This is a genomic window from Jannaschia sp. Os4, from assembly GCF_016820245.1.
Taxonomy (GTDB): Bacteria; Pseudomonadota; Alphaproteobacteria; order Rhodobacterales; family Rhodobacteraceae; genus Jannaschia.
Genome location: NZ_JAFCAR010000005.1, coordinates 1 through 53,871, shown reverse-complemented (window position 1 = coordinate 53,871; position 53,871 = coordinate 1). Strand labels below are relative to the sequence as shown.

Genomic DNA, 53,871 nt, shown 5'->3' with positions numbered 1-53,871 from the left:
CCCGCAGCCACGCCCGAGCCGGCCGGCGACGGCCCGACCGTGACGGACGGGCCCAACGGACCCGCGGCCCCCTCCGCGGACGACCTCGAGACGCTCTACGTCGCCTCCATCGACCCGGCCGTGCCGCAGGGCGACGCCGTCGCCCTCCCCCGCGCGCCGGCCGCCGACGCGCTGCCGGGCGGCACCGCGCCCGCCGCGCGGACGGCCCCGTCCGCCAATCCCCTCCCCGTGCCCGCGCCCGACGGGACCGCGGCCGAGGGCTACACCGTCGTCGCGGGACGGCCCGCGATCCTGACCGCGCCGCGTCCCGGCGGGACCGAGGCCGGGACCGGACCGCAGGCCCAAGGGCCGGAGACCACCGCCGATGCGCCGGACGCTTCGGACGCCGCAGGGACCCTCGACCCCGAGGCCGCCGCCGCGCGCGCGGAGTTGCGCCGCGTCGTTCCGCGCCAGCGCCCTGCGGACGCCGTCGAGCGGATCGAGCGCGCCCAGAACGGCGGCCTCCTGCGCAGCGAGCTGGCCCGCGTCCGGCCCCAAGAGCGTCCGGAGAGCGCGCAGGCCGTCGCCGCCGCGCTCCAAGCCGCCGCCGCCGCCTCCGCGCAGCAGGGCGAGCGGGCCGAGGCCGCCGCCGCCGCGCGGGCCGCCGCCGAGGCCGAGGCCGCCGACGAGGAGGCCGCGGCGGCCGCCGCCCGCGCCGCGGCCGCCGCCGCGATCCAGCCCGTGTCGCCGCTGGCCATCCCCGGCTCCGAGCGGCCCGACAGCCGCCCCCGCAGCGTCGAGCGGGCCGCCGCCCGCATCGTCCAGCGGCGCCAAGAGAGCCGCGAGGCCGCCACCCGCACCGAGACCGCGCCCGCCCAGCAGGCGACGCAGGCCGACCGGGGCCGCCAGCAGACTCGCGCCGCGCCCACCTCCGTGGCCCGCGCCGCGACCGAGCGGAACGTCCTGCGCCTCAACCAGATCAATCTGATCGGCGTCTACGGGCGCCCGTCCGCGCGGCGCGCGCTCGTGCGGCTGGCGAACGGGCGCTACGTCAAGGTCGAGGTGGGCGACCGGCTCGACCGGGGCCGCGTGGTGGCCATCGGCGACCGGCAGCTCCAGTATCAGCGCGGCGGACGGAACGTCGTGCTGCGGATGCCGCGCGTCTGACAGGCGCCGTGCGCGTCGTCCTCCTCAACCCGCGGCACACGGCGATCGGCAGCCGGGTGCCGGGCGAGCTGCTGCCGCCGCTCGGCCTGCTCGCCGTCGGCGGGCCTCTGATCGACGCGGGGTTCGACTGCCGCCTCGTCAACGCCGACCTCGACGACCTGTGCCCCGACGCGACCGTCGCCGCCGTCGCGGCCCACGCCCCCGACGCGGTGCTGATGGGCCATTCCGGCTCGTCCACAGCGCACCCGACCGTGGCGGACCTGTCCCGCCGCCTCCGCGCCGCGCTGCCCGGCGCGGTGCAGGTCTACGGCGGCGTGCATCCGTCCTACCACTGGCGCGAGGTGCTCGAGGCCTGTCCCGGCATCGACTGGATCGTGCGGGGCGAGGGCGAGGCGACGGCGCCGTCGCTGATGGCCGCCCTGCGCGACGGCACGGATCCGATCGGGCTGCCCGGCGTCGCGGGCCGGGCGGCCGGGACGCCGCGCTCCGGCCCGCCCGCGCGGATGCTGGAGGATCTCGACGCCGCCCGCATCGGGTGGGAGCTGATCGACGTCGCGCGCCACACCTACTGGGGCGGACTGCGCAGCGTGATCCTCCAGTTCTCGCGCGGCTGCCCGCATCTCTGCACCTATTGCGGCCAGCGCGGCTTCTGGACCCGCTGGCGCCATCGCGACCCCGTCCGCTTCGCCGCCGAGATCGCGCGGCTCGTCCGCGAGGACGGGGTCGAGCTGGTCAACCTCGCCGACGAGAACCCGACCTCCTCGCGCAGGGCATGGAAGGCTTTCCTCGAGGCGATGGTGGCCGAGGGCGTCGACGTGCAGATCGTCGGCTCCACCCGCGCGGACGACATCGTGCGCGACTCGGACCTCCTGCCGCTCTACCGCCGCGCGGGCGTGACGCGCTTCCTTCTCGGCCTGGAAGGCACGGACGAGACGACGCTGACCGCGCTGCGGAAGGGCGGTACCCGCTCCAAGGACCGCGAGGCGATCCGCCTCCTGCGCGCCCACGGCATGATCGGGCTGGCCACCTTCGCGGTGGGCTTCGAGGAGGAGACGGACGCCGACTACTGGCGCCTCCTGCGGACCCTGTTGGCCTACGACCCCGACCAGGTCATGTCCGTCCACGCCACCCCCCACCGCTGGACCCCCTTCTTCGCCGAGGCCAAGCGGCGGCGCGTGGTCCAGCCGGACCTCCGCCGCTGGGACTACAAGCATCAGGTGATGGACGTGCCGGCCGTGCCGCCGTGGCGCGTGTTCCTGTGGGTCAAGCTGATCGAGGCGGCGCTGCAGCTGCGGCCCCGGTCGCTCTGGCGCACCTACCTCCAGCCCGACCGGCGCCTGCGCCACGCGATGCGCTGGTACGCGCGGATGGGGCGGCGGGTCTGGCTGTCGGAGTTCGCCGACGCGCTCTGGCGCGTGCCCGCCCGCCGCGGCGCGGCGACGGTGGCCGAGGTCGCCGGCGCGGACCCGCTCCCCGAGCAGGCGATGGACCCGGTCCGGGTCAGGCACGTCGCGGCCGAGTGACGCCCCGGCCCGCAGGCCGGGGCGCGCGCGGGATCAGGCGGCCCATTCCCACGGGCGGGTGTAGTTGCCCATCACGGCGGCCACGTCGCGGTCCTCGGCCTCGCCGGTCTTCTCCAGCTTGGCCACCAGCCCGCGCTTCTTGTCCTCGACCACCTCGACGACGTGGGCGCTCACGCCCGCCTCCGACAGCGCGGCGTCGTAGACGCGCTTGATCGCCTCGCGGCGCAGGTCGGGCTTGAACACCTTGCCCACCGCCGTCTTCGGCAGCTCGTCCATGATCACGACGTGCTTGGGCACGGCGGCGCGCTCGGGCACCTTCTCCTTGCACCACGCCAGCAGCTCCTCCGGCGTGGCCGAGGCCCCCGCAACCAGCTCCACGTAGGCGCAGGGCAGCTCGCCCGCGAAGGCGTCGGGCTGGCCGATCGCGCCCGCCATCGCCACCGCGTCGTGGCCCGCCAGCGCCTCCTCGATCAGCGCGGGGTCGATGTTGTGGCCGCCCCGGATGATCAGGTCCTTGGCCCGGCCCGTGATCCACAGGTAGCCGTCCTCGTCCATCCGCCCGAGGTCGCCGGTCCGCAGGTAGTGGCGCCCGTCGACCACGTGGTAGAGGTCGCGGTTCTTCTCGGCCTCCGTGTAGGTCTGCGGCGCGTTCACGCCCGGGTTGGAGACGCAGATCTCGCCGGTCTCGTCCGTGCCGCACTCCCGGATGTCGCCGTCCGTCCCCATCAGGATCTTCACGTCCGTGTGCATGAAGGGGATGCCCACGGAGCCGACCTTCTTCTCGCCCTCGACCGGGTTGCACGACACGAGGCAGGTCGCCTCGGTCAGGCCGTAGCCCTCGACCACCGTGACCTGCGTGTCCCGCTCGAACCGCTTGAACAGCTCCAGCGGCAGCGGCGAGGAACCGGAGAACGCGGTCTTCACCGTCGAGACGTCCGCGTCGACGGGCCGCTGCATCAGCGCGGCCATCGCGGTCGGCACCGTGATGATGAAGGTCACGCCCCACCGCTCGCAGAGCTTCCAGAAGTTGTCGAACACGCCGTCGCCCCGGTAGCCCTGCGGCGTCGGGAAGACGACGTGCGCGCCCGACGCCACCATCGCCATCAGGATCACGTGGCAGGCGAAGACGTGGAACAGCGGCAGCGGGCAGATCACCACGTCCCGCTCGGAGAACAGCAGGCGGTGGCCGATCCAGCCGTTGTAGATCATCCCCTCGTGGGTGTGCTGCGCGACCTTGGGCATCCCCGTGGTGCCGCCGGTGTGGAAGTAGGCGCCCACACGCTGCGGGTCGCCGTGGTCCTCGAAGGCGAGCGAGGTGGGCTGCTTGATCACCTCCTTGGTGAAGTTCAGCACCTTCGCGTCGTGCCGCACGTCCACCTTGGGCCGGATCAGCGGCACGATGAACTTCTTCGCGCCCGTCAGGTAGCGGTGGAGGTCCACCTCCAGCACCGTCCGCACGTTGGGCGCCAGCTCGACCGCCTTCGCGACCTTCTGCGCCACGTCCGTCTTGGGGAAGGCGCGCAGGGTCACGACGACCTTGGCGTTCGTCTCCCGCAGGATGGCGCCGATCTGCTCGGGCTCCAGCAGCGGGTTGATAGGGTTCGCGATCCCCGCCACCGCCCCGCCCAAGAGCACCGCCGCCGTCTCGGTCGCGTTGGGCAGCACGTAGGCCACCACGTCGTCGGGACCGACGCCGAGGCTGCGGAACAGGTTCGCCGTCTGGGTGACCCGCGCGTGCAGCTCCGCCCACGTGAGCGTCTCGGCGGGCGCCTTGGGGTCGGAGAACAGCTGGTAGGACAGGGCCGGCCGCTGGCCGTGCGCGTCGCGGGTGCGCGTCAGCAGCTCGTAGATCGTGGCGGCGGGCTGGATGTCCGGCCACGGCTCCTTCGCGGCGATGTCGATGATGTCCTGTCGGCTGGCGAAGGTCGCCATGGTCGTGTCCTCCCCTTGGCGCGGCCGGGCCTCCCAACCCGCTTTGGACAAGGGTTTTGCGCCGCGCGGGGTGCGGGCGCAAGCCGGGGCGGGCGCGGGGGACGTGGCGTTCCGGTGGCATCGCCGCCGCCGCGCCCTACTCCGCCGCCTCCAGCCCCGCCGTGAACTGCAGCCGCGCGAGGCGCGCATACAGCCCGCCCTGCGCCACCAGCTCGTCATGCGTGCCCTCGGCCACGATGCGCCCATCCTGCATCACCACGATCCGGTCCGCCGCCTTCACCGTCGCCAGCCGGTGCGCCACGATGATCGTCGTGCGGTCCTCGGCCAGCCGCTCGACCGCCCGCTGCACGTCGCGCTCGGATTCCGCGTCCAGCGCGCTCGTCGCCTCGTCCAGCAGCAGGATCGGCGCGTCGCGCAGGATGGCGCGCGCGATGGCGATGCGCTGCTTCTGCCCGCCAGAGAGCATCACGCCGCGCTCGCCCACGTAGGTGTCGTAGCCCTCGGGCAGCCGCGTCAGGAAATCGTGCGCCGCCGCCGCCTTGGCCGCCGCCACGATCTGGCCGTCCGTGGCGTCGGGGTTGCCGAACGCGATGTTGTCCCGCGCGGACGCGGCGAAGATCACCGGATCCTGCGGCACGAGCGCCATCAGCCGCCGGAAGTCGTCGCGGCGGATGTCGCGCAGGTCCACCCCGTCCAAGGCGATCCGCCCCGCGTCCGGGTCGTAGAACCGCTGCAGCAACTGGATCACCGTCGACTTGCCCGCCCCCGACGGCCCGACCAGCGCGACGGTCTCGCCGGGACGCACCCGCAGCGTCACGTCGTCCAGCGCCTTGGTCTCGGGCCGCGTCGGATAGCGGAACGTCACCCCCTCGAAGGCCACGCCCTCCCGCAGCGCGGGCACCGGCGCCGCGGCGGCGGGGTCGCGCACCGCGTCCTCCACCTCCAGCAGCTCGATCAGCCGCTCGGTCGCGCCCGTCGCGCGCTGCAGCTCGCCCCAGATCTCCGACAGGGCGCCGACGCTGCCCGCCACCATGATCGCGTAGATCAGGAACTGGATCAGCTCGCCGATGGTCATTACCTCGGCCCGCACGTCCCGCGCCCCGATCCAGAGCACGCCGACGATCCCCGCGAACACCAGCGCGATGACGATCACCGTCATCACCGCGCGCACCCCGATCCGCGTCTGGGCCGAGCGGAAGCTGTCCTCCGTGACGGAGTCGAACCGCTTCGCCGCCTCGCCCTCGAACGTGTAGGCCTGCACCGTCTGCGCCGAGAGCAGCCACTCGGAGGCCCGCCCGGACGATTCCGCGATCCAGTCCTGGTTCTCGCGGCTCAGCTTCCGCAGCCTGCGCCCGAGGATCACGATGGGCAGGATCACCGCCGGCACGATCAGCAGCACCAGCCCCGCCAGCTTGGGCGCGGTCCAGATCATCAGCACCATCCCGCCCGCCAGGATCAGCACGTTGCGCAGCGCGACGGACACGCTCGAGCCGATCACCGACAGCAGCAGCGTCGTGTCCGTTGTGATGCGCGACAGCACCTCGCCCGTCAGGATGCCGTCGAAGAAGTCGGGGCTCATGCGGATCATCCGGGCGAACGCCGCCTTGCGGATGTCGGCCACCACCCGCTCGCCCAGCCGGGTCACGAGGTAGTAGCGCAGCCCCGTCCCGATCGCGAGCGCGCCCGCGATGGCCAAGGCCGCGCCGAAGTAGCCGTCCAGCAGCGCCTCCGCGCCCGTGTCGAACCCGTCCACCACGCGCCGCACGGCCAAGGGCAGGATCAGCGAGACCACGGCCGTCAGCACCAGCGCCGCCAGCGCCGCCACCACCCACGGCAGGTAGGGCCGGAAGAACGGGATCAGCCGCGTGAGGTTGCCGACCTCCTTGGACCCCTCCCGGTCCTGCTCGCGCGCGATGTCGGCCATGCGGTCCTCCCCGGCCCCGGAGGTATAGCCGGCGGAGGGATCGTGCAACGCGGCGTTGCGCGGCGTCATCCCACGCGCCGGTGCGTCGCGCCCTCCTCCGCGCGGGCGGCGAAGCCGTGGCCCTCCCAGAAGGACGCCGCGCGGGCGTCGGCAGCCCGCAGGCGCAGCACGTCGAAGCGGCCACGCGCCCGCCGCAGAAGGGCCTTCGCCAACGCCGTCCCGATGCCCGCGCGACGATGCTCCGTCAGGACGTAGACGTGCCGCATCCGCCCCACGCGGGCGTCCTCCAGATAGGGATCGACGCTCAGGCCGCCACAGCCGACGAGCGCGGCACCCGACCACGCGGCCAGCAGGACCGCGCCCGGCGCGTCGAACCCCGTGCCCCCCGTCCGCATCCGCGCGAGGAAGCGATAGCCCTCCGCGACGGAGGCCTCGATCAGCGGATCCAATGCCGGATCCGCGGGACGGAGCGTGGTGATGCGACAGGGTTCGGGCATGCGGCGGGCGGAGCGGGTAGACGGAATCGAACCGACATAACCTGCTTGGAAGGCAGGGGCTTTACCATTAAGCTATACCCGCCCGGCATCGCTCCCGTAACGTCCCGCCGGGCTGCTTGGCAAGGGGCCGGGCGACCCCGCTCCGTGCTCCACTGTGGCAACTCCGCGCCGGTCATCCGATGACACGGTGCCTCCGGTCGCCATTCCCCGCACCCTGCGCCATGGTCCAGTCGATTTCGTCACACCCCGTCCCCCGGGAGATCAAGATGTTCCGCTCGCTGCCCGCCCTGACCCTCGCCTGCCTCTGGGGGGTGCCCGCCGCCGCCAGCATCTGCGGCCCGTCCGTGGTGGTCGCGCCGGGCGACACCATGAACAAGATCGCCGCCCGCTGCGGCGTCACGACCGAGAGCATCCAAGCTGCCAACCCGCTCGTGGACCCCTATCGGATGGCGGTGGGCCAAGCGCTGACCATCGACCCCAATGCGGTGCTGCCCGGCCTGCCGGGCAACCGCCCGCCCGACCCGGACGGCGCGGGGCCGTTCCTGTCGTGGATCGAGCTCGCCCCGGACGAGCCGGACCCGGCCCTCGGCGGCACGCCCGCGCCGACCCTCGCGGCCGCCCCGTCCAGCGCCACGGGCGCGATCCAGACCACGCCCCTGCCCGCCGAGGTGGGCCTCGGGGCGGTGACCGACACGGCGGCGGGCGACGACCTGCGGCCCACGGCCCCCACCGTCGTGGGCGCGACGCCGCTGCCCGACGCGATCCTCGACGCGGTGCCCGACGCGCCAGGCACGCCCGCCGCGCCCGCCGCCCCCGGCCCGGTCGTGGCCGCCGTCGCGCCCAGCGGCATCGGCGCGCCCGTGAACCCCTACGACCCCGCCCTCGCCGCGCAGGTGCCGCCCTTCCCGATCACCACCAACCTCGGCACCCCGCCGCGCCCCTCGGTCGTGCGGTCGCGCCCGGCCGCCACCCGCCAGGCCGCGCCGCAGCGCGCCCGCCCGCAGCCCCAGCGCCAGCGGTCCCAGCCCGTCATCCGCCTGAGCCGCGCGCAAGCGGCCGCCGCCCTCGCGGCGATCCGCGCGGGCCAGCGGTCCGGCACCATCGGGGGCCTCAACCTCGCCGACCCGCGCCAGCGCCGCGCCCTGCGCCGCGCCCTCGGCCAGTAGCCCGCGCGGCAGGGCGCGGGCGAGCGGGTCAGCGCAGCCGGTTGACGTGGCCCATCTTGCGGCCGGGCCTGACCTCGGCCTTGCCGTAGAGGTGGACCTGCGCGCCCGCCTCGGCCCGGATCGCCTCGATGCGGTCCATGTCGTCGCCGATCAGGTTCTCCATCTCCACGTCCGCGTGCCGCGCCCCGTCGCCCAAGGGCAGGCCGCAGACCGCGCGCACGTGCTGCTCGAACTGGTCCACCGCGCAGCCGAGCTGCGTCCAGTGCCCCGAGTTGTGGACCCGTGGCGCGATCTCGTTGACCACGAGGCCCCCCGGCGTGACGAACAGCTCCACCCCCACCACGCCCACGTAGTCCAGCGCGTTGAGCACCTGCCCCGCGAGCAGCGCCGCGTCCGTCCGCAGCCGCGCGGGCAGGTCGGCGGGCACCGTCGTCGTCCGGAGGATGCCGCCCTCGTGCACGTTCGCGCCGGGGTCGTAGGCGGAGACCGCCCCGTCCACCGACCGCGCCGCGATCACCGACACCTCCGCCGAGAAGTCCACGAACCCCTCCAGGATCGCCGGCGCGCCCGCCATCGCCTCCCATGCGGCGTCGGCATCGCCGGGGGACATGATCCGCGCCTGCCCCTTGCCGTCGTATCCCATGCGCCGCGTCTTCAGGATCGCGGGCGCCCCGATCTCCGCCAGCGCCGCGTCCAGCGCGGCCCGGTCCGGTACGTCTGCATAGGGCGCCGTCCGCAGGCCCAGCCCCGACAGGAAGTCCTTCTCCGGCAACCGGTCCTGCGCGACCTCCAAGGCCCGCCGCCCCGGCCGCACCGGCACATCGCCCAGCGCGTCGAGCGCGGCGAGCGGCACGTTCTCCCACTCGTAGGTCACGACGTCGACCGACGCCCCGAAGGCGGCCAGCGCGTCCGCGTCGTCCCATCTGGCCCGCGTCCAGTCCGCGCTCACCCGCGCGGCGGGCGCGTCCGCCGGCTCGTAGACGTGGCAGTCGATCCCTAGCCGCGCCGCCGCCAGCGACAGCATCCGGCCCAACTGCCCGCCGCCGAGGATGCCCAGCCTCACTCCGGCGCCTCCGGGATCGAGGCCGACAGGTCCGCCCGCCACCGCGCCAGCCGCTCCGCCAGCCCGGGATCGGACAACGCGAGGATCTGCGCCGCCATCAGCCCCGCGTTCGCCGCGCCGCCGATGGCCATCGTCGCCACCGGATAGCCGCGCGGCATCTGCACGATCGAATGCAGGCTATCGACGCCCCCCAGCGCCTCCGTCCGCACCGGCACGCCGACCACGGGCAGCACCGTCTTCGAGGCCAGCATCCCCGGCAGGTGGGCCGCCCCGCCCGCGCCCGCCACGATCACGCGGATGCCCCGCCCGGCCGCCTCGGTCCCATAGGACCACAGTCGGTCCGGCGTCCGGTGCGCCGAGACGATCCGCGCCTCGTGGGCCACGCCCAGCTCGTCCAGCACCTCGGCGGCCGCCTTCATCGTGGGCCAGTCCGAGGTCGATCCCATCACGATGCCCACGACGGGGTCGTCGGCGGCGCTCATGCGATGATGTCCGGGGTCAAGCGATCCTCCACGCGCGCGATCTCGTCCTTCAGCGCCAGCTTGCGCTTCTTCAGCCGCCGCACCGCCAACTGGTCGGGGCGCGGGGCCTCCTCCAAGGCGGCGATGGCGTCGTCGAGGTCGCGGTGCTCCTGCCGCAGCAGGCCCAGCTTGGCCCGCAGCACCTCCTCGGTGTCCATCTCGGCGGGCGGCTTCATGCGAGGGGCGACTCCCGGCGACTGCGCCCCGCTCCTACACCCCCCGCCGCCCCCCGCAAACCCCGCCATCTTGCGGCGTATGCCCCGCACCCCCACATCGATGGGCGACCCCGGTGCCGATGCACGGGCCGGGACCACATCGGATCGCTACAGCAGGACCCGAGCCATGACGACCAAGCCGACCTTCGGGACGCACCCGTTCCTCCTGGGCTTCGAGGATCTCGAACGCCTCGTGGAGCGCACCGCGCGCGCCTCCGACGGGTATCCGCCCTACAACATCGAGCAGACCGGCTCGGAGGGGTTCCGCATCACCCTCGCGGTGGCGGGCTTCGCCGAATCCGACCTCTCGATCACGCTGGAGGACCGCCAGCTGATGGTGCGCGGACGCCAGGCCGAGCCCGAGGGCCGCACCTTCCTGCACCGGGGCATCGCGGCGCGCCAGTTCCAGCGCGCCTTCGTCCTCGGCGACGGGGTGGAGGTGGGGGGCGCGTCCCTCGAGAACGGCCTCCTTCACGTCGACCTGCAACGATCCGTCCCCGAGAACGTTGTCCGAACGATCCGCATCGAGACCGGATCAAGGGACGAAGGCTGAAGGAGACGCACATGGCGTATCATCAGGATATCGAGCGCGTCGGCGGCTCGTTGGTCTACGTCCGCAAGGTCGAGATCGACACCCTGCCCGAGCGCATCAAGGCCGAGGCTCGCGAAGGCGGCCTCGACGAACTCTACGCGCTGCACCGCGCCGACGGCGAGCAGGTGGCCCTCGTGGGCGACCGCAGCCTCGCCTTCAACCTCGCGCGGCAGAACGACCTCGACCCGGTCAGCGTGCACTGAGACGACGGCGCGCCCCTCCGGCGCGCCGCATCCATCCGTCAGGGCGATCATCGGGGACCGGCGCACCCGCTCAGACGGGCCGCGCGCCCAGCAGCGCCCACGCCGCCGCCTCGTCCGCCACGGCGTCCGCCTCGACCGGGATCAGCGCGCCCATCGCCTCGACCATCCGGGCCGCGCCGTCCGGCGCCCCCGCCACCACGTAGCGCCGCACGTGGCCCAGCGACTCGACGCGCGATCGCACGGCGGGCCACGACAGGCCCGCGAAGGTCTCGGACCCCTCGTAGCGGTCGAAGATCAGGAGCATGTCCACCGGACCCGGGGCGGCCTCGAACACGGCCAGCATCCGCTCGCCCATCGCGGCCATGTCGTCGCGCGACACCTCGCCGTCGATGCGGAACGCGAAGAGGTCCGCCCGGTCGGTCCCGACCTCGCGGATCGCACCCGCGCGCAGCATCACACCACCGCGGTGATCGTCTTGGCCAGCTCGTCGGGCAGGCAGGGCTTCGGCACCACAGGCACGTCGCCGTAGCGGTCGCGCAACTCGCCCACGTCGCCGCGTCCCGTGTGGAACACGAAGGGCACGCCCCGCTTCAGCAGCGCGTCCGCCAAGGGGAACACCTGCTGCCCGTGGAGGTCCACGTCCAGCACCGCGACGTCCGCCGACCCCTCGGCCGCCAACGCGTCGTCGAGGGTGACGTAGGGCCCCACGACGGTGGCCCCCATCTCCTCGAGGTGGTCGGTCAGGTCCATCGCGATCAGGACCTCGTCCTCCACCAACATGACGTTGACGTCGTCGAGCATCGGTTTCTCCGCACGCGCCATTGACGCACCATCGCCGGTCCGGGATCGGAAGGGGCCGCCATAGGGCAGCGCCGCTTCGGCGCCCCGTCCTCCGGTCGTCGGCGGGGCTACACCGGAGGAACCCCCCCCTCCGGCGGGCGGTTCCTTTCGCGGATTGAAAAACCGCCCTAGTCCCTTGCGTAAACGTCCGCGTGGCGGACGATGTCGTCCTCGCCCAGATAGGCCCCGGTCTGCACCTCGATCAGGACCAGCTCGACGCGGCCCGGGTTCTCCAAGCGGTGCACCGCGCCCAGCGGCACGTGGGCGGACTCCCCCTCCGACACCAGCCGCACCGCGTCCCCCACCGTGACGCGCCCGGTGCCCTGCACCACGATCCAGTGCTCCGCGCGGTGATGGTGCGACTGCAGCGACAGCACCGCCCCCGGCGCGACCACGATCCGCTTCACCTGGAAGCGGGGGCCGGCGGCGACCCGCTCGAAATGGCCCCACGGCCGCTCGTCGCGCGGGAAGGCGTCGGCCTCCGCCGCGCCCTCCGCCCGCAGCGCCTCGACCACGCCGCGGACCTCCTGCGCGCGGGACCGGTCCGCCACGAGCACCGCGTCCGGCGTCGTCACCACCACCGCGTCCCGCAGGCCCAGCGCCACGATCCGCTGCCCGGTCCCCTCGGCGCGCAGCAGCGTGTCGCGGCAATCGACCGCCAGCGCGTCGCCCACCATGGCGACCCCGTCGGCGTCGTGGCGCTCCGTCCGCCAGACGGCGTCCCAGTCGCCCAGGTCGCTCCAGCCGGCGTCGAGCGGCACCGCCGACACGCCGCCCGCGGCTGCCAGCGGCTCCATCACCGCGACGTCGATCGACGGGTCGCGCAGCGCGCGCCACGTCCCGTCCGGCAGCCGCTCGAACCCCTGCTCGGCGCGCGCCCCGCCCACCGCCGCGCCCACGCCCGCCCGCAGGTCCGGCGCGTGCCGCGCGAAGGCGTCGGCCAGCGCCCGCCCCGAGGCGAGGAACAGCCCCGCGTTCCACAGGTGGCGCCCGTCCGCCGCCATGCGCGCCGCGTCCGCCGCGCCGGGCTTCTCCACGAACCCCGCCAGCGCGGCGGCCACCCCCTCCGTCGCGCCCCGGCGCAGCGCGAGGTAGCCGTATCCCGTCTCCGCCCGGTCGGGGCGGACGCCGAAGCACACCACCTCGCCCGCCTCCGCCGAGGGCAGCGCCGCCGCGAGCGCCGCCGCGAAGGCGTCCGGGTCGCGCACCGCATGGTCCGACGGCGCGATCAGCACCACCGCCTCCGGGTCGTCCGCCACGGCGCGCAGCGTCCCCGCCAGCGCCGCCGCCGCCGTGCCCCGCGGGTCGGGCTCCACCAGCAGGGCGCGCGGCGCGTGACCGGCGGCGGCCAGCTGCCCCGCCACCACGAAGCGCACCGCCTCGGGGGCGACCACCACCGGCGCGGCCAGCCCCGCCGCAGCCAGCCGCGACGCGGTCCGCTGCAGCAGGGTCGGCCCCTCGCCCATCGGCGCCGCGACCGGCTTGGGCCGCGCCGCGCGCGACGCGGGCCAGAGCCGCGTCCCCGCCCCCCCGGCGAGGATCACGGGCACGATCCGCCCGAGATCCGCGCGGACGGCGGAGGGCCGGGCGACCGGCGGACGCGGGGCGGAGGGGCGGGCGGCAGGCGGGGCGGCAGGGGGCATCGGACGGCTCCGGGGCGACTCGGACCCGTCACGTTCGCCCCAAAGTGGTTAACGGGGTGTGAACGCCGGGGGCCGTCCGCCGCGGGGCCGGCGCGACCGCGCCCTTCCCACGCTCCGGCCCGCCTGCTACCCGCGCGCCACCGCTCCCACGGAGGTGCCCGATGGCCCGACCCGCCCCGTCCCCGTCCGAGATGCCGTCCGGCCCCCCGTCGGACGCCCGGATGGCCGAGGCCGCCGCCGCCCGCGTCCTGCGGACCGAGGGGGAGGCCGTGCTCGCCCTCGCGGACCGGATCCCGCCTGCCTTCGCGGACGCGGTCGACCTGCTGCTCGGCGTCGAGGCCGGGGGCCGCGCCATCGTCTCGGGCATGGGCAAGTCCGGCCATGTCGGCCGCAAGATCGCCGCCACCTTGGCCTCCACCGGCACGCCCGCGCAGTTCGTCCACCCCGGCGAGGCGTCCCACGGCGACCTCGGCATGGTGACATCGCGCGACGTCTGCGTGCTGATCTCCAATTCCGGCGAGACCACGGAGCTGGGCGACCTGATCGCCCATTGCCGCCGCTTCGACGTGCCCATCGTCGCGATCTGCCGCCGCCCCGACAGCACCTTGGCGCGCGCGGCGACCCACCTCCTGCTGCTCCCCGACGCGCCGGAGGCCTGCCCCATCGGCATGGCGCCCACCACGTCGACGACCATGACCCTCGCCCTCGGCGACGCCCTCGCCGTCGCGGTGATGGAGCGGCGCGGCATGCGCCCCGAGGACTTCGGCACGTTCCACCCCGGCGGCAAGCTCGGCGCCCGGCTCAAGCGGGTGGGCGACCTGATGATCCCCGCCGCCGAGTCCCCCGTCGTCGGCGAGGACGCGCCCATGGGCGACACCATCGTCGAGGTCTCGGCCAAGGGCTTCGGCATCGCCATCGTCGCCGCCCCCGACGGCACCCTCGCTGGGGTCATAACCGACGGCGACCTGCGCCGCCGCATCGACGGCCTGCTCGACCGCACCGCCGGCGAGGTCGCCACCCGCGACCCCGTCACCGTGACCCCCGACACCCTCGCCGCCGACGCCGTGCGGCTGATGCAGGAGCGCAAGATCACCGTGCTGATCGTTGCCGAGGCGGGGCGCCCCGTGGGCCTCATCCGCATCCTCGACTGCCTCCGCGCGGGGGTCGTGTGATGCGCGTCGCCATCCTGATCCCCGCCCGCCACGCCTCCACCCGCTACCCCGGCAAGCCGCTGGTCGAGCTGCGCGGCCCCGACGGCGCCAAGTCCCTGATCCGCCGCGCATGGGAGGCCGCGCGGCAGGCCGCCGCCCGCCTGCCGGACGACGAGGTCACCGTCGCCGTCGCCACCGACCACGACGGCATCGCCGAGCACGCGAGGGGCTTCGGCGCCGCCGTCGCCATGACCTCCCCCGACGCGGCCAACGGCACCGAGCGCTGCGCCGAGGCGGCGGCGGCCATGGACGTCGACCTCGTCGTCAACCTCCAAGGCGACGCCCCGCTGACGCCCCCCGGCTTCGTCACCGCCCTCGTGGACGCCATGCGCGACGGCGAGGCCGACGTCGCCACCCCTGTGCTGCGCTGCGACGCCACCACCTACCGCCACTTCCGCGAGGACCGCGCGGCGGGCCGCGTCGGCGGTACCACGGCGGTGTTCGGCGCCGACTACCGCGCCCTCTACTTCTCCAAGGAGGTCGTCCCCTACCTCTCGGACGCCGCCATCGCGGCGGACGGGTGGAGGGACGTATTCCATCACGTCGGCCTCTACGCCTACACCCCCGCCGCGCTCGCCGCCTACGCCGCCCTGCCCCCCGGCGCGCTGGAGGCCCACGAGGGGCTCGAGCAGCTCCGCTTCCTCGAGCACGGCCGCACCATCCGCTGCGTCGAGGTGGACGGCGCGGGCCGCGTGTTCTGGGAGCTCAACAACCCCGCCGACGTGGCCCGCATCGAGGAGGTCCTGAACCGATGACCACCGTCACCATCCGCGACGTCGAGATCGCGCAGGACCGGCCCTTCGCCCTCATCGCCGGCCCCTGCCAGATCGAGTCGCGCGACCACGCCCGCGCCACCGCCGCCCGCCTCAAGGAGATCTGCGAGGGGCTCGGCGTCCCGCTGATCTACAAGTCGTCCTACGACAAGGCGAACCGCTCCTCGGGCGCGGCCCAGCGCGGCATCGGCATGGAGGAGGGGCTCCGCATCCTGCAGGACATCGGCGCCGACTACGGCGTCCCCACCCTGACGGACGTCCACCTCCCCGACCACTGCGCCCCGGCGGCCGAGGCCGTCGACGTCCTCCAGATTCCCGCCTTCCTCTCCCGCCAGACCGACCTCCTGCTCGCGGCGGGCTCGACCGGCGCGGCCATCAACGTCAAGAAGGGCCAGTTCCTCGCCCCGTGGGACATGGACAACGTCGCCGCCAAGATCGCGTCGACGGGCAACGCGCGCATCCTGCTCTGCGAGCGCGGCACCTCCTTCGGCTACAACACGCTGGTGTCCGACATGCGCGCCCTGCCCCGCATGGCCCGGACCGGCTACCCGGTGGTGTTCGACGCCACCCACTCCGTCCAGCAGCCCGGCGGCCAAGGCACGTCCTCCGGCGGCCAGCGCGAATACGCGCCCGTCCTCGCCCGCGCGGCCCTCGCCGTGGGCGTGGCGGCCATCTTCATGGAGGCGCACGAGGATCCCGACCGGGCCCCCTCGGACGGCCCCAACATGATCCCGCTCGACGAGATGCCGGCCGTGATCGCCCGCCTCAAGGCCTTCGACGACCTCGCCAAGTCCTGAACGGCGAAAGGGCGGACCGCCACGGCCCGCCCCCTTCGATGTTCCGCAAATACTCCGGGGTCCGGGGCGGAGCCCCGGTCCGTACCCCGAAGCTGCGCCGTCGGTCGTGGGTTGTCTTTCGATCCACCGCGCGGACGCGCGGCGGACCAAAAGAAAACCTAGGTCGTGCATCGACCAACCGCTCCAAGTCGAGCCAGCCGCTACGCGGCTAGCCCGAGATCAGCCCCATCGACTCCAGCTTCAGCAGCACCTGCTGCGCGCAGTTGTCGACCTCGGCCCCCTCGGTGTCGACCACCAGTTCCGCCTGCGTCGGCGCCTCGTAGGGATCGGAGATGCCCGTGAACTCCGGGATCTTGCCGGCCCGCGCCAGCGCGTAGAGCCCCTTGCGGTCGCGCCGCTCGCACTCCTCCAGCGAGGTGGCGACATGGACCTCCACGAAGGCGCCGTAGGCCTCGATCATCTCGCGCGCCGCGCGCCGCGTGGCGGTGTAGGGCGCGATGGGCGCGCAGATGGCGATGCCGCCGTTCTTGGTGATCTCGGAGGCGACGTAGCCGATGCGCCGGATGTTGATGTCCCGGTGCTCCTTCGAGAAGGTCAGCTCGCTCGACAGGTGCTTGCGCACGATGTCCCCGTCCAGCAGCGTGACGGGACGCCCGCCCATCTCCATCAGCTTGACCATGATCGCGTTCGCGATGGTCGACTTGCCCGACCCCGACAGCCCCGTGAAGAACACCGTGAAGCCCTGCTGCGCGCGCGGCGGCGAGGTGCGGCGCAGCTCCTTTACGACCTCCGGGAAGGAGAACCACTCGGGGATCTCCAGCCCCTCGCGCAGGCGGCGGCGCAGCTCCGTTCCGGAGATGTTCAAGATCGTGACGTCGTCGCGGTCCTCGATCTCGTCGGCGGGCTCGTACTGCGCGCGCTCCTGCACGTAGACCATGTGCTTGAAGTCGACCATCTCGACGCCGATCTCGGACTCGTGCTCGCGGAACAGGTCCTGCGCGTCGTAGGGGCCGTAGAAGTCCTCGCCCGCGCTGTTCTTGCCCGGCCCCGCATGGTCGCGACCCACGATCATGTGGGTGCAGCCGTGGTTGCGGCGGATGATCCCGTGCCACACCGCCTCGCGCGGGCCCGCCATCCGCATGGCGAGGTTGAGCAGCGACATGGTCGTGGTGGCCTGCGGATACTTGTCCAGCACCGCCTCGTAGCAGCGCACGCGCGTGAAGTGGTCCACGTCGCCCGGCTTGGTCATGCCCACGACCGGATGGATCAGCAGGTTGGCCTGCGCCTCGCGCGCGGCGCGGAAGGTCAGCTCCTGGTGCGCGCGGTGCAGCGGGTTGCGCGTCTGGAACGCGACGACGCGCCGCCAGCCCAGCTTGCGGAAGTAGGCGCGCAGCTCGTTGGGCGTGTCCCGGCGCGCCCGGAAGTCGTAGTGGACCGGCTGCTGGATGCCCGTGATCGCCCCGCCCAGGTTGACCGGCCCCGCCACGTTGTGCAGGTAGTTCACCGCCGGATGGGCGAGGTCGTCGGCCCCGAACACCTTCTCGGCCTCGTGCGCCTTGTCGGGCCGGTAGATCGACGACACCGACAGTGTGGCGAGGATCACCCCCTCCTGGTCGCGCAGGGCGATGTCCTGCCCCGCCTCGATCCCCTCGGCGAACTTTTCCGACACGTCCAGCGTGATCGGCATCGGCCAGAGCGTCCCGTCCGCGAGGCGCATGTTCTCGACCACGCCCTCGTAGTCGGCTTGGTCGAGGAAGCCCTTCAGCGGGTTGAACCCGCCGTTCATCAGCAACTCCAGATCGCAGATCTGGCGCGGCGTCAGGTCCCACGAGACCAGCTCCGCCGCCTCGCGCTTCAGCTTCTGCGCGCTCTCGTGGCTGACGTATAGTTCGGGGATCGGGCTCAGGTTGTCCTGCATCGGTCGGGATCCATTCATGGCGAGGCCGGAGGTCGTTCCGGTCAGTTCGGCGTGGAGGGCGTCGTATTCCGCGAGCTTCGCGGCAAGGAACGCATCCGCCAGCCGCCGCTTCTCGGCGGCCCCCTTCGGCGTCAGCGCGTAGGAGAAGCGCGCCCGGCGGTCCGTCTCGGACGCGCGCGGATCGACCCGCACCCACCCGGCCTCGGTCGCCGCGCGCAGCATCGTGTTGAGCCGCCCCAGCGACACGCCCACCGCCGCCGCCGTCGCGCGCTGCGACGCCTCGGGCGCGCGGTCCAGCTGGCGGAGCAGCTGGAACCGCGCGGCGGCGTCGGCGGAGAGGGCGGGGGTCGGCATGGGGTCGGGGCGGCTCGGATGCGTTCAATCGTGAACGCATCTGCCGCGCCGCGGGCCGGCGCGCAAGTGCGTTCACTGCAGAACAGTGTTTCTGCGCGCGCAAAGGCCGATGGTCGGTTTCGTTACCTTGTAACGGGCGTCGGGCGCGGTTCCCGTTACACCGTAACAGCCGCCCGCCGCGGCCGTGGCGGAGTCACGCCCTACTCGGCGGCGTCGACCGGCGCGCCCCAGCCCCCGATGGGCCCCTCCGACTGGTCCATCTCCAGCTCCGCGTCCTGCCCTTGGCTGGCGAGGAAGCGTTCCGCCTCCAGCGCGGCCATGCAGCCCATGCCAGCCGAGGTGACGGCTTGGCGGTAGACGTGGTCCGTCAGGTCGCCCGCCGCGAAGACGCCGGGGATGGAGGTCTCGGTCGAGTCGGGCTTCGTCACCACGTAGCCGCCGTCGTGCAACTCTAGGATATCCTTGACCAATTCCGACGCCGGCGCGTGCCCGATCGCCACGAAGAACCCGTCGCAGGCCAAGGTCCGCGTGCTGCCGTCCTTGGTCGACTTCAGCACCAGCCCCTCGACGCCCCGCGGCTTCTCGGACCCCGTGACCTCCTCCACCTCGTGGTCCCAGATCACCTCGACCTTCGGATGCTTGAACAGCCGGTCCTGCAGGATCTTCTCGGCCCTGAGCGAATCCCGCCGGTGGATCAGCGTCACCTTGCTCGCGAAGTTCGTCAGGAACAGCGCCTCCTCCACCGCCGTGTTGCCCCCGCCCACGACCGCGACCTCCTTGCCCCTATAGAAGAATCCGTCGCAGGTCGCGCAGGCCGACACGCCGAAGCCCTTGAAGTGCTCCTCGCTCGGCAGCCCCAGCCACTTCGCCTGCGCCCCCGTCGCGAGGATCAGCGCGTCGCAGGTGTAGACCGTGCCGCCGTCGCCCACCGCCTTGAACGGACGCGCCGAGAGGTCGAGCGAGGCGATGTGGTCCGACACGATCTCCGTGCCCATCGCCTTGGCGTGCGCCTCCATCCGCTGCATCAGCTCGGGGCCCATCACGGCGGTGTCGCCGGGCCAGTTCTCGACGTCCGTCGTGATCGTAAGCTGCCCGCCCGGCTGAATTCCTTGGATCAGCACCGGCTCCAGCATGGCGCGCGACGCGTAGACGGCGGCCGTGTAGCCCGCCGGGCCGGAGCCGATGATCAGGACCTTCGAATGGCGCGTCTCGGACATGTCGACCTCCGTGGTGGGAGGCTCGATATGGGACCGAATCGCACGGCCCGAAACCCCCCGGCGGACGCCCGCGCCTCAGCGTGACGCGATGGCCAGACCGTCGACGACCGCCGTGAACGCCTCCGCCCGGCGCATCGCCGCGTTCGGCATCGCCGCCCGCATCGCCTCGGCCACGAAGCCCATCCGCGACGACCCGCCCACCAGCACCACCCGGTCCACCGCCCCCGGCGCGACCCCCGCCCGCGCGAGCGTCTCGTCCGCCGCGTCCGCCAGCGCCTCGCGCGCGTCCGAGAGGATCGCGTCCATCCCCGCCCGGTCCAGATCCGCCGACAGCCCCCGCTCCACCACCGACAGGTCGATCCGCCCCGCACCCCGGTCGTTGGCCTCGATCTTCCCGCGCTCCACCGCGAAGGCCACGTCGTGCCCCGTCTCGTCCTCCAGGACCGTGGCGAGCCGGCCCATCGCCGCTGGATCCTCCGCCAGCTTGGCCATCCCCGCCGCCATCCGCCGCGCGTCGGGGCCGTAGAGGAACGGGATGCGCGCCCACGTGCTGAGATCGACGTAGGGCGCGCGCGGCACGGGCAGCGAGCCCGCCCCCATCTCGCGCCGCAGCCGCCCGCCGAGGCCGAGATGCGGCATCGCGCGGGCCATCGAGAGCGCGTGGTCGAAGTCGGTCCCGCCGAGCCGCAGGCCGTGGGAGGCGAGGACCGCGACGCCCCGCCCGGCGCGGAACGCCGTGAAGTCCGACGTGCCGCCGCCGATGTCGACCACGAGCCCGAGGCCCGGCACCTCCGGGTCGCCCGCCGCGCGGGCCGCCGCCTCCGGCTCCGGAAGGAAGTCCACCGCCTCGAACCCTGCGGCGGCATAGGCGTCCCGCAGGTCCCGCTCGGCGCGCGCGTCCGCCTCCGGGTCGGGGTGGAACCGCACCGGGCGGCCCGACAGCACCGCGTCGAACCGCACCCCCGCCGCGCGCTCGGCCCGCGCCTTGGCCTCGGCGAGGAACGCCGCCGTGACCTCGGCCAAGCTGCGCCGTCGACCGCCGATCAGCCGGGCCTCGTGCAGGAGCGGCTGGCCCAGCACCGACTTGAGCGCGCGCATGTAGCGCCCCTCCTCGCCCGCCACGAGCGCCGCGCCCGCTGCCGCGCCGATCCGCATCGCGCCCTTGGGCGGGAAGAACACGGCGGTGGGCAGCGTGTCGCCCGCCTCCAGCGACAGGCGGCGCACGCCGCCGTCCTACCACGCGGCGGCGGTGTTGGACGTGCCGTAGTCGAGGGCGAGCGTGGGCATGGGCGAGGTCCTGCGGCGGGGCGCGCCGGGTGCCCCGCGCCCGCGTTCCGGTCAAGCCCCGCGACGGATCGTTGCGCATGTGAGAAACAATCTTGCGCGGAACCGCTTTGGATGGGACACGGAACGCGAACCGGAACGGATCGCTCATGCCCCTCGCCCGACTCGACGCCATCGACCGCAAGATCCTCGCCGAACTGCAGGCCGACGGGCGCATGACCAACGTCGAGCTCGCGCGCCGCGTCGGCATCTCCGCGCCGCCCTGCCTGCGGCGGGTCCGCGCGCTGGAGGAGGCGGGCTACATCCGCGCCTACCACGCCGAGGTGGACGCCCGCGCGCTGGGCTTCGAGGTGCAGGTCTTCGCGATGGTGTCCTTGGAGCGCCAGCACGAGAGCGACCTCAGCGCCTTCGAGGCGCGGTGCCGCGACTGGCCGCTCGTCCGGGAGTGCCACATGCTCAACGGGGAGATCGACTTCCTGCTGAAATGCGTGGCGCCGGACCTGTCGACCTTCCAGTCCTTCCTGACCGGCGAGCTGCTGACGGCGGAGAACGTGGCGGGGGTGAAGACCTCGCTCGTGATCCGCGGCGCCAAGGACGAGCCGGGGGTGCCCTTCGACGTGCTGGAGGCGCGGCTGGCGGTGACGCCCTAGGCGAGCAGCACCTCGCGCGCCTCCGTCAGCGTCATCTGCGGGATGCGGGCGGGGCCGAACCCCTCCCGCGCCACGGGCGGGCAGAGCCGGGCGAGGTCCGAGAGGCCGCTGGACGACAGCCGCGACGCTGCGGCGCGGGCCGGATGCCACGTCGCCACCGCGAGCCCGCCGACGCGCACCGCCTCCGTGCCCGCGCAGGCCAGCCCGTAGAGGGTGACCACGCCCGCGGGCTGGAGGCGCGTGACGGCCATGCCGTCCTCGCCGGCCTCGACGGGCGCGAAGGCGCGGGGCGCGCCGATCATGGCGCGGGTCGCCTCGCCCTCGACCAGCACGTGCGCGCCGCCGCCGAGCAGGGTCGGCGCGGCCGGGCGCCCGGCCCCGAAGGCGTGGGACTCGATGCGGAAGAGCGCGGGCCGGTCGTCGTCCGGCTCGAAGTCGCAGGTGCCGATCCAGTCCAGCGGCACGGGGCCGTCCAAGCCCTCCACGAGATCGCCAGGCGCGAGGTCCTCGATCGCGCGGGTGCCGCCGGGGACGTCCACATGCGCGCCGCGCCCGAGGATCGAGACCGCCGCCTCCAAGGCGGGGAGCGCGGGCAGGTCCCGGACCTCCCACGTGGGTTGGGCGCCGTCGACCCATGCGACGTCGTAGGGGCGTGTCCGCTCCGGCAGGCCCGGAGCGAGGTGGCGCGGATGCACTGTCATGCACGAACGGTCCGTTTGCGGCCCCCACCGCTGCGCCCGGTGTGCCCGAGGATGGGGGCGCAAGGCAACGCCGGGGCGGGAAACAGTCGGTTGACGCGCACGTCGCCTGTCCCGTGGAACGGGCCCCCGCCCCGTGCTACCCGCGCGGGGACATGGCCGATCCCACCCCCTTCCAGCGCGCCGCCGCCGCCCTCGCCGACGGGGCGCCCGACGCCGCGCTCGAATGGCTGGACCGGGCCGCGCCCTCCGCCCCGGCCACGCTGCTGCGGGCGCGGGCGCTGGCCGAGACGGGCGACGCGGCGGGCGCGGCGGCGCTGGCCGAGCCGCTTCTCGACGGCGCCGCGCCCGCGCTCTGGGCCGAGGCGGCCCCGCTCCTCGCCCTCGCGGGACGCGCCGGGGGCCTGCCCCGCAAGGCCAAGGACGCCCTGCCCGCCGCCGCCGCGCAGGTGGTGGCCGATCTCGCGACCGGGCGGGGGAGCGCCGCGCGGGGCGGGCTGTCCCCGAAGGACCGGGCCCGGCTGGCCAAGGCCGCGCCGTCCGACGTCGAGGCCGCCCTCGCGGGGCGCCCCGGCGGTGTGCCCGCGCTGCTGCTGGGCCGCGCGCGGGCCGCGCGGGGCGACCGGCGGGGCGCGGCGGAGGCCTTGGCGGCGGGCGTGAAGGCCGAGCCGTTCGCGCTGGACCTGCGGCTCGCCTTCGCCGAGGCGCTGCGGGCGGCGGGCCACCCCCACGCGCTGCGCGAGGCGCGGATGGCGGTGGCGGTGGCCCCGCTCTCGGTCGCGGCACGGCTCCTGCGCGGGGATCTGGCGCTCGCGGCAGGGCGATCGGAAGAGGCGCTCGCCCAAGCGGATCGGGCCGTCCGCCTCGCCCCCCGCGAGGCGCGCGCCCGGCGGCTCGCCGTGCGGGCGGCGCTGGCGCTGGGCGATCCGGCGGCGCTTAATCACGCGCGGGCGGTCGGGGACGGCGGCGCGGCGGAGGCGCGGGCGCTGATCCGGCTGGGACGGGACGAGGCGGCGGCGGCGCTGCTGGCCGGGGCGACCGATCCCGGCGCGCGGGTGACGGCGGCGCAGGCCATGCGCACGGCGGGCGCGGAGGCGGACGCGGAGGCCCGGCTGCGCGCGGTGCTCGAGGACGAACCGGGCCATGCGCCCGCGTGGCACGCCTTGGCGCAGGGTGGCCATGCCACCGCGGCGGACGTGGCCGCGATGGAGGCCCTGCCCCCGTCCCCGCCCCGCGACTTCGCGCTGGCGCGGGCCTTGGAGCGGACCGACCCCGCGCGCGCCTTCGCCCACCTCGCGGCGGCGAAGGCGGCGCAGGCGGCCGCGCATCCCTACGACCCCGCCGCCGACCGGACCGCGTTCGAGCGGATCGTCGACCGGTGGGCGGCGGTCGACGTGGCCTCGGGCTCGGCCTTCGACCCGATCCTCGTGACCGGGCTGCCGCGCTCGGGGACGACGCTGGTGGAGGCGATCCTGTCCGCCCATCCGGGGGTGCGCGCGGGGGGCGAACTGGCGGTCCTCGGCCCCGCCCTGCAGCCGGTCGAGACCGCCTTGGACCACGGGGTGCTGCCGGAGGGCGCGCTGGACGCCGCCGCCGCGCGCTACGCCCGGCGCGTCGAGGCGCTGCGTCCCGGCGCGGGGCGGGTCACGGACAAGTCGATCCACTCCTTCGCGTCGATCGGGGCGATCCTGAAGGTGCTGCCCCGCGCGCGGATCGTGGTCGTGCACCGCGACCCGCGGGACGTGGGGCTGTCGATGTGGCGCAACGCGTTCCCGGACGGGACGCACCGCTACGCCGCGACGCAGGCCGGCATCGCCCATCACGCGAAGCTGTTCCGGGACGCGGTGGACCACTGGCGCGGCGCGCTGCCGGAGGGGGCGTTCCACGAGCTGTCCTACGAGGAGCTGCTGGCCGACCCCGAGGGGGTGTCGCGGGCGCTTCTCGACGCCTGCGGGCTGGACTGGGATCCGGCGGTGCTGCGCTTCCACGAGGCGGCGGGGCGGGTGCAGACGCTGTCCTTCGACCAGGTCCGCAGGCCGCTCTACGCGACGTCCAAGGGCGGATGGCGCCGCCACGCGGCGCACCTGACGGAGATGCTGGACGAGATGGCGCGGCTGGGGGTCGCGGGGGCCGACTAGCGCGCGTCCGCCGCGCGCGGACGGACCGTCAGGTCCGCCAGTCGAAGAACCCCTCCGGCGCGCGGTCGAGCAGGCGCTGCGCGGCGGCGCGGCCGATCTCGGCGGCGTCCTCGGGCGCGCCCTCGCCGCCGTCCTCCAGCACGTCGGAGCCATCGGGGCGCAGGATCTCGCCCCGGAAGCGCAGCGTGCCGTCGCCGGTCAACTCGGCGAGGCCCGCGATCGGCGTCTCGCAGGAGCCGTCGAGCACCTCGAGGAAGGTCCGCTCGCAGGCGAGGCGGGTGGCGGTGTCGCGGTGGTGGATCGGCGCGAGGAGGTCGCGGACGCGGGCGTCGTCCGCGCGGCGCTCGATGCCGATGGCGCCCTGCCCCACGGCGGGGAGCATGTCGGACGGGTCCACGGGCGTGCGGGGCACGTCGGACATCCCAAGCCGGGACAGGCCCGCCATGGCGAGGAAGGTGGCGTGGGCGACCCCGTCGCGCAGCTTGCCCATGCGCGTCTGCACGTTGCCGCGGAACTCCACGAGCTCGAGGTCGGGACGGCGCAGGGCCATCTGCGCGCGGCGGCGCAGAGAGGAGGAGCCGACGGTCGCCCCCTCGGGCAGGTCGGCCAGCGTCCCGCCGGTGAGGGTGACGAAGGCGTCGCGCACGTCCTCGCGCGGGAGGAACGTGTCGAGGACCAGCCCCTCGGGCTGGAGCGTGGGCATGTCCTTGGTCGAGTGCACGGCGAGGTCAATTGCCCCGTCGATTAGGCGCTCCTCGATCTCGCGGGTGAAGAGGCCCTTGCCGCCCACCTCCTTGAGGGGGCGGTCGAGGATGCGGTCGCCCGCCGTGGAGATGACCACCACCTCGAAGCACGCCCCCTCCAGCCCATGCGCCGCCATGAGCCGGTCGCGGGTCTCGTGGGCTTGGGCCAAGGCGAGCGGCGAGCCGCGGGTGCCGATGCGCAGCGGCGCGTCGGGGGTGGGCATCTGCATTGCGGGTCGTCCCTCTCGCGGTCGTCCTGTCAGGCTGGGTTGACACCCGGCCCGCGCTCGACAGTCTGACACCATCGGGCTACCGGAAGTCCAGACCGGGAGAGGGGACCACATGACCAAGCTGCTGCTGCGCGCGCTGGCGGGCGAGACGCTGCCCGTCCCGCCGATCTGGATGATGCGGCAGGCGGGCCGCTACCTGCCGGAGTATCGAGCGACGCGGGCCGAGGCGGGGGACTTCCTGTCGCTGTGCTACAACCCTGAGCTGGCCGCCGAGGTCACGCTGCAGCCGATCCGGCGCTTTCGCTTCGACGCCGCGATCCTGTTCGCGGACATCCTCCTGGTGCCTCAGGCCTTGGGCGCGGACCTGTGGTTCGTGACCGGCGAGGGGCCGCGCCTGTCGACGATCACCGACGGCGCGGAGGTGGCCAAGCTGAAGGCGCCGGACGCGATCCACGACACGCTGGCCCCGATCTACGAGACGGTGCGGCGCCTGTCGCGCGACCTGCCCCCGGAGACGGCGCTGATCGGCTTCGCGGGCGCGCCGTGGACCGTCGCCACCTACATGATCGCGGGGCGCGGCACGCCGGACCAAGCGCCGGCGCATGCGTTGATGCGCGACGACCCGGAGGCCTTCGCCGCCCTCATGGAGCGGATCGAGGCGGCGACGGTCGAATACCTGTCCCGCCAGGTCGAGGCGGGCGCGGAATGCGTGAAGCTGTTCGATTCGTGGGCCGGGTCGCTGTCGGGCGAGGCGTTCGAGCGCTGGTCACTGGCGCCGATGAAGCGGATCACGGCCGCGCTGAAGGACAGGCATGCGGGGCTGCCGGTCATCGCCTTCCCGCGCGGGGCGGGCACGGCCTACGAGGGCGCGCATGCGGCGACGGGGGCGGACTGCATCGCCTTGGACGACGGCGTGACGCCGGACTGGGCAGCGAAGCACGTCCAGACGGGGGGCTGCGTGCAGGGCAACCTCGCCTCGTCGCACATGGTGACGGGGGGCGCGGCGCTCGTGCGGGAGGTGCGGCGCATCCGCGAGGCGTTCTCGGGGGGGCCGCACGTGTTCAACCTCGGGCACGGGATCACGCCGGACGCGGACCCGGACAACGTGGCGCTGATGATCGACACGCTGCGCGAGACGGTGGACGCCTGAGGGGGCTCTGCCCCCGGCCCTGACGGGCCTCCCCCGAGGTATTTCCGGCAAGATGAGGGGGTGGACGGTGCGCCGCCTCCGGCGCAGCGTCGCGTCCATGGATCGGTTCGAGTTCTGCGTCGTCGGCGGCGGCATGATGGGGAGCGCCTGCGCGCGCTGGCTGGCGGAGGGCGGGTCGTCCGTCGTGCTGGTCCAGCCGCCCGAGGGCGAGGGCGGGGTCGTGGCGTCGCATTGGGACGCGGCGCGGATCACGCGCCGGGTGGCGGCGGACGCGGATTGGGCGACGCTCTCGCGGCGGTCGATCGACCGGTACGCGGACATCGCGGCGCGGTCGGGGGTGGAGGTGTTCACGCCGTCGGGCGCGGTGATGGCGGGCCCGCGGACGGGACCGCTCGCGGGCTGGACCGAGGGGTTCCTGTCGGTCGCCGCCGCCGTCCCGGGGACCGAGGTGACGAACGGGCGGGAAGCGAACGCGCGGTTCGGCTTCGGGCTGGCCCCCGACGACGCGGTGTCGGTGGAGGCGGGCGGAGGCTGGATCGCGCCTCGGGCGATGAAGGCGGCGCAGACACGGTTGGCGGTCGCGGCGGGGGCGGTCGTGGCCCACGGCCCCGCCGTCGCGGTGGCGGACGGGCGGGTCGCCCTCGCGGACGGCTCCGTCGTGGAGGCCGGGCAGGTCGTCGTAGCGACCGGGCCGCATGCGGGGACGGACCGCCTGCTGCCCCGGCGGCCCGCGATGACGGTGTGGGCGCGGACCATCGCGCTGGCCCGGGTGCCCGACGAGGAGGCCGCGCGGCTGGCGGGGATGCCGACGGTGATCTGGGTGCCGGAGGGGTGGGACCACGACCTCTACATGACGCCGCCGGTCTGCTACCCGGACGGCGGGACGTGGCTGAAGCTCGGCGGGCAGGTGGATTCGCCCCGCCTCGCGTCGGACGCGGAGATGCGGGACTGGTATGCCGGGACCGGCTCGGCGGAGGTGGGCGACCGCCTGCTGGCGGAGATGCGCGCCGTGCTGCCGGGGCTGGCGGCGGCGGAGACGCGGACGGCGGCCTGCGCGGTGGTCTGGACGGAGACGGGGTTTCCGTATGTCGAGCGCATCGGGGAGCGGCTGACGGCGCTGGTGGGCGGAAACGGGGCGGCGGCGAAGTGCGGGGACGAGCTCGGGCGCCTCGGCGCGGCGGTCGCGCGGGGCGGGTCGCTGGATGGCGAAGGCTACGCCACGGACTTCGCGGGGCGTTGGGCGGCCCGGCCCTAGGACATGTGCGAGCCGCAGGCCGGGGGCCCTTCGGCGACGGTCACGCGCTGCATCTCGAAGTCGGTCGTCGACATGACGTGGAGGTCGCCGTCCACGCGCATGGGCCACCAGCAGAACTCCTCGCCCGGGCGGTCGGGATAGGCGAAGCACACGGTCGCCCCCTCGACCCAGACGGTGCCGTCGACGCAATGGTCGGGCGCGCGGGACCACAGCGACAGGTCGCGGCGGGCGAACCACTCGACGCCGACGACGTCGCCCGTCTCGGGGACGCTGAACGTCAGCGTCTGGCCCAAGGCGAAGTCGAGGAACTCCTCCGGGGAGAGGCGGTCCTGCGCGGCGGCGGGCGCGGCGAGGCAGAGGGCGAGGACGAGGGCGCGCATGGGGCGACCTTGCACCGCCGCGCCGCCGGGCGGAAGGGTGGGGCATGGACTGGACCCGCCCCGCGCTCATCGCCGCCCGGACCCTGATCGCGGCGCTCTTCGCGGCGGGGGCGGTGCAGAAGGCGCTGGACCCGGACGCGGCCGCGGGGCTGCTGGCCGGGCGGGGCCTGCCGGGCGGGCTGGTGTGGGTGGCGGCGGCCTACAACGCGGCGGCGGCCGCCGCGCTGCTGGCCGGGTGGCGGGTGGCGGGGTGGGCGACGAGCCTCGCGGCCTATTGCGCGGCCACGAGCGTGTTCCACCTGATCCCCGACGACCCGTGGCAGATGTCGATCTTCGTCAAGAACTGGGCCATCGCGGGCGGCTGCCTCGCGCTGGCGGCGGCGTCGCGACTGGGCGCCGAGCGGTCGCCCCCTCCCTCGTAACCGGGGCGCGGGCGCGGTAGCGTCGGCGCAACGACCGGGGGACCGACATGCTCGACGATCGCACACCGCCGAAGGGCGTCTGGAAGTCCGGCCGCGGGCGCGGGCGGCGCACGCCCAAGGGGCGGCAATACGAGGACGGCGCGCTGGCCGAGGTGCGGGCCCTGCTGGGCGACCGGCCCCGGCGGCGCGACCTGCTGATCGAGCACCTGCACCTGATCCAGGACGCGCACGGGCACCTGTCGGCGCGCCACCTGCGGGCGCTGGCCGAGGAGATGCGCCTGTCGATGGCAGAGGTCTGGGAGGTGGCGACCTTCTACGACCATTTCGACCCGCTGCGGAAGGACGACCCCGTCCCCCCTGCCCTGACGATCCGGGTCTGCGACTCGCTGTCTTGCGAGCTGGCGGGGTCGGAGGCGCTGATGGCCGCGCTGGAGGAGGGCGTCGATCCGGCCGCTGTGCGCGTGCTGCGTGCGCCCTGCATGGGCCGCTGCGACACGGCGCCGGTGGCCGAGGTGGGGCACGGGCACGTGGACCACGCGACGCCCGATCTGGTGATGCGGGCGGTTGAGGCGGGCGCGACCCATGCGATCGTGCCGGACTACGAGGGCTTGGACGCCTACCGCGCGGGCGGGGGCTACGAGAAGCTGGCCGAGCTGCGGGACGGCGGGGACTGGGCGGCGGTGCAGGAGACGGTCGCGGCCTCGGGGCTGCGGGGCTTGGGCGGCGCGGGCTTCCCGTCGGGTAGGAAATGGGGCTTCGTGCGGGGCAATCCGGGGCCACGCCTGATGGCCGTGAACGGCGACGAGGGCGAGCCGGGGACGTTCAAGGACCGCTTCTACCTCGAGCGCACCCCGCACCTGTTCCTCGAGGGGATGCTGATCGCGGCGTGGGCCGTCGAGGCGGAGCGGGTCTATCTCTATATGCGCGATGAGTATCCGGCGGTGCTGGAGATCCTGCGGCGGGAGATCGCGGCGCTGGAAGCGGCGGGGCTGATCGAGGCGGGCTACGTCGAGCTGCGGCGGGGCGCGGGGGCCTACATCTGCGGCGAGGAGTCCGCGATGATCGAGTCGATCGAGGGCAAGCGCGGCCTGCCCCGGCACCGCCCGCCCTACGTGGCGCAGGTGGGGCTCTTCGGGCGTCCGACGCTCGTCCACAACGTCGAGACGCTGCACTGGATCGCGCGGATCGTGCGGGAGGGGCCGGAGGTGCTGTCGGCCCACGAGCGGAACGGGCGGACGGGCCTGCGCTCCTACTCCGTCTCGGGGCGCGTGGCGCAACCGGGGGTCCACGTCCTGCCCGCCGGGTCCACGATCACCGACGTCATCGCGGCCGCCGGAGGCATGGCGGAGGGGCACGTGTTCAAGGCCTACCAACCGGGGGGGCCGTCCTCGGGGCTGCTGCCCGCCTCGCTGGACGACGTGCCGCTCGACTTCGACACGCTGCAGCCGCACGGCACGTTCATCGGATCGGCCGCGGTGGTGGTGCTGTCGGATCAAGACAGCGCGCGTGACGCGGCGCTGAACATGCTGCGCTTCTTCGAGAGCGAGTCCTGCGGGCAGTGCACGCCCTGCCGCGTGGGCTGCGAGAAGGCGGTGAAGCTGATGCAGGCGGAGAGGTGGGACGGCGGGCTGCTGGAGGAGCTGTGCCAAGCGATGGCCGACGCCTCGATCTGCGGGCTGGGCCAAGCGGCGCCGAACCCGATCCGTCTGACGCTGAAGCATTTCCCGGATGAGGTGGGGGCGACGGACGGCGCGCCGCCGAGCGACGGGTACGGGACCACCACCTGAGGCCGCCGCGACGCGGCCCTCGGGCTAGGGGCTCGCTTGGGCGGGCGCGGCGGGCGCGTCCTCGCCGCCGAAGGTGATGGGCCACGAGAAGAGCGCGGCGAGCGCGATGATGGCGAGTCGGGCGGTCATGTGGGCAGGTCCGGTCGAAGGGTCCGCCTTGCCAACGCGCCGGAGGGCCATTCGGATGCAATCCCGGTCCACCTCCATGCCGAAGGCGATTCGATGACGCAGCTCGAGTTCGAGATCTGGGACGTGTTCACCGACCGGCCCTTCGCGGGGAACCCGCTCGCCGTCGTGACGGGGGCGGACGACCTCTCGACGGCGCAGATGCAGACCCTCGCGCGGCAATTCAACCTGAGCGAGACGATCTTCCTGATGGCCCCGCGCGACCCGGCGCACACGGCGCGGGCGCGCATCTTCTTCCCTACGGCGGAGATCCCCTTCGCGGGGCATCCCACGGTGGGGGCGGCCCTGCTCCTCGCCGGGCGCGACGGCTTGGACCGTGTCGTCCTCGAGGAGGAGGCGGGTCTGGTGCCGGTCGAGATCGACGGGGCGGCGGCGACGTTCGACGCCCCCGTCCTGCCCGCCCGCGCGGGAGCCGCGGACGCGGCCGAAGTCGCCGAGGCCGTCTCGCTCGAGCCGGGCGACGTGGCCGGGCCGTGCGAGGCGTGGTCGGGCGGGCCGTGCTTCCTCTTCGTGCCGGTGGCGTCGCGAGAGGCGCTGGCGCGCGCGGCGGCCCGCGAGTTCGCGTTGACGTCGGTGCTCCGCCGCCTCGGCGCGACGGGGGCCTACCTGCACGACCCGGACGGCAACGCGCGGATGTTCGCGCCGCAGGACGGCATCCCCGAGGATCCAGCCACGGGGTCGGCCTCGGCGATCCTCGCAGGCCCGCTGCTGGCGGCGGGGAGGCTGGCCGAGGGGGTGACGGAGCGGACGCTCGTGCAGGGCGAGGACATGGGCCGCCGCTCGGAGATCGGGCTCGCGGCGGAGGTGCGGGACGGCGCGCTGGTCCGCGTGCGGATCACGGGACGCGCGGTGCCGGTGATGGCCGGGCGGACGCGGGTGCCGCCCGCCTGACGGTCAGAAGCCGAAGGTGAAGCGCCGGGTCACGCCGATGGAGGCCGAGACCTGCTCGTCGTCCAAGGTGATCGGGCTGTCCTTGGCGTCGCCGCGCAGCCGCTCGTACCGGATGGCCGCGTCGATCCCCCACCCGCCGCCGAGCCGGTAGCCCGCCCCGAACTCCGCCCCGGTCGAGATGAGGCCGCCGTCCGGGTCGAACGCGGCGAGGCCCGAGGCCGCCGACTCCGCCGCGGTCACGCCGAAGTAGGTCGCCGCGTAGTCGTCCGTGCCGAAGAGCGCGCGGGGCCCGGCGCGCAGCGTCAGGCGGTCCGTGGGCCGCGCGAACACGTCCGCGCCCAGCTCGCCGACCCACGTCTCGTGGCCGCCGATCCCGTAGCGCAGCGCGCCGTAGGCCTGCCAGTCGTCGGTCGCGTAGCGCAGGCCGGCGCCCAGCTCCAGCGTGGCGTCCACGTCGTCCGTCCCCGCGAGCTCGTCGGCGTCGCCGGCCGTGCGCTCGCCGATGTAGCGGACCGAGCCGATCACGCCGAAGCCCTGCGGGCGGTAGAGCGGGTCGGGGTTCCCGAACTCGAGCGGCCCGAGGCGGGCGGCCTGCAGCGAGAACCCAAGCAGCGGCCCCGCCTCGACGTCGTCGGCGCCGAAGTACTCCGGCGCGGCGGTGACGCCGCCCTTCAGGGTGAAGGACAGGGCGGGCCCCTCCTGCGCGGCGGCGGGGGCCGCGATGGCGAGGGCGGCGGCGGTGGCGAGCAGGCGGATCATGGGCAGGGCATCCGGGGAGGAGGGGTGCCATCGGTCTGCACCTCCCTTGCATTCCGCGCAAGCGGTTCCGCATCCTCCTGACGAGATCGGGAAGGAGGCGAGAGCATGGCCAAGGGATACTGGATCGCGCACGGACGGGTGGACGACCCGGAGGCCTACGACCTCTACCGCCGTGCCAACGCCGCGCCGCTCGCGGCGCATGGCGGACGGTTCCTCGTGCGGGGCGGCACGCGGGAGGTGGCCGAGGGGGACGCCAAGCCGCGCACGGTGGTGATCGAGTTCCCCGACTACGCGTCCGCGCTCGCCTGCTACCGGTCGGAGGACTACCAGGCGGCGATCGAGCTGCGCCGCGGGATCAGCGAGTCGGACCTCGTGATCGTCGAGGGCTACGACGGCTGAGGCCGCGTCCGCGCCCAACCCCAGACGGCCATCACGACCAGCGCGCAGGCCAGCGCCGCGAGGCCCGGGCCGGACCAGTCGTTGCGCGCGCCCACCGCGACCAGCGCCCACGCCACGGCGGCGGCGTAGGTGCCCACGCCGCGCCGGAGCAGGACGCCCACCGCCACGGCGGTGGCGAGGCCCGCGACCACGAGCGCCCAGCCCGCGGGCGGGAGCAGCAGGCCGTAGCCGGCCCCCAGCAGGCCGACGCTCACCGCGCTCGCCGCCGTGAGCCAGCCCGCGTAGAGGCCGAGCGCCCCGCGCAGCTGCAGCCGCTCGGTCCGGGGCGCGGCGAGGGTGGCGCGGACGGCGCCCCAGAGCATCACGAGGATCAGGCCGGTCGCGGCGAGGGGCGCCCATTGCCCCGGCGCCGAGGCCACGGCGAGCCACGGCACGCCCGCCCCGAGGCTCACGATCAGCGGCGCGCGGGTGGCGTCCCACGCCGGGTCGTCGCGCCGCCGCCAGACGCCCCACGCGGCGGAGGCGACGAGCCAGACGTAGATCGGCCCCCAGATCGCGAAGGCCCAGCCGGCGGGCTGCATCGGCGGATCGGCGAGGATCACGGGCAGTTGCCCCTCCTCGTAGCCGGAGAACCGCCACACGAAGGCGGAGGCGGCGAAGAGGACCGACAGGACCAGGACGAGGGCGGCGCGCAGTGTCATGGGGGCGGAGCTAGCCCCCGGATGCGGCGGAGAGAAGGCGCGCGGCGGGGGAACTAACGTCAACCTGCCCCGGTCAGGTCGCGGATCGCTCCGCCCAGCCCGCGAAGATCCGCTCCAAGGCGACGACCACGTAGAACAGCACGATCCCCAGCCCCGCCAGCGCGATCAGAACGGCGAACATCAGCGGGTAGTCCGCGTTCGTGCGCCCCGAGTCGAAGAGCGCGCCGAGGCCCCGCCCGTGGGGCGACACGATCTCCATCAGGTTGGTGCCGATGAAGGCCAGCGTCACGGCGACCTTCAGGGCGCCGAAGAACTCTGGCAGGGTCTTAGGCAGGGCGATCTTCCAGAAGATCGTGAGCTTGGAGGCGCCGAGGCTGCGCAGGATGTCGCGATACTCCGGCTCCAGCGTTGACAGGCCGATCGAGACCGAGACGGCGATGGGGAAGAAGGAGATCATGAAGGCCAGCATGACCGTGTTGAAGTCGTGCTCGCCCACGAAGAGCAGCGCGAGGATCGGCACGACGGTGGCCTTGGGCACCGCGTTGAAGCCCACGAGCAGCGGGTAGAGCCCCTCCCGCGCCAATCGCGAGAAGCCCATGACCATACCGAGCAGGACGCCCACCACGACCGCCAGCGCCAAGCCCGCGATGGTGCGCCATAGCGTCTGCCAGCCGCCCGTGAGGAACAGCTCCCAGTAGCGAACGTAGGCGGGGGGGAGGTCCGAGGGCGAGGCCATCACGAAGTTGGGCCAGCCGTTGGCCCAGACGAGCAGTTCCCACAGCGCGAGAAATATCGCCATCGCGGCGACCGGGACGGCGACCTTGCGGATCATCGGGGGGCCTCCACGGAGGGGTCGGACGCGGAGGCGGCGGGATCCTCGACCGGCGGCTCGGCGGCACCGGGCGCGGGGGTGAAAGGCTCGCCCGCCCGCGCGGGCGCCGCGGCCTCCACCTCGCGGCCCTGCGCGATCTGGATCTCGCGCCGCAGCACGGCGAGCAGTTCGGTGGCGCGGGGCGTGTAGAGGCTCTCGAGGTCGCGGTCCTCGGGCAGGTCCACCTCGACCACCCGCTGGGCGCGGGCGGGGCGGGCGGAGAACACCACCACGCGGTCGCCGAGGAACACGCTTTCGCGCAGGTCGTGGGTGATGAGGACGGTGGTGAACCGCTCGACCTGCCGGAGGTCGCGCATGGTCTGCCACAGGTCCTCGCGGGTGAAGGCGTCGAGCGCGCCGAACGGCTCGTCGAGGATCAGCACCTCGGGGCGGTGCACGATCGAGCGGCAGAGCGACGCGCGCTGGCGCATCCCGCCCGACAGCTCGGAGGGGCGGTTGTGCTCGTAGCCCTCCAGCCCCACCAGCGCGAGCAGCTCCCGCGCCCGCGCCTCGCGCTGGGTCCGGGACATGCCGCCCACGATCTCGAGGGGCAGGATCACGTTGTCGAGGATCGTGCGCCATTCCAGCAGGACTGGGTTCTGGAACGCCATCCCCACCGTCTTGCGCGGCCCCTTCACCGGATCGCCGCCCAAGAGGACGGTGCCCTCGTCGGGCTTCATCAGCCCCGCGACAAGGCGGGTGAGCGTGGACTTGCCGCAGCCCGACGGGCCGACCACGGCGGTGAAGCTGCCCTCGGGCATCTCGATCGAGAGGTCGTCGAGCACCGGCAGCGGCCCCGCGTCGGTGCGGTAGGCGTGGGTGACGTTCCGGAGGGCGATGGGCTGCGACATGGGCGGGACGGGAACGCGAGGCCGCGGGCGACGTCAAGCGTCGGCGGCCCGCTCCTCGGAGATCGGCATCCGCAGCGTGGCCTGCAGCCCCTCGGGCGGCCAGCCGTAGGCGAGGCTCGCCCCGATGGCGCCGAGCACGCCTTCGGTGATGCGCGAGCCGGTGCCGACCCGCTCGGGCGGGGCGACGCGGGGGCCGCCGGTCTCGATCCAGCGCAGCAGGAGGTCGTCGCCCTCCCGCTCCCACGCGATGGCCACGCGGCCCTCGCCGGTGCTGAAGGCACCGTATTTTTGCGCGTTCGTCGCCAGTTCGTGCAGCATCAGCCCCAGCGGCGTGACCGAGCCGCGCGGCACGCCCACGGGATCGCCGGTCAGGCGGACCCGGTCCGCCCGCGCGGTGCGGTAGGGCTCGAGGATGGTGGACACCAGCTCGTGCAGGTCGGCGCGCTCCGCGCCCTCGCGTGCCTCCTCGATCGAGATGCGGTGGGCGCGGTCCATCGCGTGCAGCCGCCCCTCGACCTTGGCGACGAAGGTGCCGATGTCGTCCTCGTTGCGGGCGGTCACCCGCAGGATCGAGCCGATCACCGCGAAGAGGTTGCCGGTGCGGTGCTGCAGCTCCTCGGCGACCTGCGCCTGCAGGATGGACCGGGCGCGCTCGGACACCTCCTCGGTCACGTCCCACTGCGAGCCGTAGTAGTGGGTCAGCCGCCCCGCCTCGTCGTAGACCGGCCCGACGTGGAGCGAGTTCCAGAAGGTCGAGCCGTCGCGGCGGTAGTTCAGCATCTCGACCACGCGCACCTCCTCGGCGGCGATGGCCGCGCGGACCTTCGCGACGGCGGCGGGGTCGGTCTCGGGGCCCTGCAGGAAGCGGCAGTTGCGGCCCAGCACCTCGTCGCGGTCGTAGCCGGTCAGCTCGGTGAAGGCCCGGTTGCAGTAGATGATCGGGCTGTCGGGCTGGTGCGGGTCGCTGAGGACGACGGCCATGCGCGTCTGCTCGAGCGACTGCTCGTAGAGGCGGCCGGCGGCGAGGCGCAGCGCGCCGGGATCGGCGTTCTCGGAGGCGTCGTCCGCGCGCGGGTCGAGTTCGAGGTCGGACTGCGCGGTCGGGCGGAGCCGGTCCTCGTCGTCGGGCAGCGTCATGGGTCCGTCCTCCGTCTCCTCCGCCGGGGCCGGCGGGCCGCGGACGCTGCGGACCCGGTGCGGGCGACGCCGCCGCAACCTATGCGGTCGCGGCGGCGTCCGCAAACGCGACCCGTCGTCCCTATCGGGGGACGGCGGGCCGCGCCCCGGTCAGTTCAGCATCCGCTCGGAGGCGTCGGGCAGGTAGCCGTCGTCGAAGATCGCGCCCGCGTCGGGCTCGTTCTGGAACTCGTAGACCAGCCGGGTCTGCTCGATGGCCCGCGCGAGGCGGTCCGCGTCGATCCCGCCGAGGCCGTTCTCCATCGCGTAGGGCGTGGCCACGTTGGCGTCGATCGCGAGTTGCAGGCGCCGCTGCTCGAGGTCGACGTCGCCCGCCGGGTTGCGGTCGATCACGGCCTGCGCGCCCATCGCGGGGTCGGCGATCACGTCCTTCCAGCCCTTGGCGACCGCGCGTAGGAAGCCCGTCACCTTCTCGGGGTTCTCGGCGGCGAAGTCCGTGTTGGCGATGATCGCGTTGCCGTAGAGGTCGACGCCGTGGTCGGCCATCAGGATCGTGCAGATGTCGTCCTCCGGCACCCCGAGGCGCACGAGGTTGAGGTAGCTGCTGAAGCTGAAGCCCGTGACCGAATCGACCTCGCCCTCAGCCAGCATCGGCTCGCGCGTGGGGAAGCCCACCGGCTCGACGGTGATCGAGCCCATGTCGATTTCGTTGGCCTGCGCGAATATGGGAAACTGCGCCCACGCGCCGTCGGGCGGCGGCGCGCCCAGCGTCGAGCCTTCGAGGTCTGTCACCTCGCACACGCCTTGGCTCCTGCGGCCCACCACGGCGAAGGGCGGCTTGTCGTAGACCATCATCACGGCGGTGACCGGCGCGCCGGGGTTCTGGTCGAGGAACTTCATCAGGCTGTTGATGTCGGCGAAGCCCATCGGGAAGGCGCCGGTGGCGACCTTCGGGATGGCGTCGAGCGACCCCTGCCCCGCCGCGATCTCCACGGACAGGCCCTCGGCCTCGAAGTGGCCGTTGTCGACGGCGGCGAAGTAGGCGGCGGACGGCCCCTCGAACTTCCAGTCCAGCGCGAAGGGCACGGCGGTGGCGTGGCCGTCGGCCAGGACCGGCGTGGCCGCGAGCGCGAGGGCGGCGGTCAAGCGTGCGAACATGTGTCTCTCCCCAGTTGGCCCGGCAGGTGATGCGGCCCCTCTCCCGCGGGGGCCAGCAGGTGCCGGTCGTGGGGGATAGATGGCGCGGCCCGTGCGGAGCGTCGAGGCTGACGTGGGCGCAGGTGCCTCGTTCTTGGGCAGCGCGCATCCGAGGGGGAATCGACTCGGCCCCGTTCTTGGCGAAGAACGGGCCGACCCACCGCGAGGAGCGCCGATGCGACATGCCGAGACCGTGACCTTCGGCGGCGGGGGCCTCGACCGCGCCGAGGACCTGCGCCGCCACCCCGACCGGCTGGCCGCCCTGCCCGCCCGGACCCTGCCGCTGTGGCGGGGCAAGCCGCTGATGGATGCGGCGCGCACGGGCCTCGCGCTGGTGGACGACGCGGTCGTGGCCCATGCGGGCCAGCCGATCCTGCTGGGCCGGATCGACGGGGCGGCGGTGTTCGCGCGCGACGTGTCGGCGCTGACGGTCGACGGGGAGACGGAGGGGCTCGGCGCCTTCCTCGACCCCACGGAGCAGACCCTGCCGGGGATGCCGGACGGCAGCGCCTTCGCCGAGCTGCGCGCGGTGATGACGCGGCTCTCGCCCCTCGACGCGGAGCTGGCGGCGACCGCGCGCGGCGCTGTGGAGTGGCACCGCACCCACGGGTTCTGCGCGAATTGCGGCCACCGCACGGAGGTCGAGAAGGCGGGCTGGGCGCGCGCCTGCCCCGCCTGCGGGCGCCACCACTTCCCGCGCACGGACCCCGTGGTCATCATGCTGGTCACGCGTGGCGACCGCGCCCTGCTGGGCCGCTCGCCGCACTGGCCCGAGGGGTTCTTCTCCTGCCTCGCGGGCTTCATGGAGCCCGGCGAGACCATGGAGGCCGCCGTGCGCCGCGAGGTCTGGGAGGAGACAGGCGTGAAGGTCGGCGCGGTCCGCTACCTCGCGTCGCAGCCGTGGCCCTTCCCCGCCTCGCTGATGCTCGGCGCCCACGGCGAGGCCGTGTCGGACGAGATCGCGATCGATCCCGAGGAGATCGCGGAGGCGATCTGGATCGACCGCACGGAGATGATGGACGTGTTCGCGGGCACCCATCCGCGCCTCGGCCCGCCGCGCGACGGGGCCATCGCGCATTTCCTGCTGCGCGAATGGCTTGCGGATCGGCTGGATTGAGCCGATCCGGGCGCGTCCGCCGCCACGGTTCCGCCCGATTGCCGGGCTAGGCGGAGGGCGACCCGACCTGCCAGACCGAGTGTTCCGATGAAGTTCGTCGCCTCCGAAGATATCGCCGCCCCCGCCGAGGCCGTCCTCGCCGCCGTCACCGACTTCGACAGGTGGGAAGGGATGATCGGACGTCGCGCCAAGGACCTGACGCGGCGCCCGCCCGGCCCCGTGTCGCAGGGCACCCGCTGGGAGGGTCGCGCCAAGCTGCGCGGCAAGATGCGCGACGTCGGCATGGAGATGGCCCGGCTGGACGTCGCCTCCGGCGGCGGGCCGTCCGTCGTCTGCGTCGACGGCGGGACCGACGGTATGCAGGTCGTCGTCGAGGCGGCGGTCGAGTCGCTCGGGCCGGACCTCACGCGGCTGACGGTCACGAGCGAGCTCAAGGCGAAGTCCTTGGGAACCCGCATCCTGATGCAGTCGCTCAAGCTCGCCCGCGGCCAGATGGCCAAGCGCTACCGGCAGGGCGTGGCGACCTTCGCCGCCCATGTCGAGCGGGGCACGCTGCCCGGCTGACTTGCCTTGCGCGCCGCCGCGCTCCACCTCCCCCTGCGGGGGAGGGCCGCGCCTCCCTGCAGGGGAGCCCGCCGATGCACGTCACCGCCGCCGAGGCCTGCGCCGTCCCCGTGGACCGCGCCGTCGCCGCCATGACCGCCTACGACGCCTGGGAGGCCGCCATCGGACGCCGCGCCCCGTCGATGGAGCGCGTGACGGAGGGGCCGATCCGCGAGGGCACGGCGTGGCGCACGACGCTTTCGCTCCTCGGCGCGGAGCGGCACATCGAGAGCGCGCTGCGATCCGTGGAGCGGTCGGGCGACGGTGGCGTGGTGCTGCGCTTCGACGGGACCGCGCAGGGGGTGCGAGCCGACGTGCTGTCGCGGGCGGTGCCGCTCGGTCCGGACCGCTGCCGGATCGAGGTGGAGGTCGAGATGACGGGCGAGAGCCTTCCCGGCAAACTGCTGCTCAAGGGGCTCTCGGTGGCGCGCGGGCCAGTCGAGGACCGGCTGGCGCGGGGATTGCGGCGGTTCGCGCGGAACGTGGAGGCGGGCACCGTCGGGCCGGGGGACGGGGTGATCTGAGGGGCCGCCCGATCCGCCGGGTGCGGACCCGGCGCCCCCCCGCGCCGGACGGCGTCGCGCCTACCGCGCCCGCAGGTACTCCATCACGGCGTCGCGCACCGACTGCTCGCCCGCCTCGCGGGCCTTGGCGATGACCGCGCGCACCTCCGACAGGTCGCTCCGCAGCAGGATGTGCTTGACCGGCCCGATGCTGGCGGGGCGCATCGACAGGCAGCGCAGGCCCATCGCGGCGAAGCACAGCGCCTCGACCGGGCGACCCGCGTCCTCTCCGCAGAAGCTGACGGGCGTGCCCGTCTCCTCGCAGCGCGCGACGATCTGCTCGATCAGGGTCAGGAAGCTGACGTTGAGCGTGTCGTAGCGGCGGCGCACGCGCTCGTTCTCCCGGTCGGCGGCGAAGAAGAACTGCTTGAGGTCGTTGCCGCCGATCGAGATGAACTCCGCCTCCTGGTAGAAGCGGCGGGGCGCGAAGGCCATCGACGGCGTCTCGACCATCGCGCCCACCTCCACCGTCTCGGGCAGGACGTGGCGGAGCGAGGTCTCGCGGTGCATCTCCCGGGTGAGGTGGGCGCGCGCCTCGAGGAACTCCTCCATCTGGGCGATGAAGGGGAACATCACGCGCAGGGGGCGCCCCTCTGCGGCGCGCAGCAGCGCCTGCAGCTGCATCCGCATCACGCCGCGCTTGTCGAGGCCCACCCGGATCGCGCGCCAGCCGAGCGCGGGGTTCGGCTCGTGGTCGCGCTTCATGTAGGGCAGCACCTTGTCCGACCCGATGTCGAGCGTGCGGAACGTGACCGGCAGGCCCCCGGCGGCGTCCATGACGCGCTTGTACAGGGCGGCGAGGTCGCTGCGGCGCGGCATCTGGTTCCGTACGAGGAACTGGAGTTCCGTACGGAACAGACCGACGCCCTCCGCCCCGCTGGAGGGCAGCGAGGGCAGGTCCGCCATCAGCCCCGCGTTCATCATCAGCTCGATCCTATGCCCGTCGCGCGTCCGGCACTTGGTGTCGCGGATCGCCGCGTAGCGGGTCTGGGCGTCGGCCTGCATCGCGAGCTTCTCGCGGAACGCGTCGCGCACCCGCTCGTCGGGGCGCAGGTGGACGATCCCCTGCTCGCCGTCCACGAGGATCGGGTCGCCCGACAGCGCCTCCTGCACGACGCCCCGCGCCTGCACGATCAGCGGGATGGCCCACGCCCGCGCCACGATCGCCGCGTGGCTGCCGACGGCCCCGTCCTCCAGCACGATGGCCCGGAGCTTGGCCTGCCCGTACTCCAGCAACTCCCCCGGCCCGACGTTGCGCGCGACGAGCACCGCGCCCTCGGGCACCACGCCGCCGCGCCCCTGCCCCGTGAGCATCCGCAGCAGCCGGTTCGACAGGTCGTCGAGGTCGGCGAGGCGGTCGCGCAGGTAGGCGTCGCCCGCCTGCTCCATCCGGGCGCGGGCGGCGGTCTGCTCCTTCTCGACGGCGGCCTCGGCGCTGAGCCCCGCCTCGATCCCGGCCTCCATCCGGCGCAGCCACGAGCGCGAATGGGCGAACATCCGGAACGCCTCGAAGACCTCGGCCTGCTCGGAGTCGCCCTCGGCCGAGGAGAGCATGTCGTCGACCTTCAGCCGCAGGCGGTCCACCGCCTCGCGCAGCCGCGCCGTCTCGGCCTCGGCGTCCTCGGCCACGGGACGCGAGATCACCACGCGCGGGTCGTGGAGGTGCACGACGCCCTCGGCGGCGCCCTCCTGCGCGATCACGCCGCGCAGCAGGACCTGCGCCGCGTGCGGGGCGGCCAAGGCCTCGCCCTCGCCGACGAAGGCGCCCAGTTCCGCCATCTCGGCCAGGACCATAGCGACGACCTCGAGGGCGTAGACCTCGTCGTCGGAATACTCGCGCGGCTCCTTGGACTGCACGACCAGCACGCCGAGCCGCTCCCCCAGCCTCTGCACGGGCACGCCGAGGAAGGAGGTGAACACCTCCTCGCCCGTCTCCGGCATGTAGCGGAAGCCCTTGGTGGCGGGCGCGTCGGCGGTGTTGACGGGGCGGCGCTTGCGCGCGACCCGGCCCACCAGCCCCTCGCCGAGCCGCATCCGCGTGACGTGGACCGCTTCGGGGTTGAGGCCCGTCGTCGCGCAGAGCTCCAAGGTCTCGGGATCGCGGTGGAGGTAGATGGAGCACACGTCCGTGCCCATCGATTCGCTGACCAGCCCGGTGATGCGGTCGAGGCGCTCCTGTCCCGCCGCCGCCTCGGCCATGACGGCTTGGAGGCGCCGCAGCAGCTTGCGGCTCTCGGTGTCCGGCGCGGGCATGTCGGTCGTCCCCCTCGGGGGCGGTATAGGCAGGCGGGGCGCGGCGGGGGAAGGGGGCGGCAGGGAGATGGGCGGGCCCGGGCCGCGACCGCCGCGAATTGAGGCGCCGCGGTCGCGCGGGGGCGCATCGCGGATCGCCCGCCCCGCCATCACGCGCCGTCATTGGACAGGACGGGCGCCCCGTGGCAGGCCCGCGCCATGAGCATCTTCCATCTCGCCTTCAACGTCGGCGACCTCGACGGCGCGCGGCGGTTCTACGGGGACCTGCTGGGCTGCCGCGAGGGCCGCTCGACGGACACGTGGGTCGATTTCGACTTCTTCGGCCACCAGATCAGCCTCCACCTGGGCGAGCCCTTCGCCCACCGGCCCACCGGCCGGGTCGGCGACCATATGGTGCCGATGCCCCATTTCGGCGTGCTGCTCGGCCTGTCGGAATGGCGCCTCCTCGCCGACCGGCTGGAGGCGGCGGGCACCGACTTCGTCATCGCGCCCACGATCCGCTTCGAGGGCGAGCCGGGGGAGCAGGCGACGATGTTCCTGCTCGACCCGTTCGGGAACCCGATCGAGGTCAAGGGGATGCGCGATCCCGCCGGCTCGGCCTTCGCGACATGACCACGGTGCTGTTCGCGGGGAAGCCGAAGGACTGGGAGAAGGGCTACGACCGCCACCTGCCCGCCGCCCTCGCCGCGGCGGGGGTGGAGGCCGAGGTCGCGCTGCTGTGGGAGCCGCACGATCCGGCGGGGATCGACTGGATCGTCTACGCGCCGAACTCCGAGCTGCAGGACTTCGCGCCCTACGACCGCGCCCGCGCGGTGCTGAACCTGTGGGCCGGGGTCGAGGCGGTGGAGCACAACCCGACGCTGCGGATCCCGCTGTGCAAGATGGTCGAGGAGGGGCTGACGCAGGGCATGGTGGAGTGGGTGACCGGCCACGTGCTGCGCCACCACCTCGGCATGGACGCCCACATCGCGAACCCCGATCGCGTCTGGGACGACACCGCGCCACCCTTGGCCAAGGACCGGCCCGTGGCGGTCCTCGGGATGGGGACGCTCGGGTCCGCCTGTGCGTCGATGCTGGCGCAGCTTGGCTTCCCCGTGACGGGATGGTCGCGCGCGCCGAAGGACGTGGCGGGCGTGCGCTCCGTGACGGGGCGCGACGGCCTGCGGGACGCGCTCTCGCGGGCGCAGGTCGTCGTGGCCCTTGTCCCGCATACGGCCGAGACCGAGGACCTGCTCGACGCCGAGACGCTGGGCTGGCTTCCGAGGGGCGCGGTGATCGTGAACGCCGCGCGGGGGCCGGTGATCGACGACGACGCGCTGCTGGCGGCCTTGGACGCCGGACGGGTCGGCCACGCGACGCTGGACGTCTTCCGGATCGAGCCGCTGCCCGAGGACCACCCGTTCTGGGCGCATCCCCGCGTGACGGTCACGCCCCACGTCGCCTCCGCGACGCGGGTGGGGACGGCGAGCCGGGCGGTGGCGGAGAACGTGGCGCGCGGGCTGCGCGGCGAGGCGCTGATCGGGGTGGTGGACCGGTAGCGCGCGCCCCGCGCGAGACCTTCGATTGTCGAACGCGGAGGCAGGGGGTAACCGCGTCCCATGACCCGCCTCACGCCGCTCGCCGCCTCGCTGCCCTCCACCGTCCCCTTCGTCGGGCCGGAGGCGCAGGAGCGCGCGCTCGGTCGCCCCTTCGCCGCCCGGCTCGGCGCGAACGAATCCGGGTTCGGCCCCGCGCCGGAGGCGCTCGCCGCGATGCGCGCCGCCGCCGGGGAGGCATGGATGTACGGCGACCCCGAGGCCCACGAGCTGCGCCAAGCGATCGCCGCGCAGCACGGGATCGACGCGTCGCACGTCCGCCTCGGCGAGGGGATCGACGGCCTCTTGGGGGATCTCGTGCGGCTCACGGTCTCGGAGGGCGTCCCGGTCGTGACCAGCGCGGGGGCCTATCCGACCTTCGGCTACCACGTCGCGGGCCACGGGGGCGCGCTCCGCGCCGTGCCCTACGCGGGCGACCACGAGGATCCCGACGCCCTGCTGGCCGCGGCGGCGGAGGTCGGCGCCCGGCTGATCTACCTGTCCAACCCCGACAACCCGATGGGCACGTGGCACGACGCGGCGACCGTGCAGCGCATGATCGAGCGGGTGCCCGAGGGCGCGACCCTCGTGCTGGACGAGGCCTATGCCGACCTCGCCCCGGACGGGGCGCTGCCGCCGCTCGACCCGACCGACCCGCGCGTGATCCGGATGCGGACGTTCAGCAAGGCGCATGGGCTGGCGGGGCTGCGGGTGGGCTACGCCCTCGGGCATCCGGACCTGATCGCCGCCTTCGACAAGGTCCGGAACCACTTCGGCTTGGGCCGGGTGGCGCAGGCGGGGGCGCTCGCCGCGCTGCGGGCGGTGGGGTGGCTGGACGACGTCCGCGCGCGGGTCGCCGCGTCGCGCGACCGCATCGGGGCCATCGCGCGCGACGGTGGCCTGACGCCCCTGCCCTCCGCCACCAACTTCGTCGCCCTCGACACGGGTCGGGACGGCGCGTTCGCGCGCGCCCTGCTCGCCGCCTTGGCAGCGCGCGGCGTGTTCGCGCGGATGCCCGGCGTCGCGCCGCTCGACCGCTGCATTCGCGTCTCCTGCGGGCCTGCGGCGGAGATGGACGTCCTCGCCGCCACGCTTCCCGAGGCGATCGCCGCAGCGGAGGCGGGAACGGGGTGACATGCGGGGCGGTTGCCCTAGCCTGACGTTCGGAGGCCCGCCCATGCACGACCCCCACCGCCGCGCCCATCCCGGCATCGCCGAGGACTACACCGCCGCCTTCCTGTGCATGGCGTACCTGCTGCTGTTCATGAGCCTCATCACGATCTGGGGCCTCTGGGGCTATCCAGTCGCGCTGCTGATCTGCACCGGCCTCCACGCGGCGCTGACCCGGTGGCAAGCCGTGCGCGCCCGCGCGGACGATTGAGGGAACCGGGGAGTCCCGGCGTCGTTTCGTCTCCGTCCGCAGCGCACACGAGGAGATCGCCGATGCCCAGCCGAACCATCCGCCGCAGCGCCCGTCCCCCCCGTCAGGCCAGCGACACCGGCGTGTTCCTCGCGGTGGTCGCGCTGCTCGTGACGGTGCTCGCGTGGGGGCCGCTCGGGCCGGCCGCGCTCGCCCTCCCCGCCTTCGCCGCCGTGGCCGCGCTCGCGTGGCGTCAGCGCACGAGCGACGCGCCCTCCGACAGCGACTCCAGCTTGGCGTAGGCGATCTCGGGGTCCACGGCCCCGAACCCCGCGAAGGTGCCGAAGCCGCAGTCGCTGCCCGCGATCACCCGTTCCGTGCCGTAGGCCCGCGTGAACCGCTCCAGCCGGTCGGCCACGACCTGCGGATGCTCCACGAAGTTGGTGGTCGTGTCGACCACGCCGGGCACGAGGATCTTCGAGTCCGGCACCTCGTTCGCACGGTCCGTCCAGACGCGCCACTCGTGCGCGTGGCGGGGGTTCGACGTCTCGAACAGCAACTGGTCTGCGCCGACCTTGAGGAAGGTCGAGAAGACCGTGTCCATCGCGATGTCGCAGACATGCGGCCCCTCGTAGTTGCCCCAGCAGATGTGGACGCGCACGCGGGACGGGTCGATCCCCGCGAGCGCGCCGTTCAGGGCCTCCACGTGCGTCTCGGCGATCTTCACGAACTCGGCGTCGGACAGGTCGTTGAAGAGCATGTGCCGCGACAGCGCGAGGTCGGGGCAGTCGAGCTGCAGGTAGAGGCCCGCGTCCACGATCGTCCGGTACTCCTCGGCCATCGCGTCCGCGAGGGCGGCGAGGTATTCCTCGCGGCTGGCGTAGTGGTCGTTCTGCAGGAAGAGCGAGATGACCCCCGGCGAGGCGGCGTTCATGAACCCCTCCGCCGCGCCGTGCGCCGCCATCGCTTCCTTCAGGTGCCGGATGTCGTCGGCGAGGTCGGTCGTCCCCTTCGATTTCACCGGCCCCACGCACATGGGCCGCGCGTAGGTCGGCGTCCCGCCCCCCTCGGCCAGCCGCTTGAGGAAGGTGGGGAAGCGCTTGAGGTCGGCGGGCGCGTTGCGCGGTGAGTCCCCGTCGAAGCCGGTGTAGCGGTCCTTCACGTAGGTCGCGTAGCTGATCTTGGACGTCTCGCCGTCCGAGACGACGGTGACCCCCGCCTCCACCTGCCGCCGCACGGCCTCGTCCACGTTGCGGGCCATGACGGCCTCGAACGCGGCCGCGTCGTAGGGCTCGCCTCGCTCGCGCGCGAAGATCAGGTCGACCACCTCCTGCGAGCGGGGAAGCGAGCCGGCATGGGTGGTGCGGATGGGCATGGGGGTCTCCTCACGGGGTCGTGAGGGGGTGCCACGCGGCCGCGGATGACGCAACGGAGGTCAGGCCGCCTTCCGGCCCCCGTAGTCGGGCAGGTCGAACGTGACCTGCTCGGACCTCTTGCCGCCGTCGAAGAACGACGCGACCGACTGGACCGGCGACGATGCCGCGACCTTCGCCCCGAGGTTGATGAGGCGGCGCTTCATCTCCGACTGGGCGTAGGCGATGTCCGGCACGCCGGGCGGCAGCTTCTGGTTGGTTTCCGCGAAGTCGCGGAACCGGCGCTCGTAGGCGGCGAAGGCGTCCTCGGGGCGGTCATGGGTCGCGAGCTCTCCGGCGAGCACGTAGGCGCCGATGATCGCCAAGGTCGTGCCCATTCCGGTGTAGGGCGTCGGGCAATGGGCCGCGTCCCCCGCGAGCACGCAGCGCCCGTCCGACCAGCGGTCGGCCTTTATCTGATGGAGGGGACCCAGGTAGATGTCGTCGACCCCCTCGAGGTCGTCGGCGATGCGGTCGCATTCCCAACCCGAGCCCCGCAGGCGATCCTGAAGCCGCTTGCGCTTCTCGTCGAGCGACATGTGCGGCGGGTGGTCGTCGTCCGACAGGAAGTTGACGCTGGACCGCATCGTCCCCTCGTTGTCCGGGCGGAGGAAGGCGACGATCCCGTTGGCCGAGGTGTACCAGCGCCACCAGTCGTCGTCGCCCTCGCGGCGCGGCAGGGTGAAGTAGGAGGACCAGCAGCCGAGATAGTCGCGCGGCCGCGCGTCCGGCCCGATCACCAGCTCCCGCGTGCGGGAGTTCATGCCGTCGGCGGCGATCACCACGTCGAAGTCCTCGGTCGCCCCGTCGTCGAACGTGACGGTCACGCCGTCGTCCCGCCTGCCGAGGGCGTCGATGCTGCGTCCGTATCGGTATTCGACCGACTCGGGGTTCGCATCGACGATGATCTTCACGAGGTCGCCGCGGAGGATCTCGATCTCCCGGGTCAGCGAGCCCTTCTCCTCGACCGGGAACCGCGCGGTGACGCGCCCCTCCGCATCGACGAACGCCACCCCCTTCTCGCCCGTGTGGTGCGCGCGGATCGTGTCCTCGATCCCCATCATCCGGACGACCTCGCGGGCGGCGTCGGTGATGTCGATGTTCTGCCCGCCGAGCCGGAGCTGCTCCGCACGCTCGATGACGACGACGTCCCAGCCGTGCTTGGCAAGCCAATAGGCGGTCATGGGGCCGGAGACTCCGGCACCGGCGATAAGGGCGCGCATCGGCGGGCCTCCTCGGGATCGGGTGCGGTGTTCCGCCCTAACCCCCGACCGGGGCGGGTGTGTTCCCTACCCCGTCCACGTCGCCCCGGCCGGATCGTCCGTCCCGACGACATGGTAGAGCGCGGCGTCACCCTCCATCGACGGCCAAGCCGCATGCGACAGGCCCGCCGGCACCGACATCGTGTCGCCCGGCGCGAGGATGTCGGACCCGCCGTCCCACTCGACCCTCCAGTGCCCGGTCACGGGCATGAGCACCGACGGGCGGTCGTGGCTGTGCCTCTCGCCGGTGGACGAGCCCCGCGTCAGCAGCGCCACCTCGAAGCCCGGCTTGTCCGGCAGCACGCCGTGCTCCCCGATCACCTGCACGGGCGTCCGGTCCGCCAAGGCCACGAGGTCGAGGTAGCGCGCCACGTGGCGGGGCAGCACGTCGCGGGTCGTGGGCTCGGGATAGTCCTTCAGCTGTTCCTCGGTGAGCGTCGCCATCGGCGAGACGCCCTCCGGCAGCGCCTGCCCCTTCTTCGTGTCGTAGAGCTTGCCCGTCTCGGCGAGGACCAGGCCATGCGCCCCCGCCTCCTCGATCACCTGCGGCGCCCAGATCACGCCGCCGCCCGCGTCGTCGCCGCCGAGGATCGCCATGATCATCCCGTAGTCGGTGCCGACGTTCTCGAACCCGCGGAAGATGCCGGTGGGGATGTTGATGATGTCCCCCTTCTCCAGCACCACCTCGCCCGCGTCGCCCCAGCGGCCCCAGAAGAAGCGCCACCGCCCCGACAGCACGAAGAACACCTCCGCCGTGCGGTGGGAGTGGAGCGAGTTGCGGCAATGCGGCGGCTGGCCCGCCGCGCCGATGTTGAAGCCGTGCGGCGTCGTGATGTGGACGTGCTGGTCGGGCGACTCGCTGACGCCGCCGCCGATGATCGTGAAGTTCTCCTTGCGGTCCGATCCGGGCGTGTGCGCGTCGATGAACGCCGTCTTGCAGGGCTGGAGTTCGCCGTAGCGCACGGTCTGGACGGTCGCGGCGGAGGTCTGGTCGAGGCTCATGGGATCGCTCCTTGGGGGTCGGCAGGGGAATGGACGGGCCGCGGGGTCGCCCCCGGTCGCGACGGCGGACGCGCCGCTGGCGCGCCCCCGCGCGGGCGGGGACGGCCTGCGGCGCGTCGAGAGGCGTCGTGCGTAGGGCGCGGCGCGCCCGGCCGTGCGGTCAGGTCGGACGCAGCCGCGACAGGCCCGCGTCCAGCAGTTCCGAGCCCGTGCGCCGGGCGGCCGTCCACGGCGTGATGTGCAGGTCCCGCAGCGCCGCGCGCATCAGGTGGTGGCCGGCGGTGTAGATCCGGTGCCCCGCGCCCGGCTGCTCGGGCTCGGGTGAGTAGAGCCAGCGCTGGTGCCCGTGGATCGGCGCGTCGCGATGCACGTGGATGTAGTCCAGCGCGCCGTCGTAGTCCTCCATCGGGCGCTGCGTGACGTCCTGCGGCCCCGCGGCGGCTTGGTCGGCCAGCAGCGCGAGCCCTTCCAGCACCAAGGCCTCGCCCACCGTCCAGCGCCGGACGTGCCGCCAGCGGAGCGCGTGGTGCAGCTCGTGCACCACCGCGCGGTAGAGGTCGTCCTCCCAGTCGTCGGAGGTCAGCGCCTCGCGCTCGATCCCCACGTGTACGCTGTGCCCGCTCATGCAGAAGGCGTCGACGGCCATCCGGTCGCGCCCGAAGTCCGTCGGCTGGACCACGAGGTCGACGTTGGTCAGCCGGGATCGCTTGCAGACGTAGGTGACTGCCGCGTCCACCGTTCTGTTCACCTTCGGGAGCCGACGACCGAACAGGCCGCCCGCATCGAGGATGTGGGTTCGGATGGTCATTCTCGCGTCCTCCGCCGCTCCCGGACCCGGGGTGCCGGCGGGTCTGACGCGTCGGCGGGTCGAGGGGGGGTGATTGTCTTTTCATCAACGCCGCGACTCCCGACTCGGTTGCATTGAGGATGGTCTTTTCGCCTTCTCGTCCTCGTTGCAGGAGGTTGCGCGTCACCGCGAACCCAGATGGATCTGCTTCCAGACCGCCGTCTCGTCGAACAGCGTCCACTCCCGCCGCAGGCCCCACGGGCCGAACTCCGCATGGGTGATCCCGAGCACGTAGACCATCGCGCCGGTGGGCACCCCGAACCCGCCCCACCCGTCGTGGCGCCCCCAGAGCGACCAGCGCACCGCCGCGCGGGGCGGCATGAAGGGATCGTCACGTCCGATGACGTGGTGAATCTCGAACTCCGCCCGGGGGAAGGCCGCCCGTAGCGACATCCAGAAGCGGTCCGCGTCCCCGTGGCTGTGCCCCGTGACGCCGCCCGGATACTCCAGTTGCGCGGCGCGGTCGTAGGCCTCGGGGATGACGCGCAGGTCGGCGGACATGATCCGCTCGATCACCTCGCGCAGCCGGTGGCCCAAGGGGTCGTCGTTGCCGGTGCCGGCATACGGGCCGGGCCGGTCGGTCTCGGGGGTGAGCGGCTTGACGCAGCGCTCCGGCCCGCCCTCCTTGGCGATCAGGTCGGCGGCGAAGGCCTCGGGCGTGGTGCCCATCTGGCGCACGATCGCGCCTTGGTCGCGGATCAGCCACTCGTCGTCGATCCGGTTGTCGCGCGCGTGGCAGTCCGCGAGGATGCGGTAGCGCAGCTTGCGCCCCGTGGCCCGGCCGTAGACCCCGTCACCCGCATGGGTCGCCGTCGAGAGCAGCCGATGCGACGACAGCATCCCCGCATCCGCGCTGCCCGACCAGATCACGTCCTCGCCCAGCAGCCTCCGGTCCGGGAACTCGGCCAAGGTCGCCATGGTCGCGCCGATCACGTCCGCGTTGCCGACCACCACCGAGGCGGGCGAGCGGACCACGATGTCCGGCGCGTAGTAGTCGTGCAGCGTCGAGACGCCGCGATCCTCCCAGATCTCCTTGGTGATCCCGATGATGTAGTCGGGAAAGTCCTTCCAGCGGTTCGAGAAGCCCTTCATGCCGTCCCCCTCACGGTATCCCGGATCACCAGCGGGGCGGGCACGCAGGTGCGCGGCGCCATCCGCCGCCCCGCGATCCGCGCCATCACCCCCTCGACGCAGGCCGCGACCATCGCGTCCACGTCCTGCCGCACGGTCGTCAGCCGGTAGGCGGGCCACGCCGCCATCGCCACGTCGTCGAAGCCCACCACCGAAACGTCCTCGGGCACGCCCAGCCCCATGACGTGCCGCAGCTCGTCCAGCACGGCGAGCGCCATGTGGTCGTTGCCCGCGAAGATCGCGTCGGGCGGGTCCGCCCCCTCCATCAGCGCGCGCGCCGCCGCCGCAGCCGTGGCGCGGTCGTAGTCGCCCGCCACCTCCGCGTGCAGGCCCACGCCCGCCGCCTCCAAGGCCTCGCGGAACCCGTCGGCCCGCTCCCGCCCCGTGGACGAGCCGCGCCAGCCCGCGACGTGCGCGATCCGCCGGTGGCCCGTCCCCACGAGCAGGTCCGCCACCGCCGCCGCGCCGCCGAGGTTGTCCGACGTCACCGCGGGCAGCGCCCCGTCCGTCGCCCGGTTAAACAGCACCACGGGCACGCCCATCGCCTCGCACCGCGCCACGAGGTCGCCCGACAGGTTCACCGACGCCGCCACCAGCGCGTCGATCCGGTAGTCCATCATCGAGCGGATCGCGGCGTCGTGGTCCGGCCCCGCGCGGTTGCCGGTGGTGAACACCATCAGGTGGTGGTCCATCGCCTGCAGCGCGCGCGACAGCCGCTCGATCGCCGTGGCGAAGAACGGGTTCTCCAGATGCGCGACCACCAGCCCCACGATCCGCGACCGCCCCGTGATGAGGCCCCGCGCCATCGCGTCGGGCCGGTAGCCCAGCGCGTCGGCGGCCGCGCGCACCCGTTCCGTCATCGCCTTGGAGGCCGAGCCGTCGCCGAACACCCGGCTGACCGCCGACTGGCTCACGCCCGCCGCGCGCGCGACGTCGAGGGCGGTGGCCCGCCTCACCCGGCGGTCCATCCGCCGTCCACGAGGATCGACGTCCCCGTGACCAGCGCCGCGGCGTCGGAGGCGAGGAACACCACCGCGCCCATCACGTCCTCCACCTCGCCCACGCGGGGCAGCTTGATCTTCTCCTCGATCCACGCCCGCCGCTCCGGGTCGTCGAAGGTGGGTTGCGTCAGCGGCGTGCGCACGAAGGTCGGGCAGACCGTGTTGACCCGGATGCTCCGCGGTCCCCACTCGATCGCCATCGCCTTGGTCATGCCCTCCACGCCGTGCTTCGTCGCGCAGTAGACGCTGCGGTCGATCCCGCCGACATGGCCCATCTGGCTGCTGATCTGGACGATGGACCCGCCGCCCGTCATCCCCGCCGCCACCTTCTGCGCGAGGAAGTAGGCCGCCCGCAGGTTCACCCCGACCACCGCGTCGAAATCCTCCGGCCGCGCCTCCGACGCGGGCCCGTGCCGCGCGATCCCCGCCGAGTTGCACAGCACCTCGAACGGGGCGCGCGCGGCGAGGAAGGCGTCCACCGCGTCGAGGTCCGAGACGTCGAGCACGCCCCCCTCGGCCTCCAGCCCCGCGTCCCGCATCGCGGCCACCGCCGCCTCCACCTGATCGCCCGAGCGCGCGCAGACGGTCACCTCCGCCCCCGCCTCCGCCAAGGCGACCGCGCAGCCGAGGCCCAGCCCCCGCGTGCCGCCCGGCACGAGGGCACGGCGCCCGTCGAGGCGGAACGAGGGCGTGCGGGGCAATTGCATCAGGGGACTCCGGCGAAGGATTGCATACCTATGCAACACCTCCGCCGCCGCCGCCGCAAGGCCCCGCGTGAACCGAAGCGCGGGACGGGCGTTCAGGTGCGACACGCGACGGGGGACGGCATGGCGAAGGCGGGCGACATCGTGGAGGGGCTGTGCGCGGCGGCGCGCGAGGGCGACCCGGTCGCCGTCTCGACCATCGTCGATCATTTCGACCGGCGCTCCATCGGCGCGTTCATCGCGGTGCCCGCCCTCCTCGAGATCACGCCCATCGGCGGCATCCCCGGCCTGCCCACCGCGCTGGCGCTGTTCATCGCGCTCATGGCCGTCCAGATCGCCATCGGACGCGAGGACCTGTGGCTCCCCGGCTTCCTCGCCCGCCGCACGATCCACGAGGACAAGGTCGAGGCCGCCGCCGAGAAGCTGCGCCCCCTGACCGACTGGATGGACCGCCACCTCGGGCGCCACCTCGTCGCGCTGACCAAGCCGCCGATGCAGCAGGCGGCGGCCCTGATGGTCATCGTGCTGTGCCTGACGGTGCCCTTCCTCGAAATCGTGCCCTTCGCCTCGACCATCCCCATGGCCACCATCGCGATGTTCGGGCTGGGCCTGCTGACGGGCGACGGGCGGCTGATGGCACTGGCGTGGACGCTGTCCCTCGCCGCCTTGGGCGTGGCGTTCTGGGCCTTCGTGCTGCGCTAGCGCTCCGAGTAGGGGAACACCGGCGACCCGCCCGCCACGACGCCCCGCGCCGAGGCGAGCTGCCGCATCCGCGCGAACACGTCGACGCCCAGCTGGTCCCACACGTGGATCAGGTCGATCAGCACCCAGTTCTCGCGGATCAGCCCGCGCTCCACCCGCCAAAAGTCCAAGGACCGCATCGTGATCCGCCGACCGGACGGCACGATCCCCAGCCAGCCGTCCCCCGTGACCGTCATCTCCATCCCCGGCCAGCCGGTATAGGCGACGTAGTCCCCCGCCGCGAACATCGCGCCCCGCCCGTTGCCGCCCACCCGGTCGGGCAGCGCGTCGAGGAACGGGATCTGGTGCCAGCGCCGGAACCCCTCGATCCCCCGCGCCGTGCCGATCCCCGACGGCCCCATCCACGTGAGGTGCGGGTGCCAGTGATCCGCGAGGCCCATCGCGTCCGGCCCCTCGCTGTCGTGCTTCTGCAACCCGTCGAGCATCGACCGCACGACCGCCAGCGCCGCCGCCCCGTCGCCATGCGGCCCCAGCCCGTCCTGCGTCGCGGGCGCGGGCACCGCCCACTCGCGGCCCAAGGACGGCCCCATCGGCCAGACGCCCGCCTGCATCATCGCCTCCGGCAGGTCCCACAGGACATGCGCCTCCACGACCCGCCCGTCCTCCAGACGGAAGAACTCCGCGAAGCGCAGATGCGCCAGATGCCCCGTCGCGGGGATGCCGAGGAACGGGTGCCGCCACGTGCCGACATAGGTGCCGGAGCAGCCCACCCAGTCCCCCGACGGCGCGGTCCCGCGCAGCACGATCGTGTCCCGCCGCTCCAGATCGGGCCACGCGGCGACCAGCGGCGCCCACGCCGCCTCCCACGCCGCCTCGGGGCCACCGACCGTGCCCAAGGGGGTCATCAGGTGCATTGTGGCATCCGCCGCGTGCGCCGCGACGAAGGCCCCGCGCGCCGCATCGAACTCGCCGCGCCAGAGCGCCTCGCGGAAGTTGTCGAGCATCCCGCCCCTTCCTCTTGCCGGAAATATCCCGGGGGGTGCGGGGGGCGGAGCCCCCCGCCGGGGGGCCCCCCG

The 53,871-nt window shown here is 73.8% G+C and carries 54 protein-coding genes, 1 tRNA gene and 1 pseudogene (1 of these 56 only partly in view); 25 read left to right on the top strand and 31 right to left on the bottom strand.

Annotated elements, in window-relative coordinates; genetic code table 11:
• A protein-coding gene (locus tag JQC91_RS13935; protein WP_203287697.1) for a hypothetical protein crosses the window boundary here: on the top strand, nt 1-1,146 show its 3' end. The gene continues 1,863 nt to the left of window position 1, outside the view; only the last 1,146 of its 3,009 coding nucleotides appear in the window; the start codon falls outside the window, past its left edge; it ends in the stop codon at nt 1,144-1,146.
• 8 nt (nt 1,147-1,154) lie between these two features.
• Entirely contained in the window at nt 1,155-2,669 is a 1,515-nt protein-coding gene (gene bchE / locus JQC91_RS13930) for a magnesium-protoporphyrin IX monomethyl ester anaerobic oxidative cyclase (protein WP_203287696.1), read from the top strand.
• Nucleotides 2,670-2,702: 33 nt separating this feature from the next.
• On the opposite strand, the gene JQC91_RS13925 is transcribed toward bchE, so the two are convergent.
• From JQC91_RS13925 to JQC91_RS13910, 4 genes are all read right to left on the bottom strand, one after another.
• Nucleotides 2,703-4,601: an acyl-CoA synthetase gene (locus JQC91_RS13925; RefSeq protein WP_203287694.1), complete on the bottom strand. Its 1,899-nt coding sequence runs from the start codon at nt 4,599-4,601 to the stop codon at nt 2,703-2,705.
• 136 nt (nt 4,602-4,737) lie between these two features.
• Entirely contained in the window at nt 4,738-6,525 is a 1,788-nt protein-coding gene (locus tag JQC91_RS13920; protein ID WP_203287692.1) for an ABC transporter transmembrane domain-containing protein, read from the bottom strand.
• Between the two features lie 65 nt (nt 6,526-6,590).
• Nucleotides 6,591-7,022: a GNAT family N-acetyltransferase gene (locus JQC91_RS13915; RefSeq protein WP_203287690.1), complete on the bottom strand. Its 432-nt coding sequence runs from the start codon at nt 7,020-7,022 to the stop codon at nt 6,591-6,593.
• Nucleotides 7,023-7,033: 11 nt separating this feature from the next.
• Nucleotides 7,034-7,104 (bottom strand) — tRNA-Gly (locus JQC91_RS13910).
• A gap of 184 nt (nt 7,105-7,288) precedes the next feature.
• Between JQC91_RS13910 and JQC91_RS13905 the strand changes: the two genes are divergently transcribed.
• Nucleotides 7,289-8,188, top strand: a complete 900-nt coding sequence (locus JQC91_RS13905; RefSeq protein WP_203287688.1) for a LysM domain-containing protein — start codon at nt 7,289-7,291, stop codon at nt 8,186-8,188.
• Nucleotides 8,189-8,216: 28 nt separating this feature from the next.
• On the opposite strand, the gene JQC91_RS13900 is transcribed toward JQC91_RS13905, so the two are convergent.
• Genes JQC91_RS13900 through JQC91_RS13890 form a run of 3 tightly spaced genes read right to left on the bottom strand, consistent with a single transcriptional unit; the run spans nt 8,217 to nt 9,948 of the window.
• Complete coding sequence (locus JQC91_RS13900; protein ID WP_343069980.1) at nt 8,217-9,251, bottom strand: 5-(carboxyamino)imidazole ribonucleotide synthase; 1,035 nt, start codon at nt 9,249-9,251, stop codon at nt 8,217-8,219.
• On the bottom strand, nt 9,248-9,733 hold the full coding sequence (gene purE, locus JQC91_RS13895) for a 5-(carboxyamino)imidazole ribonucleotide mutase (protein WP_203287686.1): 486 nt from the start codon (nt 9,731-9,733) through the stop codon (nt 9,248-9,250). The genes JQC91_RS13900 and purE overlap by 4 nt, the downstream gene beginning before the upstream one ends.
• Nucleotides 9,730-9,948, bottom strand: a complete 219-nt coding sequence (locus JQC91_RS13890) for a DUF465 domain-containing protein (RefSeq protein WP_203287685.1) — start codon at nt 9,946-9,948, stop codon at nt 9,730-9,732. Before JQC91_RS13890 ends, purE begins: the two co-directional genes overlap by 4 nt.
• A 166-nt stretch (nt 9,949-10,114) precedes the next feature.
• Between JQC91_RS13890 and JQC91_RS13885 the strand changes: the two genes are divergently transcribed.
• Together JQC91_RS13885 and JQC91_RS13880 are read left to right on the top strand one after the other, a co-directional pair.
• On the top strand, nt 10,115-10,540 hold the full coding sequence (locus tag JQC91_RS13885; RefSeq protein WP_203287684.1) for an Hsp20 family protein: 426 nt from the start codon (nt 10,115-10,117) through the stop codon (nt 10,538-10,540).
• A gap of 11 nt (nt 10,541-10,551) precedes the next feature.
• Nucleotides 10,552-10,782, top strand: coding sequence for a DUF1150 family protein (locus tag JQC91_RS13880; protein ID WP_203287683.1), 231 nt, complete (start codon nt 10,552-10,554; stop codon nt 10,780-10,782).
• A gap of 70 nt (nt 10,783-10,852) precedes the next feature.
• Here JQC91_RS13880 and JQC91_RS13875 read toward each other — a convergent pair whose 3' ends face one another.
• The 3 genes from JQC91_RS13875 to JQC91_RS13865 form a co-directional block, all read right to left on the bottom strand.
• Nucleotides 10,853-11,236: an STAS/SEC14 domain-containing protein gene (locus JQC91_RS13875; RefSeq protein ID WP_203287682.1), complete on the bottom strand. Its 384-nt coding sequence runs from the start codon at nt 11,234-11,236 to the stop codon at nt 10,853-10,855.
• Complete coding sequence (locus tag JQC91_RS13870) at nt 11,236-11,583, bottom strand: response regulator (protein ID WP_203287681.1); 348 nt, start codon at nt 11,581-11,583, stop codon at nt 11,236-11,238. Before JQC91_RS13870 ends, JQC91_RS13875 begins: the two co-directional genes overlap by 1 nt.
• A 167-nt stretch (nt 11,584-11,750) precedes the next feature.
• Nucleotides 11,751-13,265, bottom strand: coding sequence for a mannose-1-phosphate guanylyltransferase/mannose-6-phosphate isomerase (locus JQC91_RS13865; RefSeq protein WP_203287680.1), 1,515 nt, complete (start codon nt 13,263-13,265; stop codon nt 11,751-11,753).
• Between the two features lie 161 nt (nt 13,266-13,426).
• Here JQC91_RS13865 and JQC91_RS13860 point away from each other — a divergent pair, with 161 nt between their 5' ends.
• Genes JQC91_RS13860 through kdsA form a run of 3 tightly spaced genes read left to right on the top strand, consistent with a single transcriptional unit; the run spans nt 13,427 to nt 16,046 of the window.
• Nucleotides 13,427-14,437 (top strand): KpsF/GutQ family sugar-phosphate isomerase, encoded by a 1,011-nt coding sequence (locus tag JQC91_RS13860; RefSeq protein WP_238941566.1) that lies wholly within the window; start codon nt 13,427-13,429, stop codon nt 14,435-14,437.
• Nucleotides 14,437-15,231: a 3-deoxy-manno-octulosonate cytidylyltransferase gene (kdsB, locus tag JQC91_RS13855; protein ID WP_203287679.1), complete on the top strand. Its 795-nt coding sequence runs from the start codon at nt 14,437-14,439 to the stop codon at nt 15,229-15,231. Before JQC91_RS13860 ends, kdsB begins: the two co-directional genes overlap by 1 nt.
• Nucleotides 15,228-16,046 (top strand): 3-deoxy-8-phosphooctulonate synthase, encoded by an 819-nt coding sequence (gene kdsA, locus JQC91_RS13850; RefSeq protein ID WP_203287678.1) that lies wholly within the window; start codon nt 15,228-15,230, stop codon nt 16,044-16,046. Before kdsB ends, kdsA begins: the two co-directional genes overlap by 4 nt.
• Nucleotides 16,047-16,254: 208 nt before the next feature.
• Here the strand turns inward: kdsA and JQC91_RS13845 are convergent, their stop codons facing one another.
• The 3 genes and pseudogenes from JQC91_RS13845 to JQC91_RS13835 form a co-directional block, all read right to left on the bottom strand.
• The gene (locus JQC91_RS13845; RefSeq protein WP_203287677.1) at nt 16,255-18,318 is read right to left on the bottom strand and encodes a bifunctional sulfate adenylyltransferase/adenylylsulfate kinase; all 2,064 of its coding nucleotides are present in this window, start codon (nt 18,316-18,318) and stop codon (nt 16,255-16,257) included.
• A gap of 200 nt (nt 18,319-18,518) precedes the next feature.
• The gene (gene trxB, locus JQC91_RS13840; protein WP_203287676.1) at nt 18,519-19,535 is read right to left on the bottom strand and encodes a thioredoxin-disulfide reductase; all 1,017 of its coding nucleotides are present in this window, start codon (nt 19,533-19,535) and stop codon (nt 18,519-18,521) included.
• A 75-nt stretch (nt 19,536-19,610) separates the two neighbouring features.
• Nucleotides 19,611-20,822 (bottom strand): annotated as a pseudogene (locus JQC91_RS13835) (Hsp70 family protein).
• Between the two features lie 146 nt (nt 20,823-20,968).
• Here JQC91_RS13835 and JQC91_RS13830 point away from each other — a divergent pair.
• On the top strand, nt 20,969-21,469 hold the full coding sequence (locus JQC91_RS13830; RefSeq protein WP_203287674.1) for an Lrp/AsnC family transcriptional regulator: 501 nt from the start codon (nt 20,969-20,971) through the stop codon (nt 21,467-21,469).
• Here JQC91_RS13830 and JQC91_RS13825 read toward each other — a convergent pair.
• A complete protein-coding gene (locus tag JQC91_RS13825) occupies nt 21,466-22,170 on the bottom strand; it encodes a Hint domain-containing protein (RefSeq protein WP_203287672.1) in 705 nt (234 codons plus the stop codon). The genes JQC91_RS13830 and JQC91_RS13825 overlap by 4 nt on opposite strands.
• A 152-nt stretch (nt 22,171-22,322) precedes the next feature.
• Here JQC91_RS13825 and JQC91_RS13820 point away from each other — a divergent pair, with 152 nt between their 5' ends.
• A complete protein-coding gene (locus tag JQC91_RS13820; RefSeq protein ID WP_203287670.1) occupies nt 22,323-24,305 on the top strand; it encodes a sulfotransferase in 1,983 nt (660 codons plus the stop codon).
• Nucleotides 24,306-24,333: 28 nt separating this feature from the next.
• On the opposite strand, the gene hemC is transcribed toward JQC91_RS13820, so the two are convergent.
• A complete protein-coding gene (gene hemC / locus JQC91_RS13815; protein WP_203288629.1) occupies nt 24,334-25,272 on the bottom strand; it encodes a hydroxymethylbilane synthase in 939 nt (312 codons plus the stop codon).
• A gap of 118 nt (nt 25,273-25,390) precedes the next feature.
• Here hemC and hemE point away from each other — a divergent pair, with 118 nt between their 5' ends.
• Together hemE and JQC91_RS13805 are read left to right on the top strand one after the other, a co-directional pair.
• Entirely contained in the window at nt 25,391-26,428 is a 1,038-nt protein-coding gene (gene hemE, locus JQC91_RS13810) for a uroporphyrinogen decarboxylase (protein WP_203287669.1), read from the top strand.
• Between the two features lie 97 nt (nt 26,429-26,525).
• Nucleotides 26,526-27,683, top strand: coding sequence for an FAD-dependent oxidoreductase (locus JQC91_RS13805; protein ID WP_203287668.1), 1,158 nt, complete (start codon nt 26,526-26,528; stop codon nt 27,681-27,683).
• On the opposite strand, the gene JQC91_RS13800 is transcribed toward JQC91_RS13805, so the two are convergent.
• A complete protein-coding gene (locus JQC91_RS13800) occupies nt 27,680-28,063 on the bottom strand; it encodes a hypothetical protein (protein ID WP_203287667.1) in 384 nt (127 codons plus the stop codon). The genes JQC91_RS13805 and JQC91_RS13800 overlap by 4 nt on opposite strands.
• A gap of 44 nt (nt 28,064-28,107) precedes the next feature.
• Between JQC91_RS13800 and JQC91_RS13795 the strand changes: the two genes are divergently transcribed.
• The 3 genes from JQC91_RS13795 (at nt 28,108) to JQC91_RS13785 (ending at nt 31,349) form a co-directional block, all read left to right on the top strand.
• Nucleotides 28,108-28,485 (top strand): DoxX protein, encoded by a 378-nt coding sequence (locus JQC91_RS13795; protein WP_203287666.1) that lies wholly within the window; start codon nt 28,108-28,110, stop codon nt 28,483-28,485.
• A 47-nt stretch (nt 28,486-28,532) separates the two neighbouring features.
• A complete protein-coding gene (locus JQC91_RS13790; RefSeq protein ID WP_203287665.1) occupies nt 28,533-30,272 on the top strand; it encodes an NAD(P)H-dependent oxidoreductase subunit E in 1,740 nt (579 codons plus the stop codon).
• A gap of 222 nt (nt 30,273-30,494) precedes the next feature.
• Nucleotides 30,495-31,349: a PhzF family phenazine biosynthesis protein gene (locus JQC91_RS13785; RefSeq protein WP_203287664.1), complete on the top strand. Its 855-nt coding sequence runs from the start codon at nt 30,495-30,497 to the stop codon at nt 31,347-31,349.
• A gap of 3 nt (nt 31,350-31,352) precedes the next feature.
• Here the strand turns inward: JQC91_RS13785 and JQC91_RS13780 are convergent, their stop codons facing one another.
• Complete coding sequence (locus JQC91_RS13780; protein WP_203287663.1) at nt 31,353-32,108, bottom strand: MipA/OmpV family protein; 756 nt, start codon at nt 32,106-32,108, stop codon at nt 31,353-31,355.
• 105 nt (nt 32,109-32,213) lie between these two features.
• On the opposite strand from JQC91_RS13780, the gene JQC91_RS13775 reads away from it, so the two are divergent.
• A complete protein-coding gene (locus JQC91_RS13775) occupies nt 32,214-32,507 on the top strand; it encodes a DUF1330 domain-containing protein (protein WP_203287662.1) in 294 nt (97 codons plus the stop codon).
• Here JQC91_RS13775 and JQC91_RS13770 read toward each other — a convergent pair.
• The 5 genes from JQC91_RS13770 to JQC91_RS13750 all read right to left on the bottom strand — a co-directional run bounded on the left by JQC91_RS13770 (nt 32,495) and on the right by JQC91_RS13750 (nt 37,225).
• The gene (locus tag JQC91_RS13770) at nt 32,495-33,208 is read right to left on the bottom strand and encodes a tryptophan-rich sensory protein (RefSeq protein WP_203287660.1); all 714 of its coding nucleotides are present in this window, start codon (nt 33,206-33,208) and stop codon (nt 32,495-32,497) included. The genes JQC91_RS13775 and JQC91_RS13770 overlap by 13 nt on opposite strands.
• 73 nt (nt 33,209-33,281) lie before the next feature.
• A complete protein-coding gene (locus JQC91_RS13765; RefSeq protein ID WP_203287658.1) occupies nt 33,282-34,040 on the bottom strand; it encodes an ABC transporter permease subunit in 759 nt (252 codons plus the stop codon).
• Nucleotides 34,037-34,930: an ABC transporter ATP-binding protein gene (locus JQC91_RS13760; protein WP_203287656.1), complete on the bottom strand. Its 894-nt coding sequence runs from the start codon at nt 34,928-34,930 to the stop codon at nt 34,037-34,039. The genes JQC91_RS13765 and JQC91_RS13760 overlap by 4 nt, the downstream gene beginning before the upstream one ends.
• Before the next feature lie 33 nt (nt 34,931-34,963).
• Nucleotides 34,964-36,067 (bottom strand): PAS domain-containing protein, encoded by a 1,104-nt coding sequence (locus JQC91_RS13755; protein ID WP_203287653.1) that lies wholly within the window; start codon nt 36,065-36,067, stop codon nt 34,964-34,966.
• A gap of 150 nt (nt 36,068-36,217) precedes the next feature.
• The gene (locus JQC91_RS13750) at nt 36,218-37,225 is read right to left on the bottom strand and encodes an ABC transporter substrate-binding protein (RefSeq protein ID WP_203287651.1); all 1,008 of its coding nucleotides are present in this window, start codon (nt 37,223-37,225) and stop codon (nt 36,218-36,220) included.
• A gap of 214 nt (nt 37,226-37,439) precedes the next feature.
• On the opposite strand from JQC91_RS13750, the gene nudC reads away from it, so the two are divergent.
• The 3 genes from nudC (at nt 37,440) to JQC91_RS13735 (ending at nt 39,508) form a co-directional block, all read left to right on the top strand.
• Nucleotides 37,440-38,381 carry an NAD(+) diphosphatase gene (gene nudC, locus JQC91_RS13745; protein ID WP_203287649.1) on the top strand — a complete coding sequence of 314 codons (942 nt, stop codon included), beginning with the start codon at nt 37,440-37,442 and terminating at the stop codon, nt 38,379-38,381.
• An 87-nt stretch (nt 38,382-38,468) separates the two neighbouring features.
• Nucleotides 38,469-38,945 carry an SRPBCC family protein gene (locus tag JQC91_RS13740; protein ID WP_203287647.1) on the top strand — a complete coding sequence of 159 codons (477 nt, stop codon included), beginning with the start codon at nt 38,469-38,471 and terminating at the stop codon, nt 38,943-38,945.
• A 74-nt stretch (nt 38,946-39,019) separates the two neighbouring features.
• Complete coding sequence (locus JQC91_RS13735) at nt 39,020-39,508, top strand: hypothetical protein (RefSeq protein WP_203287645.1); 489 nt, start codon at nt 39,020-39,022, stop codon at nt 39,506-39,508.
• A gap of 60 nt (nt 39,509-39,568) precedes the next feature.
• Here the strand turns inward: JQC91_RS13735 and ptsP are convergent, their stop codons facing one another.
• On the bottom strand, nt 39,569-41,800 hold the full coding sequence (gene ptsP / locus JQC91_RS13730) for a phosphoenolpyruvate--protein phosphotransferase (protein ID WP_203287643.1): 2,232 nt from the start codon (nt 41,798-41,800) through the stop codon (nt 39,569-39,571).
• A gap of 198 nt (nt 41,801-41,998) precedes the next feature.
• On the opposite strand from ptsP, the gene JQC91_RS13725 reads away from it, so the two are divergent.
• The 5 genes from JQC91_RS13725 (at nt 41,999) to JQC91_RS13705 (ending at nt 45,036) form a co-directional block, all read left to right on the top strand.
• A complete protein-coding gene (locus tag JQC91_RS13725) occupies nt 41,999-42,412 on the top strand; it encodes a VOC family protein (RefSeq protein ID WP_203287641.1) in 414 nt (137 codons plus the stop codon).
• Entirely contained in the window at nt 42,409-43,338 is a 930-nt protein-coding gene (locus tag JQC91_RS13720) for a glyoxylate/hydroxypyruvate reductase A (protein WP_203287639.1), read from the top strand. The genes JQC91_RS13725 and JQC91_RS13720 overlap by 4 nt, the downstream gene beginning before the upstream one ends.
• Nucleotides 43,339-43,398: 60 nt before the next feature.
• Entirely contained in the window at nt 43,399-44,508 is a 1,110-nt protein-coding gene (locus JQC91_RS13715; RefSeq protein ID WP_203287637.1) for a pyridoxal phosphate-dependent aminotransferase, read from the top strand.
• A 43-nt stretch (nt 44,509-44,551) separates the two neighbouring features.
• Nucleotides 44,552-44,755, top strand: coding sequence for a hypothetical protein (locus JQC91_RS13710; RefSeq protein ID WP_203287635.1), 204 nt, complete (start codon nt 44,552-44,554; stop codon nt 44,753-44,755).
• Nucleotides 44,756-44,817: 62 nt separating this feature from the next.
• Nucleotides 44,818-45,036: a hypothetical protein gene (locus JQC91_RS13705; RefSeq protein ID WP_203287633.1), complete on the top strand. Its 219-nt coding sequence runs from the start codon at nt 44,818-44,820 to the stop codon at nt 45,034-45,036.
• On the opposite strand, the gene JQC91_RS13700 is transcribed toward JQC91_RS13705, so the two are convergent.
• The 7 genes from JQC91_RS13700 to JQC91_RS13670 all read right to left on the bottom strand — a co-directional run bounded on the left by JQC91_RS13700 (nt 44,988) and on the right by JQC91_RS13670 (nt 52,096).
• Nucleotides 44,988-46,109, bottom strand: a complete 1,122-nt coding sequence (locus JQC91_RS13700; RefSeq protein ID WP_203287631.1) for a cobalamin-independent methionine synthase II family protein — start codon at nt 46,107-46,109, stop codon at nt 44,988-44,990. The genes JQC91_RS13705 and JQC91_RS13700 overlap by 49 nt on opposite strands.
• Before the next feature lie 60 nt (nt 46,110-46,169).
• Entirely contained in the window at nt 46,170-47,369 is a 1,200-nt protein-coding gene (locus tag JQC91_RS13695) for an FAD-dependent monooxygenase (RefSeq protein ID WP_275297019.1), read from the bottom strand.
• Between the two features lie 66 nt (nt 47,370-47,435).
• A complete protein-coding gene (locus JQC91_RS13690; RefSeq protein WP_203287627.1) occupies nt 47,436-48,410 on the bottom strand; it encodes a cupin domain-containing protein in 975 nt (324 codons plus the stop codon).
• A gap of 160 nt (nt 48,411-48,570) precedes the next feature.
• A complete protein-coding gene (locus JQC91_RS13685; RefSeq protein WP_203287625.1) occupies nt 48,571-49,218 on the bottom strand; it encodes a DUF2268 domain-containing putative Zn-dependent protease in 648 nt (215 codons plus the stop codon).
• Nucleotides 49,219-49,380: 162 nt separating this feature from the next.
• A complete protein-coding gene (locus tag JQC91_RS13680; RefSeq protein WP_203287623.1) occupies nt 49,381-50,349 on the bottom strand; it encodes an ester cyclase in 969 nt (322 codons plus the stop codon).
• Nucleotides 50,346-51,356, bottom strand: coding sequence for a LacI family DNA-binding transcriptional regulator (locus JQC91_RS13675; RefSeq protein WP_203287622.1), 1,011 nt, complete (start codon nt 51,354-51,356; stop codon nt 50,346-50,348). Before JQC91_RS13675 ends, JQC91_RS13680 begins: the two co-directional genes overlap by 4 nt.
• Nucleotides 51,341-52,096 (bottom strand): SDR family oxidoreductase, encoded by a 756-nt coding sequence (locus tag JQC91_RS13670; protein WP_203287621.1) that lies wholly within the window; start codon nt 52,094-52,096, stop codon nt 51,341-51,343. The genes JQC91_RS13675 and JQC91_RS13670 overlap by 16 nt, the downstream gene beginning before the upstream one ends.
• 120 nt (nt 52,097-52,216) lie before the next feature.
• Here JQC91_RS13670 and JQC91_RS13665 point away from each other — a divergent pair, with 120 nt between their 5' ends.
• Nucleotides 52,217-52,795: an exopolysaccharide biosynthesis protein gene (locus JQC91_RS13665; RefSeq protein ID WP_203287620.1), complete on the top strand. Its 579-nt coding sequence runs from the start codon at nt 52,217-52,219 to the stop codon at nt 52,793-52,795.
• On the opposite strand, the gene JQC91_RS13660 is transcribed toward JQC91_RS13665, so the two are convergent.
• Nucleotides 52,792-53,799 carry an ester cyclase gene (locus JQC91_RS13660; protein ID WP_203287619.1) on the bottom strand — a complete coding sequence of 336 codons (1,008 nt, stop codon included), beginning with the start codon at nt 53,797-53,799 and terminating at the stop codon, nt 52,792-52,794. The two genes, JQC91_RS13665 and JQC91_RS13660, sit on opposite strands and share 4 nt — an antisense overlap.
• Nucleotides 53,800-53,871: the final 72 nt, after the last annotated feature.

Excerpts from the sequence above, each read along its gene's own strand:
- JQC91_RS13925 (WP_203287694.1), bottom strand. The coding sequence starts at position 4,601 with ATGGCGACCTTCGCCAGCCGACAGGACATCATCGACATCGCCGCGAAG.
- JQC91_RS13920 (WP_203287692.1), bottom strand. The coding sequence starts at position 6,525 with ATGGCCGACATCGCGCGCGAGCAGGACCGGGAGGGGTCCAAGGAGGTC.
- JQC91_RS13915 (WP_203287690.1), bottom strand. The coding sequence starts at position 7,022 with ATGCCCGAACCCTGTCGCATCACCACGCTCCGTCCCGCGGATCCGGCA.
- JQC91_RS13905 (WP_203287688.1), top strand. The coding sequence starts at position 7,289 with ATGTTCCGCTCGCTGCCCGCCCTGACCCTCGCCTGCCTCTGGGGGGTG.
- purE (WP_203287686.1), bottom strand. The coding sequence starts at position 9,733 with ATGAGCGCCGCCGACGACCCCGTCGTGGGCATCGTGATGGGATCGACC.
- JQC91_RS13890 (WP_203287685.1), bottom strand. The coding sequence starts at position 9,948 with ATGAAGCCGCCCGCCGAGATGGACACCGAGGAGGTGCTGCGGGCCAAG.
- JQC91_RS13885 (WP_203287684.1), top strand. The coding sequence starts at position 10,115 with ATGACGACCAAGCCGACCTTCGGGACGCACCCGTTCCTCCTGGGCTTC.
- JQC91_RS13880 (WP_203287683.1), top strand. The coding sequence starts at position 10,552 with ATGGCGTATCATCAGGATATCGAGCGCGTCGGCGGCTCGTTGGTCTAC.
- JQC91_RS13875 (WP_203287682.1), bottom strand. The coding sequence starts at position 11,236 with ATGCTGCGCGCGGGTGCGATCCGCGAGGTCGGGACCGACCGGGCGGAC.
- JQC91_RS13870 (WP_203287681.1), bottom strand. The coding sequence starts at position 11,583 with ATGCTCGACGACGTCAACGTCATGTTGGTGGAGGACGAGGTCCTGATC.
- JQC91_RS13865 (WP_203287680.1), bottom strand. The coding sequence starts at position 13,265 with ATGCCCCCTGCCGCCCCGCCTGCCGCCCGCCCCTCCGCCCCGCGTCCG.
- JQC91_RS13860 (WP_238941566.1), top strand. The coding sequence starts at position 13,427 with ATGGCCCGACCCGCCCCGTCCCCGTCCGAGATGCCGTCCGGCCCCCCG.
- kdsB (WP_203287679.1), top strand. The coding sequence starts at position 14,437 with ATGCGCGTCGCCATCCTGATCCCCGCCCGCCACGCCTCCACCCGCTAC.
- kdsA (WP_203287678.1), top strand. The coding sequence starts at position 15,228 with ATGACCACCGTCACCATCCGCGACGTCGAGATCGCGCAGGACCGGCCC.
- JQC91_RS13845 (WP_203287677.1), bottom strand. The coding sequence starts at position 18,318 with ATGCCGACCCCCGCCCTCTCCGCCGACGCCGCCGCGCGGTTCCAGCTG.
- trxB (WP_203287676.1), bottom strand. The coding sequence starts at position 19,535 with ATGTCCGAGACGCGCCATTCGAAGGTCCTGATCATCGGCTCCGGCCCG.
- JQC91_RS13830 (WP_203287674.1), top strand. The coding sequence starts at position 20,969 with ATGCCCCTCGCCCGACTCGACGCCATCGACCGCAAGATCCTCGCCGAA.
- JQC91_RS13825 (WP_203287672.1), bottom strand. The coding sequence starts at position 22,170 with ATGACAGTGCATCCGCGCCACCTCGCTCCGGGCCTGCCGGAGCGGACA.
- JQC91_RS13820 (WP_203287670.1), top strand. The coding sequence starts at position 22,323 with ATGGCCGATCCCACCCCCTTCCAGCGCGCCGCCGCCGCCCTCGCCGAC.
- hemC (WP_203288629.1), bottom strand. The coding sequence starts at position 25,272 with ATGCCCACCCCCGACGCGCCGCTGCGCATCGGCACCCGCGGCTCGCCG.
- hemE (WP_203287669.1), top strand. The coding sequence starts at position 25,391 with ATGACCAAGCTGCTGCTGCGCGCGCTGGCGGGCGAGACGCTGCCCGTC.
- JQC91_RS13805 (WP_203287668.1), top strand. The coding sequence starts at position 26,526 with ATGGATCGGTTCGAGTTCTGCGTCGTCGGCGGCGGCATGATGGGGAGC.
- JQC91_RS13800 (WP_203287667.1), bottom strand. The coding sequence starts at position 28,063 with ATGCGCGCCCTCGTCCTCGCCCTCTGCCTCGCCGCGCCCGCCGCCGCG.
- JQC91_RS13795 (WP_203287666.1), top strand. The coding sequence starts at position 28,108 with ATGGACTGGACCCGCCCCGCGCTCATCGCCGCCCGGACCCTGATCGCG.
- JQC91_RS13790 (WP_203287665.1), top strand. The coding sequence starts at position 28,533 with ATGCTCGACGATCGCACACCGCCGAAGGGCGTCTGGAAGTCCGGCCGC.
- JQC91_RS13785 (WP_203287664.1), top strand. The coding sequence starts at position 30,495 with ATGACGCAGCTCGAGTTCGAGATCTGGGACGTGTTCACCGACCGGCCC.
- JQC91_RS13780 (WP_203287663.1), bottom strand. The coding sequence starts at position 32,108 with ATGATCCGCCTGCTCGCCACCGCCGCCGCCCTCGCCATCGCGGCCCCC.
- JQC91_RS13775 (WP_203287662.1), top strand. The coding sequence starts at position 32,214 with ATGGCCAAGGGATACTGGATCGCGCACGGACGGGTGGACGACCCGGAG.
- JQC91_RS13770 (WP_203287660.1), bottom strand. The coding sequence starts at position 33,208 with ATGACACTGCGCGCCGCCCTCGTCCTGGTCCTGTCGGTCCTCTTCGCC.
- JQC91_RS13765 (WP_203287658.1), bottom strand. The coding sequence starts at position 34,040 with ATGATCCGCAAGGTCGCCGTCCCGGTCGCCGCGATGGCGATATTTCTC.
- JQC91_RS13760 (WP_203287656.1), bottom strand. The coding sequence starts at position 34,930 with ATGTCGCAGCCCATCGCCCTCCGGAACGTCACCCACGCCTACCGCACC.
- JQC91_RS13755 (WP_203287653.1), bottom strand. The coding sequence starts at position 36,067 with ATGACGCTGCCCGACGACGAGGACCGGCTCCGCCCGACCGCGCAGTCC.
- JQC91_RS13750 (WP_203287651.1), bottom strand. The coding sequence starts at position 37,225 with ATGTTCGCACGCTTGACCGCCGCCCTCGCGCTCGCGGCCACGCCGGTC.
- nudC (WP_203287649.1), top strand. The coding sequence starts at position 37,440 with ATGCGACATGCCGAGACCGTGACCTTCGGCGGCGGGGGCCTCGACCGC.
- JQC91_RS13740 (WP_203287647.1), top strand. The coding sequence starts at position 38,469 with ATGAAGTTCGTCGCCTCCGAAGATATCGCCGCCCCCGCCGAGGCCGTC.
- JQC91_RS13735 (WP_203287645.1), top strand. The coding sequence starts at position 39,020 with ATGCACGTCACCGCCGCCGAGGCCTGCGCCGTCCCCGTGGACCGCGCC.
- ptsP (WP_203287643.1), bottom strand. The coding sequence starts at position 41,800 with ATGCCCGCGCCGGACACCGAGAGCCGCAAGCTGCTGCGGCGCCTCCAA.
- JQC91_RS13725 (WP_203287641.1), top strand. The coding sequence starts at position 41,999 with ATGAGCATCTTCCATCTCGCCTTCAACGTCGGCGACCTCGACGGCGCG.
- JQC91_RS13720 (WP_203287639.1), top strand. The coding sequence starts at position 42,409 with ATGACCACGGTGCTGTTCGCGGGGAAGCCGAAGGACTGGGAGAAGGGC.
- JQC91_RS13715 (WP_203287637.1), top strand. The coding sequence starts at position 43,399 with ATGACCCGCCTCACGCCGCTCGCCGCCTCGCTGCCCTCCACCGTCCCC.
- JQC91_RS13710 (WP_203287635.1), top strand. The coding sequence starts at position 44,552 with ATGCACGACCCCCACCGCCGCGCCCATCCCGGCATCGCCGAGGACTAC.
- JQC91_RS13705 (WP_203287633.1), top strand. The coding sequence starts at position 44,818 with ATGCCCAGCCGAACCATCCGCCGCAGCGCCCGTCCCCCCCGTCAGGCC.
- JQC91_RS13700 (WP_203287631.1), bottom strand. The coding sequence starts at position 46,109 with ATGCCCATCCGCACCACCCATGCCGGCTCGCTTCCCCGCTCGCAGGAG.
- JQC91_RS13695 (WP_275297019.1), bottom strand. The coding sequence starts at position 47,369 with ATGCGCGCCCTTATCGCCGGTGCCGGAGTCTCCGGCCCCATGACCGCC.
- JQC91_RS13690 (WP_203287627.1), bottom strand. The coding sequence starts at position 48,410 with ATGAGCCTCGACCAGACCTCCGCCGCGACCGTCCAGACCGTGCGCTAC.
- JQC91_RS13685 (WP_203287625.1), bottom strand. The coding sequence starts at position 49,218 with ATGACCATCCGAACCCACATCCTCGATGCGGGCGGCCTGTTCGGTCGT.
- JQC91_RS13680 (WP_203287623.1), bottom strand. The coding sequence starts at position 50,349 with ATGAAGGGCTTCTCGAACCGCTGGAAGGACTTTCCCGACTACATCATC.
- JQC91_RS13675 (WP_203287622.1), bottom strand. The coding sequence starts at position 51,356 with ATGGACCGCCGGGTGAGGCGGGCCACCGCCCTCGACGTCGCGCGCGCG.
- JQC91_RS13670 (WP_203287621.1), bottom strand. The coding sequence starts at position 52,096 with ATGCAATTGCCCCGCACGCCCTCGTTCCGCCTCGACGGGCGCCGTGCC.
- JQC91_RS13665 (WP_203287620.1), top strand. The coding sequence starts at position 52,217 with ATGGCGAAGGCGGGCGACATCGTGGAGGGGCTGTGCGCGGCGGCGCGC.
- JQC91_RS13660 (WP_203287619.1), bottom strand. The coding sequence starts at position 53,799 with ATGCTCGACAACTTCCGCGAGGCGCTCTGGCGCGGCGAGTTCGATGCG.